The sequence below is a fragment of the Paraburkholderia steynii genome (assembly GCF_900100565.1).
Lineage (GTDB): Bacteria > Pseudomonadota > Gammaproteobacteria > Burkholderiales > Burkholderiaceae > Paraburkholderia > Paraburkholderia terrae.
The window spans coordinates 17,710-75,380 of sequence record NZ_FNDI01000038.1 but is presented as its reverse complement, the minus strand read 5'-3'; the positions used below and the strand labels follow the sequence as shown (position 1 = coordinate 75,380).

General features: G+C 59.7%; 48 protein-coding genes and 1 pseudogene (1 of these 49 running past the window's edge). 29 read left to right on the top strand and 20 right to left on the bottom strand.

The features are described 5' to 3' along the window. Nucleotides 1-970, top strand: the 3' portion of a protein-coding gene (locus BLT65_RS40650) for an MFS transporter (protein WP_091789386.1). 434 nt of this gene lie to the left of the window's left edge; the window shows 970 of its 1,404 coding nt (coding positions 435-1,404); its start codon lies beyond the left edge, outside the window; the stop codon is at nt 968-970. A gap of 40 nt (nt 971-1,010) precedes the next feature. On the opposite strand, the pseudogene BLT65_RS48615 reads toward BLT65_RS40650, so the two are convergent. Next, nucleotides 1,011-1,405 (bottom strand): annotated as a pseudogene (locus BLT65_RS48615) (ATP-binding cassette domain-containing protein); the annotation flags it as partial. 187 nt (nt 1,406-1,592) lie between these two features. On the opposite strand from BLT65_RS48615, the gene ggt reads away from it, so the two are divergent. From ggt to ppk2, 3 genes are all read left to right on the top strand, one after another. Continuing rightward, a complete protein-coding gene (gene ggt / locus BLT65_RS40640; protein ID WP_091789383.1) occupies nt 1,593-3,323 on the top strand; it encodes a gamma-glutamyltransferase in 1,731 nt (576 codons plus the stop codon). Nucleotides 3,324-3,442: 119 nt separating this feature from the next. After that, nucleotides 3,443-3,829 carry a VOC family protein gene (locus tag BLT65_RS40635; protein ID WP_091789380.1) on the top strand — a complete coding sequence of 129 codons (387 nt, stop codon included), beginning with the start codon at nt 3,443-3,445 and terminating at the stop codon, nt 3,827-3,829. A 153-nt stretch (nt 3,830-3,982) separates the two neighbouring features. Further along, nucleotides 3,983-4,909 carry a polyphosphate kinase 2 gene (gene ppk2 / locus BLT65_RS40630; protein ID WP_042309849.1) on the top strand — a complete coding sequence of 309 codons (927 nt, stop codon included), beginning with the start codon at nt 3,983-3,985 and terminating at the stop codon, nt 4,907-4,909. A gap of 102 nt (nt 4,910-5,011) precedes the next feature. Here ppk2 and BLT65_RS40625 read toward each other — a convergent pair whose 3' ends face one another. Next, nucleotides 5,012-6,601: an inorganic phosphate transporter gene (locus tag BLT65_RS40625; protein ID WP_091789377.1), complete on the bottom strand. Its 1,590-nt coding sequence runs from the start codon at nt 6,599-6,601 to the stop codon at nt 5,012-5,014. Nucleotides 6,602-6,844: 243 nt separating this feature from the next. Here BLT65_RS40625 and BLT65_RS40620 point away from each other — a divergent pair, with 243 nt between their 5' ends. Both BLT65_RS40620 and BLT65_RS40615 read left to right on the top strand, forming a co-directional pair. After that, nucleotides 6,845-7,786, top strand: a complete 942-nt coding sequence (locus tag BLT65_RS40620) for a LysR substrate-binding domain-containing protein (protein ID WP_091789374.1) — start codon at nt 6,845-6,847, stop codon at nt 7,784-7,786. A 366-nt stretch (nt 7,787-8,152) separates the two neighbouring features. Beyond that, nucleotides 8,153-9,226 carry a diguanylate cyclase gene (locus BLT65_RS40615; protein ID WP_091789371.1) on the top strand — a complete coding sequence of 358 codons (1,074 nt, stop codon included), beginning with the start codon at nt 8,153-8,155 and terminating at the stop codon, nt 9,224-9,226. Nucleotides 9,227-9,255: 29 nt separating this feature from the next. Here the strand turns inward: BLT65_RS40615 and BLT65_RS40610 are convergent, their stop codons facing one another. From BLT65_RS40610 to BLT65_RS40600, 3 genes are all read right to left on the bottom strand, one after another. Next, complete coding sequence (locus BLT65_RS40610; RefSeq protein WP_244186982.1) at nt 9,256-9,492, bottom strand: aspartyl/asparaginyl beta-hydroxylase domain-containing protein; 237 nt, start codon at nt 9,490-9,492, stop codon at nt 9,256-9,258. Nucleotides 9,493-9,760: 268 nt separating this feature from the next. Then, on the bottom strand, nt 9,761-10,804 hold the full coding sequence (locus tag BLT65_RS40605) for a VTT domain-containing protein (protein ID WP_167306638.1): 1,044 nt from the start codon (nt 10,802-10,804) through the stop codon (nt 9,761-9,763). A 124-nt stretch (nt 10,805-10,928) separates the two neighbouring features. Continuing rightward, complete coding sequence (locus BLT65_RS40600) at nt 10,929-12,944, bottom strand: bifunctional DedA family/phosphatase PAP2 family protein (RefSeq protein WP_091789365.1); 2,016 nt, start codon at nt 12,942-12,944, stop codon at nt 10,929-10,931. 350 nt (nt 12,945-13,294) lie between these two features. On the opposite strand from BLT65_RS40600, the gene BLT65_RS40595 reads away from it, so the two are divergent. The 5 genes from BLT65_RS40595 (at nt 13,295) to BLT65_RS40575 (ending at nt 20,270) form a co-directional block, all read left to right on the top strand. Beyond that, a complete protein-coding gene (locus BLT65_RS40595) occupies nt 13,295-14,038 on the top strand; it encodes an H-NS histone family protein (RefSeq protein WP_091789362.1) in 744 nt (247 codons plus the stop codon). 390 nt (nt 14,039-14,428) lie between these two features. After that, the gene (aldA, locus tag BLT65_RS40590) at nt 14,429-15,853 is read left to right on the top strand and encodes an aldehyde dehydrogenase (protein ID WP_091789359.1); all 1,425 of its coding nucleotides are present in this window, start codon (nt 14,429-14,431) and stop codon (nt 15,851-15,853) included. Between the two features lie 154 nt (nt 15,854-16,007). Then, nucleotides 16,008-17,327 (top strand): MFS transporter, encoded by a 1,320-nt coding sequence (locus BLT65_RS40585; RefSeq protein WP_091789358.1) that lies wholly within the window; start codon nt 16,008-16,010, stop codon nt 17,325-17,327. Next, complete coding sequence (locus tag BLT65_RS40580) at nt 17,328-18,545, top strand: mandelate racemase/muconate lactonizing enzyme family protein (protein WP_042309832.1); 1,218 nt, start codon at nt 17,328-17,330, stop codon at nt 18,543-18,545. Between the two features lie 57 nt (nt 18,546-18,602). Next, complete coding sequence (locus BLT65_RS40575) at nt 18,603-20,270, top strand: GMC family oxidoreductase (RefSeq protein ID WP_091789356.1); 1,668 nt, start codon at nt 18,603-18,605, stop codon at nt 20,268-20,270. 70 nt (nt 20,271-20,340) lie between these two features. Here the strand turns inward: BLT65_RS40575 and BLT65_RS40570 are convergent, their stop codons facing one another. From BLT65_RS40570 to BLT65_RS48190, 7 genes are all read right to left on the bottom strand, one after another. After that, entirely contained in the window at nt 20,341-20,934 is a 594-nt protein-coding gene (locus BLT65_RS40570) for an IMPACT family protein (RefSeq protein ID WP_042309828.1), read from the bottom strand. Between the two features lie 209 nt (nt 20,935-21,143). Continuing rightward, complete coding sequence (locus tag BLT65_RS40565) at nt 21,144-22,274, bottom strand: tyrosine-type recombinase/integrase (RefSeq protein ID WP_091789354.1); 1,131 nt, start codon at nt 22,272-22,274, stop codon at nt 21,144-21,146. Between the two features lie 281 nt (nt 22,275-22,555). Beyond that, nucleotides 22,556-23,074: a DUF1643 domain-containing protein gene (locus tag BLT65_RS40560; protein WP_091789352.1), complete on the bottom strand. Its 519-nt coding sequence runs from the start codon at nt 23,072-23,074 to the stop codon at nt 22,556-22,558. A gap of 202 nt (nt 23,075-23,276) precedes the next feature. Next, a complete protein-coding gene (locus BLT65_RS40555) occupies nt 23,277-23,708 on the bottom strand; it encodes an antirestriction protein (protein ID WP_091789389.1) in 432 nt (143 codons plus the stop codon). A gap of 104 nt (nt 23,709-23,812) precedes the next feature. After that, nucleotides 23,813-24,241, bottom strand: a complete 429-nt coding sequence (locus BLT65_RS40550; protein ID WP_143036657.1) for a DUF6573 family protein — start codon at nt 24,239-24,241, stop codon at nt 23,813-23,815. Between the two features lie 150 nt (nt 24,242-24,391). Continuing rightward, nucleotides 24,392-24,859, bottom strand: a complete 468-nt coding sequence (locus BLT65_RS40545; protein ID WP_091789348.1) for a hypothetical protein — start codon at nt 24,857-24,859, stop codon at nt 24,392-24,394. 857 nt (nt 24,860-25,716) lie between these two features. Beyond that, nucleotides 25,717-26,436, bottom strand: coding sequence for a DUF3577 domain-containing protein (locus BLT65_RS48190; RefSeq protein WP_244186980.1), 720 nt, complete (start codon nt 26,434-26,436; stop codon nt 25,717-25,719). Between the two features lie 390 nt (nt 26,437-26,826). Between BLT65_RS48190 and BLT65_RS46835 the strand changes: the two genes are divergently transcribed. The 6 genes from BLT65_RS46835 (at nt 26,827) to BLT65_RS40515 (ending at nt 30,819) form a co-directional block, all read left to right on the top strand. Then, on the top strand, nt 26,827-27,090 hold the full coding sequence (locus BLT65_RS46835) for a cytochrome P450 (protein ID WP_091789346.1): 264 nt from the start codon (nt 26,827-26,829) through the stop codon (nt 27,088-27,090). A gap of 1,588 nt (nt 27,091-28,678) precedes the next feature. Beyond that, nucleotides 28,679-28,942: a hypothetical protein gene (locus tag BLT65_RS40530; protein ID WP_091789344.1), complete on the top strand. Its 264-nt coding sequence runs from the start codon at nt 28,679-28,681 to the stop codon at nt 28,940-28,942. After that, nucleotides 28,939-29,418 carry a hypothetical protein gene (locus tag BLT65_RS40525; RefSeq protein WP_091789341.1) on the top strand — a complete coding sequence of 160 codons (480 nt, stop codon included), beginning with the start codon at nt 28,939-28,941 and terminating at the stop codon, nt 29,416-29,418. Before BLT65_RS40530 ends, BLT65_RS40525 begins: the two co-directional genes overlap by 4 nt. Nucleotides 29,419-29,422: 4 nt before the next feature. Then, nucleotides 29,423-29,584: a hypothetical protein gene (locus BLT65_RS47490; RefSeq protein ID WP_167306636.1), complete on the top strand. Its 162-nt coding sequence runs from the start codon at nt 29,423-29,425 to the stop codon at nt 29,582-29,584. 100 nt (nt 29,585-29,684) lie between these two features. Next, a complete protein-coding gene (locus tag BLT65_RS40520) occupies nt 29,685-30,338 on the top strand; it encodes a hypothetical protein (RefSeq protein WP_143036655.1) in 654 nt (217 codons plus the stop codon). 103 nt (nt 30,339-30,441) lie between these two features. After that, on the top strand, nt 30,442-30,819 hold the full coding sequence (locus tag BLT65_RS40515; protein WP_167306635.1) for a helix-turn-helix transcriptional regulator: 378 nt from the start codon (nt 30,442-30,444) through the stop codon (nt 30,817-30,819). Nucleotides 30,820-32,496: 1,677 nt separating this feature from the next. Here the strand turns inward: BLT65_RS40515 and BLT65_RS40505 are convergent. The 5 genes from BLT65_RS40505 to BLT65_RS40485 form a co-directional block, all read right to left on the bottom strand. Then, on the bottom strand, nt 32,497-32,880 hold the full coding sequence (locus BLT65_RS40505; RefSeq protein WP_091789328.1) for a YybH family protein: 384 nt from the start codon (nt 32,878-32,880) through the stop codon (nt 32,497-32,499). 557 nt (nt 32,881-33,437) lie between these two features. Continuing rightward, the gene (locus BLT65_RS40500; RefSeq protein WP_091789325.1) at nt 33,438-34,415 is read right to left on the bottom strand and encodes a plasmid partitioning protein RepB C-terminal domain-containing protein; all 978 of its coding nucleotides are present in this window, start codon (nt 34,413-34,415) and stop codon (nt 33,438-33,440) included. Then, nucleotides 34,403-34,984: a plasmid partitioning protein RepB C-terminal domain-containing protein gene (locus BLT65_RS40495; RefSeq protein WP_091789321.1), complete on the bottom strand. Its 582-nt coding sequence runs from the start codon at nt 34,982-34,984 to the stop codon at nt 34,403-34,405. Before BLT65_RS40495 ends, BLT65_RS40500 begins: the two co-directional genes overlap by 13 nt. 9 nt (nt 34,985-34,993) lie before the next feature. After that, nucleotides 34,994-35,314 (bottom strand): ParB N-terminal domain-containing protein, encoded by a 321-nt coding sequence (locus BLT65_RS40490; protein ID WP_091789318.1) that lies wholly within the window; start codon nt 35,312-35,314, stop codon nt 34,994-34,996. Continuing rightward, nucleotides 35,286-36,872 carry a recombinase family protein gene (locus BLT65_RS40485; protein WP_143036652.1) on the bottom strand — a complete coding sequence of 529 codons (1,587 nt, stop codon included), beginning with the start codon at nt 36,870-36,872 and terminating at the stop codon, nt 35,286-35,288. Before BLT65_RS40485 ends, BLT65_RS40490 begins: the two co-directional genes overlap by 29 nt. 579 nt (nt 36,873-37,451) lie before the next feature. Here BLT65_RS40485 and BLT65_RS40480 point away from each other — a divergent pair. Beyond that, a complete protein-coding gene (locus tag BLT65_RS40480; protein ID WP_091789312.1) occupies nt 37,452-38,948 on the top strand; it encodes a hypothetical protein in 1,497 nt (498 codons plus the stop codon). Between the two features lie 410 nt (nt 38,949-39,358). Here the strand turns inward: BLT65_RS40480 and BLT65_RS40475 are convergent, their stop codons facing one another. From BLT65_RS40475 to BLT65_RS40465, 3 genes are all read right to left on the bottom strand, one after another. Continuing rightward, a complete protein-coding gene (locus BLT65_RS40475) occupies nt 39,359-39,664 on the bottom strand; it encodes a hypothetical protein (protein ID WP_091789309.1) in 306 nt (101 codons plus the stop codon). Nucleotides 39,665-40,572: 908 nt separating this feature from the next. Then, nucleotides 40,573-41,139: a hypothetical protein gene (locus BLT65_RS40470; RefSeq protein WP_143036651.1), complete on the bottom strand. Its 567-nt coding sequence runs from the start codon at nt 41,137-41,139 to the stop codon at nt 40,573-40,575. A gap of 5 nt (nt 41,140-41,144) precedes the next feature. After that, entirely contained in the window at nt 41,145-44,207 is a 3,063-nt protein-coding gene (locus tag BLT65_RS40465) for an eCIS core domain-containing protein (protein WP_167306633.1), read from the bottom strand. A gap of 466 nt (nt 44,208-44,673) precedes the next feature. Here BLT65_RS40465 and BLT65_RS40460 point away from each other — a divergent pair, with 466 nt between their 5' ends. The 11 genes from BLT65_RS40460 to BLT65_RS40410 all read left to right on the top strand — a co-directional run bounded on the left by BLT65_RS40460 (nt 44,674) and on the right by BLT65_RS40410 (nt 56,577). Beyond that, nucleotides 44,674-47,217, top strand: coding sequence for an AAA family ATPase (locus BLT65_RS40460; protein WP_091789300.1), 2,544 nt, complete (start codon nt 44,674-44,676; stop codon nt 47,215-47,217). A gap of 172 nt (nt 47,218-47,389) precedes the next feature. Continuing rightward, a complete protein-coding gene (locus tag BLT65_RS40455; protein WP_091789297.1) occupies nt 47,390-48,001 on the top strand; it encodes an HNH endonuclease in 612 nt (203 codons plus the stop codon). Nucleotides 48,002-48,274: 273 nt separating this feature from the next. After that, nucleotides 48,275-50,815 carry an AAA family ATPase gene (locus BLT65_RS40450; RefSeq protein ID WP_167306632.1) on the top strand — a complete coding sequence of 847 codons (2,541 nt, stop codon included), beginning with the start codon at nt 48,275-48,277 and terminating at the stop codon, nt 50,813-50,815. Next, nucleotides 50,812-51,384, top strand: a complete 573-nt coding sequence (locus BLT65_RS40445; RefSeq protein ID WP_091789291.1) for a Pvc16 family protein — start codon at nt 50,812-50,814, stop codon at nt 51,382-51,384. The genes BLT65_RS40450 and BLT65_RS40445 overlap by 4 nt, the downstream gene beginning before the upstream one ends. A 2-nt stretch (nt 51,385-51,386) precedes the next feature. Then, complete coding sequence (locus tag BLT65_RS40440) at nt 51,387-52,082, top strand: hypothetical protein (RefSeq protein WP_091789288.1); 696 nt, start codon at nt 51,387-51,389, stop codon at nt 52,080-52,082. Nucleotides 52,083-52,109: 27 nt separating this feature from the next. Continuing rightward, a complete protein-coding gene (locus BLT65_RS40435) occupies nt 52,110-53,501 on the top strand; it encodes a hypothetical protein (RefSeq protein ID WP_091789285.1) in 1,392 nt (463 codons plus the stop codon). Nucleotides 53,502-53,714: 213 nt separating this feature from the next. Continuing rightward, on the top strand, nt 53,715-55,064 hold the full coding sequence (locus BLT65_RS40430; protein WP_244186978.1) for a phage tail sheath family protein: 1,350 nt from the start codon (nt 53,715-53,717) through the stop codon (nt 55,062-55,064). A gap of 11 nt (nt 55,065-55,075) precedes the next feature. Beyond that, nucleotides 55,076-55,519: a phage tail protein gene (locus BLT65_RS40425; protein ID WP_091789279.1), complete on the top strand. Its 444-nt coding sequence runs from the start codon at nt 55,076-55,078 to the stop codon at nt 55,517-55,519. A gap of 48 nt (nt 55,520-55,567) precedes the next feature. Further along, nucleotides 55,568-55,963, top strand: a complete 396-nt coding sequence (locus BLT65_RS40420; RefSeq protein ID WP_208545882.1) for a hypothetical protein — start codon at nt 55,568-55,570, stop codon at nt 55,961-55,963. Next, nucleotides 55,960-56,139 (top strand): DUF6760 family protein, encoded by a 180-nt coding sequence (locus tag BLT65_RS40415; protein ID WP_091789276.1) that lies wholly within the window; start codon nt 55,960-55,962, stop codon nt 56,137-56,139. Before BLT65_RS40420 ends, BLT65_RS40415 begins: the two co-directional genes overlap by 4 nt. Before the next feature lie 12 nt (nt 56,140-56,151). Next, nucleotides 56,152-56,577, top strand: a complete 426-nt coding sequence (locus BLT65_RS40410; protein WP_091789274.1) for a phage tail protein — start codon at nt 56,152-56,154, stop codon at nt 56,575-56,577. Nucleotides 56,578-57,671: the final 1,094 nt, after the last annotated feature.

The window sequence follows — 57,671 nt, the reverse complement described above, 5'->3', positions numbered from 1 at the left end:
GCCCGTCGTCGGGCCGCCGCTCGGGGGTTTCATCACGACCTATCTGCATTGGCGTCTGATCTTCATCGTCAACATTCCGATCGGCCTGTTCGGCATCTGGCTCACGAACAAACACATCGCCAACATGCGCGAAGCGCATCCCGGTCCGCTCGACTGGACCGGCTTCGTGCTGTCGGCGAGCGGCGCGTCTCTGTTCATGCTCGGCCTGTCGCTGGTTGGCGGCGAACTGGTATCGGACCGTGTATCGGTGACGATGTGCGTGCTCGGCGCCGCGTTGCTGCTGGTCTACTGGCGCTACGCGAGCCGTGTCGAACGGCCGGTGCTCGATCTCAGGCTGCTGCGCATCCCGAGTTTTCACGCGAGCGTCGTCGCTGGCTCGCTGTTTCGGATCGGCCTGGGCGCCGTGCCATTCCTGTTGCCGCTCGCGTTGCAGGAAGGGCTCGGCATGACGCCGTTCGCGGCTGGCACGATCACCTGCGCATCGGCGTTCGGCTCGATCTTCATGAAGACGATCGCGTCGTCGGTGCTCGCGCGCTTCGGCTTCCGGCGCGTGCTGATGTTCAACGCAGCGCTGGCCGGCTGCGCGATCGCAAGTTATGGACTGTTCGGTCCCGGAACGCCGCACGCTGTGATCTGGTTCGTCGTGCTGTTCGGCGGCGTGTTTCCGTCGTTGCAATTTACGTCGCTGAACTCGCTCGCCTATGCGGACATTCCGAGCCGCGACGTGGGCCGCGCGACGAGCGTCGCGAGCGTCGTGCAGCAGATCTCGCTGGGTCTCGGCGTGACGATCGCGGGCATCGTGCTGCAGATCTCGCACAACGTGCAAGGGCATCCGACCATCGTGTGGACCGACTTCTGGCCCGCGTTTCTGGTGGTTGGTCTGTTCTCGCTCGCGTCGATTCCCGTGACGGCGAAGCTGCCGCACAACAGCGGCGAAGAACTCGCACGCGGCGGAAGAGGGGAAGCGTGACGCGTGCCTTCACGAACGTCACGCCTTGACGCCGAACGCTTTAAACCGCTTCGCGAACCGCGCGCAGGAACTGCTGCGTGCGTTCATGCTGCGGCGATGCAAAGAACTGCTGCTGCGGTCCCTGCTCGATGATCTTACCTTGCGAGAAGACGCGCACACAGTCTGCAAATTCACGCGCAAAAAGCCACCTGATGCGTAACGATTCGCATCGTCAGATTGTGCTCTTCGCTGCATAGCTCGCGATCGCGCCGAACGCCACTTCATCGAACGGCATCACGTTAGGATGCGCGCTAATGCGCGCGCAAAGTGATTGCACTTAACCGCGAGACTCAACATCGAAAACAACTCGAGGGCTCGTTCCGTCGCTTCGTTGCACGACAGGCCGAGTACTTGCATTGGCGCTTCGATCGTATTGGCGAGTGCCGTCATGTGCGGGAGATGCTGAATGAATCACCGGCTGCTTAGCAGCGTCGCAGTCGTATTGCAATTGGAGTAGTCGAACGAAGCAATTTGCTGCGCCTGCAGCATGTCGGGTTGCTTCGCAAATGTACTCGTCGCGTGTTATAAGCCCAAAGACAGGCTTTAGGTTCCGTCACTGGATGATTGTCTTTGGAGGCACGCATTGAAACTAATCGATAAAGCGAGATTCTCCGCAACAGCACTGGCCGTCGCAGGGCTCTTCACGACTACCGCCGGCTTGCTCGAGTCCGCACCTGCTTACGCGAAGGCGCCCCCGCCGCAGCAACCCGTATTGACCGCATCGGCCGTCGCCGTCGCTGACAAGTACAGCGCCGATGCTGCCGAGCAGATATTCAAGGAAGGCGGCAATGCCGTCGACGCGGCTGTCGCTATCGCGTTCACGCTGGCCGTCACGTACCCTGAGGCAGGCAATATCGGCGGCGGCGGCTTCATGACGCTGTACGTCAACGGCAAGCCCTATTTCATCGACTATCGCGAGCGTGCGCCGCTGGCTGCGACGCGCAACATGTTTCTCGACGATCAGGGCAATGTCATCAAGGGCAAGAGCCTTTTCGGCTATTACGCAGCGGGTGTGCCAGGAACCGTGGCAGGCATGTGGGAAGCACAGCACCGTTTTGGCAAGCTGAAATGGAAGCAGGTTCTGGCGCCCGCCATCAAATATGCGCGCGACGGTTTCGAAGTCGACGAGCAGCTTGCGAAGCGCCGCGAAGACGCCGAGAAGGACTTCGAAGGCAAGACGAATTTCGACACCTATTTCGGCAATCTGAAACAGGGTGTCAATTTCAAGCAACCGGATCTCGCGGCCGTGCTTACGCGCATCGCGAATCAGGGCGCGCGAGAGTTCTATAACGGCAAGACGGCCGATCTGATTGCGGCGTCGATGAAGGGTCACGGCCTCATCACGAAGCGCGATCTGCAGGACTACCGGGCTGTGTGGCGTCAGCCCATTCAGGCGAACTGGAACGGTTATCGCGTGATCACCGCGCCGCCGCCGAGTTCGGGCGGCATTGGCCTCGTGCAATTGCTGAAGATGAAGGCGGACCTGAAGAGCGACTTCACCAATGTCGATCTCAACTCGCCACAGTACATTCACCTGATTTCGGAAATCGAAAAGCGCGTCTTTGCCGATCGCGCGCAGTACCTGGGCGACCCGGACTTCTATAAGGTACCCGTCGCACAACTGACGGACGACGCCTACATTGCGAAGCGCGCGGCCGAAGTGAATCCGAACACGCCGTCGGACACGAAGAGCGTGCAACCGGGCCTCGGCACGTCGATGCCCGAGAAGGCGGAGACGACGCATTTCTCGGTGGTCGACAAGTGGGGCAATGCCGTGTCGAATACATACACGATCAACGGCTATTTCGGTTCCGGCGTTGTTGCGGAAGGCACGGGTATCGTGTTGAACGACGAGATGGACGATTTCGCATCGAAGCCCGGCGTGCCGAACATGTTCGGCGTGGTGGGCAGCGACGCGAACTCGATCGAGCCGAAGAAGCGCCCGTTGTCGTCGATGTCGCCGACCATTCTGACGAAGGACGGCAAGGTTTCGCTAGTGATCGGCACGCCGGGCGGATCACGGATCTTCACGTCGATCTTCCAGGTGGTCAACAACGTGTACGACTTCAACATGCCGTTGAAAGACGCCGTTAGCGCGATGCGTTTCCACCATCAACTGTTGCCGCCGAACACGATCTTCTGGGAGCCGTATGCGCCTATCGAAGGCGACCTCGCCAAGCAGGTCGAAGCGAAGGGCTATACGCTGAAGCCGCAGGACTTCAACGGCGACATTCAGGCGATCAAGATCAACGGCGAGCAGCCGGAGGCTGTATCCGATCCGCGCGGACGCGGCGTGTCGCGTGTGATACCGTAATCTCGCGGCATACGCTGGCGTCGCGGCCAATTACGCGGCGCCTCGTCGATTCGCTTTGCAGCGGACATCGCCCGTGGGCGGTGTCCGCTGTTTTCACTTTCTGGAGCGGGGAGTCAGCGATGAATCAGCCGGAATCACAGAGCCATGCGCAAGAGCCGCGATTCGAAGGGCTCAGTGCTGTCACGCTCGCCACGCACGACATGGAGCGCGCCGTTGCGTTTTATGTGGCGCTTGGCTTTCCGCTTGCCTACGGCGGACCCTTCGAGGCGTTCACGTCGTTTGCGTTCGGCGGCACCTATCTGAACGTGATTCTCGACACGAGAGGACCAGTGCTATGGTGGGGGCGCGTGATCGTTCACGTGTCCGACGTGGACGCCGTTTATCACAAGGCGCTGGCAGCGGGATACCAGCCCGAGGCCGCACCCGCCGATGCCTCATGGGGCGAACGATACTTCCATATCACCGATCCCGACGGCCACGAGATCAGCATCGCCAAGAGGCTTTGAACAGGCTTTGAAGCGGCGCCCGAAAGGTACTTTGAAGAGCCACACCCGTTGCGCAAGAGTAATATGACTGACACTGAGAAAGCTGACAATCACACGAGCCCACGCGCCGCGTACACCCTTTTCCGCGCTACGGAAAGAACAGGAGCCACTGTGATGAAGGAATCCGAACAGGAACTTGACGCCGAGTCGCTCGCCGCCCGGCAGCGCCGCTTCGAAGAAGACCTCGTCGATGCGTACGACGAAGAACTCGAAATGGAAGTCGACGATCGCATCCTCGACGGCGGCGAGGGCTTCACGCCCGAAGCGCGCGAATTGCGCAAGCAATATTTCCGCGAGTTGTTCCGTCTGCAAGGCGAGCTCGTCAAGCTGCAGGACTGGATCGTCAAGACGGGGCATCGCCTTGTCGTGATCTTCGAAGGCCGCGACGCGGCTGGCAAGGGCGGTGCGATCAAGCGCATCACGCAGCGGCTGAATCCGCGCGTATGCCGGGTCGCGGCGCTGCCCGCGCCGAACAACCGCGAACGCACGCAATGGTACTTCCAGCGCTATGTCAGCCACCTGCCCGCAGGCGGCGAAATGGTGCTGTTCGATCGCAGCTGGTACAACCGCGCGGGCGTCGAGCGCGTGATGGGCTTCTGCACCGACGACGAATACGACGAGTTCTTCCGCTCGGTGCCCGAGTTCGAGAAGATGCTCGTGCGCAGCGGTATTCAGATCATCAAGTACTGGTTCTCGATCACCGACGAAGAGCAGGAAATTCGCTTCCAGGCGCGTATCCACGATCCGCTCAAGCAATGGAAGCTCAGCCCGATGGACCTCGAAAGCCGTCGCCGCTGGGAGCGTTATACGCAGGCGAAGGAAGTGATGTTGCAGCGCTCGCATATCGCCGAGGCGCCGTGGTGGGTCGTGCAGGCCGTCGACAAGAAGCGCGCGCGACTGAACTGCATTCATCATCTGCTGAGCCAGGTGCCGTATCACGAGATCGAACATCCGTCCATCGTGTTGCCGGAACGCGTATTCCATGAGGACTACAGCCGTCATCCTGTGCCGGATACGATGATCGTGCCCGACGTGTTCTGATCCCTGTTTGAAGGGCTGAAATGAAAAGCGCGGCATGAAAATGCCGCGCTTTTTGTTTTGCCGCCGCCTGATCGAATCGGCGCGGCGGCAAGGTGCGAGTCGTCAGAACAGGTGACGGAACAACCAGTACAGTCCCCCGGACAGCGCGATCGATGCGGGCAGCGTCAGCACCCACGCGAGCACCAGACTGCGCACGGTGCCCCATTGCAGGCCTGAGCCATTGGCGGCCATCGTGCCTGCCACACCCGAGGACAGCACGTGCGTCGTCGACACGGGCAGGCCGTACATGTCGGCGGCGCCGATCGTGACCATCGCGACGAGTTCGGCCGATGCGCCCTGTCCATAAGTCAGATGCTGCTTGCCGATCTTCTCGCCCACTGTCACGACGATGCGCTTCCAGCCCACCATCGTGCCGAGACCCAGCGCGATCGCCACGGCGACTTTCACCCACGTCGGAATGAACTTGGTCGCGTGGTCCATCTGCTTCTTGAAGTTATCGATGGCCTTGGCGTCGTCCGCTGCGAACGCGGGCTGCTTCGCCTTTTCCATCAGACGGATCGCTTCCGAGGCGACGTACATGTTGTTACGCACGTTATCGACCTTGTCTTGCGGCACGTTCGCCATCGTGCCCGACGAGCTGACCTGCTGACCGATCTGCTCCATCAGCTTCTGCAGCGCGGGCACTGTTGCGGGCATGAGCTGCCGCGTGCGGACGTAGTTCTCCACTTCGCTGCGCGGCGCGACGACGGGCGGCACCCCTTGCGTCGCATACTTGCCGAGCGCGGCCGAAGCCTGTTGCGAAACGGCGAGGAAGGTTTGCGTTTCGTTGGCAGTGACAGCCTTGTTCAGTGCATAGGCGGTCGGCACGGTGCCGATCAGGATCAGCATGATGAGGCCCATGCCTTTCTGGCCGTCGTTGGAGCCATGCGCGAACGACACGCCCGTGCAGGTCAGAATCAGCAGCCCGCGAATCCAGAACGGCGGCGGTGCTTTGCCTTTCGGCTCAGCGTACAGCGCGGGCACGCGCACGAGCGCCTTGAGGACCAGCAGCAGAAGGCCCGCGAGCAGGAAGCCGATCAGCGGCGAGAACAGCAGCGACTTGCCGACGCCGGCGGCTTGCCCCCAATCGACGCCGCTCGTGCCGTCCGCGCCATGCAGCAGCTGGTTCATCAGGCCGACGCCGATGATCGAGCCGATCAGCGTATGCGAGCTCGACGACGGCAGGCCGAACCACCACGTACCCAGATTCCAGATGATCGCGGCGATCAGCAGCGCGAACACCATCGCAAAGCCTGCGCTGCTGCCCACTTGCAGAATCAGTTCGACGGGCAGCAACTGAAGAATGCCGAATGCGACTGCGCCGCTCGAGGTCAGCACGCCGAGGAAATTCCACGTACCGGACCACACGACCGCGACGTTAGGCGAGAGCGAGTGCGTATAGATCACAGTCGCGACGGCGTTAGCCGTGTCGTGAAAACCGTTGACGAACTCGAAGCCGAGCGCGATCAGAAGGGCGACGCCTAGCAGCAGATAAGCGACGATCGATCCGGTGCGAACGGATTCGAGGTCGCCGACCAGCTGAAACGCGCAGTAGATCGCGCCAGCGACCAGCGCAATCACAAAGACGGCGAGTCCTAAATTGCGGTTTTTGGCACTCGCGGTGCCTGTCTGCGGATATGAGAGTTCCGGCATGGCCTGGGCCTCGGGGGATAGTCGGGGGGATCTCAGATCCTGCAAGCCCAGCATGTCGATACGATGACAAACGCGTGACGGATATGCCCCTTAACATTTGTGCGCCGCGTCACGCGAGTTTAGATGCCGCGCGTCGCCCGTTAAATGGGATGCGTCAGAAGAAGGCATCCGCAGCCCAGACGCTAAAATGAGCGCGTGGCGCCAGAGCGCCGATCCGGAATCGAGACCTCCTTGAAAAGAAAAATGCCAGCGCTCAATGCGCTCAAAGCCTTCGAAGTCGCCGGGCGCACGGGCAGCTTCACGCGCGCGGCGGAATTGCTCAACGTCACCCAAAGCGCGGTGAGCCGCCAGGTGCGGCAACTCGAAGAGCAACTCGGCGAAACGCTATTGCAGCGCAGGCATCATCATCTGGACCTCACGGCATCGGGCCGCGTGCTGCTTCAGGCGTTGCAGCATTCGTTCGACAAGATCGAATGGACCGTGCGCTCGATTCAGGAAAAGACGCATCTGAATCGCTTGCGAGTCAATGCGCCGCCGACTTTCGCGAGCCGCTGGTTTCTGCCGCGCCTCGGGCGCTTGCATACCGAGCATCCCGAACTGGAATTGAGCCTGTCGACGCGGCTAGAGGACAATCTTGCCGAGTCGAGCGTGCTTGATTGCGCGATCCGCTTCGGCAATGGCGAATGGGAAGGATTCGACAATCTGCTGCTGATGAACGAGCGGCATATCGCCGTGTGCTCGCCCGCGTTGCTCGCACGCCAGGCGGGCAATGAAGTCATCGATCTCAATCAATTCACTTTGCTGCATGTTTTAGCGGGCGACAACCAGCGTTATCTGACCTGGCAGCATTGGCTGAAGGCGGCGGGCATCGAAGGCGTGGATACGTCGGGCGGCTTCGAGTTCGATCTGCTCGATCACGCGATACGCGCCGCCGTCGACGGCCTCGGCATCACGATCGCCGATCGTCATATGATTGCGCACGAACTCGCCAATGGGCAGCTCGTGCAGATGCTGAACGTGCATGTCGACGGACATCAGTCATATTGGCTCGTGACGCGTCCCGAACAGGGCGACCTGCCGCATGTAACGGTGTTTCGCGACTGGCTGCAACAGGAAGTGTGGCTGACGCAGCGTAGCGTCGAAACATCGGCGGCTGCGCGGGTGCCTTTGATCAGCGGCCATTGATCTGCTCGTCGCTTGCAGCGCTTTTGACTCACTTCAGTCGATTCACTTGCTTCACATTGTTCTCTTCGAGCAAGCCGAACCTCTAGCGTCATTGACGTTCATTACTGTGCGACGCAAACGTTAAACGTCCATCGCGGCTCGTGCGCAAATACCGAAAAACCACAGAAGCGCTTCCATCGCGTAAATGGACTAATTACCCACTGCGGATACTGGTATCATTTTTTTATACCAATCCATGATGTTGCGCCCGCATCGAAACGCGCAACGTCTGTATCAAAGCTTGGTTCAAACAGGGACCCTGCGGCACGCGGCGCACGAACGCGCGCGGCCTCATTCTCGCAGTCATTTGCTCGGGGATCGACAAAGTTGGCAACGAAAAGCAGGGCCGGGCAAGGGAAGAGCTTTGTCGAGCGCATTTATCGCTTGCGCATTGCCGGGCTGGGGCTTGGCTTCTTCTGCGTCGCTTCCGTTTTCGCGCTACAGCATCGCGGCTTCGTGTTGTGGTCGCTGCTGGTGTTTCATGGTTTCATCTGGCCACATGTCGCGCGGCGCGCTGCGCTTGCCTGTGAAGTGCCGTTTCGCGGCGAACGCCTGAACCTGATGGCCGATTCGATGCTCGGCGGCTTCTGGGTCGTGGCGATGCAGTTCAACGTGCTGCCTGGCGTGCTGATTCTCGCGATGCTCAGCATGGACAACATCGCCGCGGGCGGCTTGCGGCTCTTTGCACGCGGCGTGGTCGCGCATGTGCTCGGCGTGCTAACGGGGCTCGTCACGGTCGGCTTCGTGTTTTCGCCGATGTCGCAAATGCCGACCATCCTTGCGTGTCTGCCGTTCCTCATTATTTATCCCCTTGCGTTGGGCTTTACGAGCTACCGGCTGTCGCTCAAGCTCGCCCAGCGCACGCGCGAGCTCGAGCACCTGAGCCGCACGGACGGCCTGACCCGCCTTTGGAACCGCCGGCACTGGGAAGGGCTGCTTGCCGGGGAATTCGAGCGCTGCCGCGCGAACCGCTACGCGTCGTGCCTGCTGCTGATCGACCTCGATCACTTCAAGCGGATCAACGACACGCTGGGTCATCCTGCTGGCGACTCAGTGTTACAGGCGTTCGCCGATCTTTTGCGCAGCCATTTCCGCGCGGGCGACAGCATTGGCCGCTATGGCGGCGAGGAGTTCGGCGTCGTCTTGCCGGGCGCGACATTGCGCGAGGCGCATACGGTTGCGAAGGTGCTGGTGCAGCGCGTGAGGGAGAAGACGAAAGAGGCGTCGACGGAATGCCCGTGTACGATTAGCGTCGGCATTGCCCAATTGACCGACGACTTGCCCGACTACCACACGTGGTTGCAGGAAGTCGACCGCAGTCTTTATCAGGCGAAGGCGACGGGGCGTGACCGGATCGTCGTCGGCGGTCTTGCGCCCGTTCAGGAAGTGGCGCGCGGCTAAGTGTGCCAGGCGCGCCAAAGCGTCACGCTTTATAGCGCGTCAGTGATCCCGACGAAAATCGAGCCGAACAGCACCCATTTGACGACATAGCAAGTCGGCCGATGCCACACCCTACGGCGCTTGCCGACGCGGCGAATCGCGTACACATATTTGAATGCGCGGTTCAGGAAACCGGTGCGATCGCCTTCTTCATTCGGCGAACTGGCCGCGCGCATCACGACATTCGAGAACATCCGGTTCAATGCGGCGGCCAAGCGGAAGTACATGGGCCGCTCGATATCGCAGAACAGCACGACAAATAGCCAGCGCCAGACTTGATCCCCAGGTTCTACCTGAACAATCGGTCTTTAGTAACCGGATCTTAAAAAAGGAATCTTAGCGAGAACCGCGCCAGCTTGCTTTCAAGGGATGTGCAATTGAATGTAGTCCGCCAATACGCTAAAGCCTTAGTCTTAACGGCGCCGAAGCGCGGCTTTTCTTTAGCGTTTGGGTGCTTCGCAATGGGGCAAACAGACGCGTGAGAACACACGCGATTTAACTGGAGACGGCGCCGCTTGGTGCAATACCGCGCAAGGTAATGCCACGTTCTTGCGGCAGCGCACGGTTTTTCTCGCGCCCGGGCTGCGCCGCGCTTATGTTCTGTTCGGTCAAGGGCTCGACGGAGTAGCCGCGCCGCTCCCACGCGTCCAGCCCGCCTCTTAGCGCGCGAATCCGCGTAAAGCCTTTGTCGCGCATCTGCTGCGACAGCGTTCTTGCCGTGACATCGTCGGCGCAGACGCAATAGACGACGACATCGCGAGCCAGCAACGCGGCGTCGACCGTGCCGGGCGCATGGATGTCGAGCGGCAGCGCGCCGGGAATGGACTGCGGCGTCTGTCGTTTCATGTGCTCAGGGCGGGCGTCGAGCACGATGGGTGGTTTGTCGGGACGCATCATCGCGTCGACCTGCTCCTGCGAGATTGCAGCAAGCGAGAGCGGCCGCTGCAGACGCCACCGCTGCACAAAACGGAACACCAGATAACTCGCGGCGATGGCGGTCAGCACATCGATGATCGTCCAGCCGTGCGCTCGCACTTCGTGAATCAGCAGGCTCAGCTGCCGCTCGAAAATCGCGCCTCCGAGCATCCAGAACGTTGCCCACGCGACGATACCGACGGCGTCCCACGCGAAGAAGATGACGATGCCGACGCGCGTCGTGCCCATCAGCGGCGGCGTGATGATGGCAAGTCCCGGTACGAACTTCGAGACCGAGACGATTGCCGGTCCAAAGCGCATGAAGAGGGCACGCGCCTTGCGCACTCGCGTTTCGACGGCGGCCGACAGCCGCGCGAGCGCAAGGATCAGGCGGCGTCCGAGCATGCGGCCCGCAGTAAACCATATCCCGTCGCCAATCAGCGCGGCGGCGAGCGCGGCAGTCAGCACGTGCCAGAAGGACAGATGGCCATTGGCGATCGCCGTGCCCGCGAGCAGGAGTACAGGGACGGCAGGCACGGGAATGCCGAGGCGCGTAAGCAGCACGTTCAGGAAGACAACGGCTGCGCCCCAAGTAGAAATTGCCGACGGATTGAAATCGACCAATTGCAATAGCTCCTTGCGCATTGCATTGCTTCGACGCGCGCTGGCTGCCGTTCATTGTTGCACGGCTGAAGGTGCCGCGTGCTTAGCAAGCGGCCGCAGAACCGATACAAGCGGTCTAAATGCCTTAACGTTCGGTGGATGCGATCAGCGTGACGGGAATGTCGGTGCATCCCATGCTGCTCGACAGTTCGAGTTCTCGCCACTCGCCGTTAACCGATTTTGGGGAAATGAGCGGATCGAGTTGTCTGTCGGTGCGCAGCACATTGAAGGGCCACGAAGGGCGCAGCAGACGCTCATGCACCAGCGAGCCGAGCCAGATCGGCGTGGGCGCCGTGCCGTCGCGACGCGCAACGGCATAGCCCGTGCGCCAGAAACGCAGTACGTCGCGTTCGTCGGTGCGCGCGCGCTGACGGCTGAAGACGAGGGTCGACGGTACGCCGTCGTTGAGCTTGGGCAGCACGGGCAGATCCATCACGGGCACGTCGGGCGACACGAGCGAGAACAGGCTGCGCGCATTGAAACGCGTGCCTTCGAGCCAACCTCTGCTGCTTAGTTGCGCGACGATCTGCTGCCGGTCGGCCGTCCATTGCACGGTAATCGGCTCGCGCCGGTCGCCCTTCATGTCGGAGCGATAGCAGGGAAACTGCTTCCACAGCGAATCCGTCCATTGCGCCTGCGTGACGACCACGGGTGGCCGCTGGCGCACCTGCGGCGCTGCGTCCGGCTGATGTCCCAAGGCGATCTGCAGACCGACGCTCGCGCACAGCACGACCAGCAGAACGGCGGGCATGTATTCGCGCGAAGGCGGCGTTTCCGGATGCCGCCATACGGCCGTCAATGCGACGACAGCGACCCACATGGCCGCGAATGCTGCGCCGCCCACGGCATCGGAGAACGCGAAGCGCCCGGAAGACAGGCCCGCGAATGCGACGGTGATCACGATCAGGCTCGCGAGCGCAGTGACGGCGATACCCGTCACCAGACCGACGCGGCGTGCCACGACGAACGCGAGAAAGCCATACACCGTGACGCTCGCAGCGACGTGATTGCTGGGAAACGCATAGAGGTCGGATGGCGCGGCGGCGGGCGGCGCGTGCGGCACGATTACCTGGATCGCGAAGATCAGCACCTGCGAGAAGATCACTGCGATGAGCCAATAGATAAGCATGCGCCAGCGTTTCTCGAAGGCGATCATGATGGTCGACGCAATGACCAGCGCGGCGAGCGTCGGAATGCTGCCGAGCGTCGAGGCGCGCGCAAGCGTTTCACCGATCCACGGCGCCTGCGCGGATTGCAGGAAGCGATAGAACGACATGTCGACCTGCACGAGCGGATCGCCCGATACGACGTCCTGCATGACGCCAAAGAAGATGCCCGCGCACACCAGCACGAACACCGAAATGCCGACCAGCAGGCCGATAGCCGCGCGCTCAGGATCGACGATCCGATAGACCAGCTTTCCATACGGCGCTTCGTGATCACGCGCCCACTTCACGAGGCCGCTGCGCGACGCGCCGGCCCATGCGCGTGCGTGCGAGACGACCACGCGCATCACCCAGAAGCAAAGCCATACGATTGCCACGACGATCGCCAGCGCCGCGACGAGACGGAAGGACACCGCGCCCGCCAGCTGGATCGACGCGCCGAATACGACGCCGGGAAGAATATGCGCGGGCGCCCATAGCAACGCGGACAGCACGTTCATTGCATAGAAGCGCATGGGCGGCATTTCGAGCATGCCCGCGACGACGGGGACGATCGCGCGTAGCGGTGCGGCGAAGCGCGCAAACACGACGCTCTTCGCGCCATGCTTGTCGAAATACTTCTGGCCGCTTTCGAGCAGGCCTGGATGCGTGCTGAACGGCCAGAGCCTGCTGATCGTGTCTTTATAACGACGGCCGAACCAGTAGCTCATACCGTCGCCCGCCACGGCGCCCACAATCGCGCTCGCAAAGAGCCAGCCGAGATTCAGCGTGCCCGTGCCGACCAGCGCGCCTGCAATGAACATTGCCGTGCTGCCCGGCACGAAGGTGCCGATGATCGCGACGGCTTCGAGAAACGCAGCAAGAAACACCACGACCAGCGTCCACGCAGTGTGGCCTGCGAGCAGGTGCAGCAGCTGGACGTACGCGTGCTCCATCAATATCTCCAGGTGTTGAAGCGGCCATCAAAGAGCACGGTGACGCGCATGCGAGCGCAAAGGAAAGGGACGCTGAAAGTTTATCAGTGTCCTCCTGTTGGGCGCAGGCGTGCGGCCATGCAGCAATTGGCAGTCCAAGGAATTAACGTTTGAGAGCGGGTCGTTATTCTCGCGACATGCAATCCAATGTCAAAAGCCGCATCAGCAATTGCGTGTGACGAGCCTTATGCGAGGCTTAACAGAAATGGCATATCGGTGGGCAACGGTTTTCTTACTCAAGCTTTAAAACGATAGCGCTTCTAAGCAATTCCGTGGCATAGTCCGCCTATGTAATTCAAAGGGAGGCAATAATGGCTACATTGGAAATCATCCAGGCACGTATAAAGAAACTGCAGACGCAGGCCGAAACGCTCCTGGCTAAACGCGCGCAAGGTGCGTTGGACCAGATCCGTGAACTGATGATCAAGCACGGTCTCACAACGGAAGATATCGAGCGTCGCGCAAAAGCACGGCGCGAACGCGAGCGCAAAGTGCGTCTTGGCGTCAGCAGCGGCAAGGCCGGAATCGCATCGGCCGTGAAAGGCAAAATGCCGCCCAAGTATCGCGATCCCAAGACGGGTGCAACGTGGAGCGGTCACGCTCGACCGCCGGCATGGATCAAAGATGTGAAAGACCGTAGCAAGTTTCTGATCGATGCTGCTGCGGCTGCAGCAGAACCCGCGGTGACTGCAAAGGCAGCTACGAAGAAAACGGCGGCGAAGAAACCCGTCGCGAAGAAAGCTGTAACGGCGAAGTCGGCGGGCCGCAAGGTTGCGAAAAAGGCATCGGCAGGCGCAAAAGCTGCTGTAAAGAAAGTTGCCGCGAAGAAGGCCGCCGTCAAGAAGACTGCCGCTAAGAAGGTTGCCGCGAAGTCTGCCGCGCCGACTGCCGGCAAGCGCGTAGTTGCAAAGAAAGCCGCCGCAAAGAAAACCGGCGCAAGCAAGGCGCCGGCGAAAAAGGCAGCCGCAAAGAAGGCACCCGTGAAAAGCGTTGCGTCCGTCGTCGAAACGCCCGTGACGGTGCAGACGCCTACGCCCACAACGGGCGAGGCTTGATCCGCTTCGAAGAGGCTTGTATGTAATTCCGGTTCGGCGGCATCCTGCCGAACCGTTACTACGCGCGGCGCTCAGGTTGCCGCGCCATTCACTCGCAGCCGGCACAATGCCGGCTCGCGCAAAGGCGGATTCGCTGCCTTGGCGCTCTCCTTGCGCTTCCTCAAAAAGACGCATTTCCACATATCCGCCGCATCCTCTGGCGATTCGTTCGCGTACACGTCATATCGCCCTACAAACATGAGTTTTATGAATGTTTGACGGTCGAAATACTCGCTTGCGTGTCGTAAGGCCGCAGAGAAGAATCCGGGTCATGCGCCGGCTGCATGTTTCGCCTTGCTCTAACTCGCCGCCGGCAACGTGCTTCGCGCACGCGTCACCAGGTAAAACACCATGCGACTCGACCGGAATTTCGTTGGCGGCCAGTTTGTCGAACCCGCAACGGACGAACTCATCTCCGTCTATAACCCCGCTACCGAGGCGCTGATTGCCCAGGTATCGGGTGCGTCCCGCGAAGAGGCTGTAGCAGCCGTCGCTGCGGCCGCCGCCGCGCAAAAGAGCTGGCGCAAGCTGCCCGCTGCGGAGCGCGCCACCTATCTGCACAAGCTCGCCGACGCATTGACCGACTGCGCGCCCGCCATCGGCGCGGCGCTCGCGCTGGAGTCCGGCAAGAGCGTCGCCGACGCGACCAACGAAGCCATCTACGCCGGCCAGATCACGCGCTATCACGCCGAGTGGGCGCGCCGTATCGAAGGCGAAGTCATTCCCAGCGACACGCCCGACGAGAACCTCGTGATGCATCGCGAGCCGATCGGCGTCGTCGCATGCCTGATCCCGTTCAATTACCCCGTCTATACGTTCATGCGCAAAATCGCGCCGGCGTTGATCGCGGGTAATACGGTGGTGGTGCGGCCGAGCAATAACACGCCCAGTTCCGCATTCGAAATCGCCAAGGCTGTAATTCGCGCCGAATTGCCGCCGGGCGTCGTCAACATTCTCGCGATGAGCCACGCAACCGCCGAAGCCGTCTGCACGCATCCCGCGGTCGGCATGATTACGTTGACGGGCAGCGTCGGCGCCGGTCGCAAGGTGCTCGACTATTGCAAAGAGAACATTGCGAAGCCGTCACTCGAGCTGGGCGGCAAGACGCCTGCCATCATCGAGCCGGATGCCGATCTGGAAAAGGCCGCGCGCGAACTCGTCGGCTCGAAGACGACGCACTGCGGCCAGCTTTGCACGGCTATCGAGCGCGTCTACGTACACGAAAGCGTGCATGACCAGTTCGTCGCGCTGCTGAAAAAGCACATGAGCGCAGTGAAAAGCGGCGACCGCAGCACGGATGCTTCCTTGATGGGTCCGCTCGTCAACGAAGCCTCGCGCCAGTCGATTCACGCGATGGTTCAGCGCGCGGTCGCCGATGGCGCAACGCTCGAAACGGGCGGCGCGATTCCCGAAGGCAAGGGCTTCTTCTATCCGGCCACGTTGCTGACGAACTGCCGTCAGGACATGGAAATCATCCAGGAAGAAACGTTCGGCCCGATCATGCCCGTCGTGCGCTACAGCACGCTCGACGAAGCGCTGCAGATGGCCAACGACCACCAGTTCGGTCTGTCGTCGGTGCTCTACACCGAGAACTACCGCACGACGATGAAAGTCGCGAACAACATCGAAGCGGGCGAACTCTATGTGAACCGCACGCCTGCCGATCCGTACCAGGGCTTTCACGCAGGCTGGAAACGCTCGGGTCTCGGCGGCGACGACGGCAAGCACGGCATGCTTGAATTCACGCAGACGCGTCTGGTCGTCATGAAGTACTGATCCTGTCAGGGCGCATTCCGCGTGCGAAAAGCAACGTGGGATGCGCTCTCTTTTTTAACCATAAAAAGCACACGCTGCATTCATAACAAAGTAACGGAGACACGACGGTCACGGCGCATGCTGTGCTCCTTGCGCGTCTCTTAGGAGCATTTCAGTGGCAAGCCAACCTCTTCAGACGGACGCTTCGACGCGCCGTTCCGCCAGCGCAATCGACCAATCCGGCAACAAGGCACAGCGCTATGTGCAACTGTTGCTGCTCGTCATCGCGGCTGGCGCGATTTATCCGATTCTCTATCTGCGCCAGGTCTATCAGCCGACGATGCTGGAAGTTTTCCACATCAGCGAAAGCCAACTCGGCTATCTGTATTCGATGCTCGGCACGATCTTCCTGCTGAGCTACCTGCCGAGCGGCTGGCTCGCGGACCGCATCGCGCCGCGCCTGCTGATCAGCTTCTCGCTCGTGGCGACTGGCCTGCTCGGCCTGGTGTATTCGACGGCGCCGTCGTTCAATCTGCTGCTGATGATCTTCGGCGGCTGGGGCCTGTCGACGGGGCTGACGTTCTGGGCGGCCGTTATCAAGCGCGTGTCGATGATCGCGGGCGCTGACGAGCAGGGCCGCTTCTTCGGTTTCCTCGACGGTGGCCGTGGGCTGATCGAAGCGATGCTCGCGACGATCGCCATCACGCTGTTTGCATGGCTCACGCAGACGAAGGGCGAACCGGCCGCTGTTGGCTTCAGGGTCGTGGTGTACATGTACGCGTTCCTGTGCATTGGCCTCGGCGTAGTGCTCGCACTGGTGAAAGATCCGTCGTCGAAAGCGGAGCGATCGAGCCGCGCGCAAGCGGCCAAACGCAGCAACGTGATCGCCGATCTGATCACGCTCGCGAAGATTCCCGAACTGTGGCTCGTCGCGGCGATCGTGTTCTGCGGCTATCAAGTGTTCTGGGCGACCTACAGCTTCTCCGCGTATCTGCATGAAGGCGAGATTGGCTTGTCGGTGGTGATGGCAGGCACGATCACGACGCTCAAGCTGTGGATGCGTCCCATCGGCGGCATTGGCGGCGGCTTTCTCGGCGACCGCTTTTCGAAAGTGACCGTGCTGATCATCGCGCTCTTTCTCGCGTCGCTTTCGCTGGTCGGCCTGATCGCCGCGCCGCAGATCAGCAGCCATGTGTTGCTGGTGTTTATCGTGCTCTTCATCGGCGTGCTGACGTATGCGATTCGCGGTCTGTACTGGTCGCTGCTCGATCGCTGCAACGTACCCGTCGAAACGATGGGCCTCGCGATTGGCCTGATTTCGGTACTCGGCTATTCGCCCGATGTTTTCCTGCCGCTCATCAACGGATATCTGACGCAGAACTATCCGGGCGTGCATGGCTATCAAATGTACTTCGGCTACGTGGCCGCCGTGTCCGCCGTCGGCGGTTTCGCGGGCCTCGTGCTGCGCAATATGCTTAACAGGAAGGAAGCGTAAATGAAAGTCGTCTCGCTCGAAACGCATATCGTCGCCGTGCCGCCGCCGCATATCGGCGGCATGTACTGGATCTTCGTCAAGCTGAAGACGGATTGCGGGATTGAAGGCGTCGGCGAAATCTATTCGGCCACGTTTCATCCGAATGCGATGGCGCCCATCATCGACGACGTGTTCACGCGTTATCTGCTCGACAAGGACCCGCACCACGTCGAACGTCTGTGGCGCGAAGCGTATTCGAGCGGCTTCACGCAGCGCCCCGATCTGACGATGATGGGCGTGGTGAGCGGCCTCGAAATGGCGTGCTGGGACATCATCGGCAAGGCGGCGAACAAGCCCGTGTACGAACTGCTGGGCGGCCGCGTGCATGAGCGCCTGCGTTCGTACACGTATCTGTATCCGAAGAACCGTCGCGGCGAATACGACTACGACGATCCCGATCTCGCGGCCGAATGCGCGGCGGAAAACGTCAAGCGCGGCTTTACGGCGGTGAAGTTCGATCCTGCTGGCCCTTATACGGCTTACTCGGGTCATCATCTGTCGCTCGAAGTGATGGACCGTTGCGAAACGTTCTGCCGCAAGGTGCGCGAAGCCGTGGGCAGCAAGGCCGATCTGCTGTTCGGCACGCATGGGCAAATGGTGCCGGCGTCGGCAATCCGTCTTGCGAAGCGCCTCGAAAAATACGACCCGCTGTGGTTCGAAGAACCTGTGCCGCCGGGACAGCATGACGCCATGGCCGAAGTTGCGCGGCACACGAGCATTCCGATTTCGGCCGGCGAGCGCCTCACCACGAAGTACGAGTTCCACAAGCTGCTGGAAGCGGGCGGCGCGTCGATTCTGCAACTGAACGTGGCGCGCGTCGGCGGCCTGCTCGAAGCGAAGAAAGTCGCGACGCTCGCCGAGGTCTATTACGCGCAGATCGCGCCGCACCTCTACAACGGTCCGGTCGGCGCCGCCGCGAGCATTCAGCTTGCAACCTGCACGCCGAACTTCCTGATTCAGGAAAGCATCGGCACGTGGGGCGGTTTCCATGCCGAAGTGCTGAAGTCGCCGATTCGCTGGGAAGACGGCTACATCATTCCTTCTACGGAACCGGGCCTCGGCGTCGAACTGAACATGGAAGTAGTCAATCAGCACACGCCGTATAAGGGCGATCGTCTGCATCTGCAGATGGCGTCGAAGCCCGCCGACGTGAAGGATCTCGCGCCCGCCAAAGGCTGAGTGCGCGAACGGGCCATAACGTATTCCACGTATTGGACGCCTGCGGGCGAATAGAACATGAATTACGACTACATCATCGTCGGAGCGGGATCTGCGGGCTGCATTCTCGCCAACCGTCTGTCGGCATCGGGCCAGTACTCGGTATTGCTGCTCGAAGCAGGCAAAGCCGACGATTCGTTCTGGTTCAAGATTCCAGTCGGTTTCACGAAGACGTACTACAACGAAACCTACAACTGGATGTACTACAGCGAGCCGGAGAAGGAACTCGACAACCGCTCGCTGTATTGCCCGCGCGGCAAGGTGCAGGGCGGCTCCGGTTCAATCAACGCAATGATCTACGTGCGTGGCCAGGCGCAGGATTACGACGACTGGGCGGAAGCGGGCAACAAGGGCTGGTCGTATAGCGACGTGCTGCCGTATTTCCGCAAGCTCGAATCGCATCCGCTCGGCAACACCGAGTATCACGGCGCGAATGGCCCGATCGGCATTTCGCCGATGAAGGATGACGCGCATCCCATCTGTCACGTGTTCATCAAGGGCTGCGAGCAGGCGGGCTACAAACGCACGGACGACTTCAACGGTGCGCAATTCGAAGGCGCGGGCATTTACGACGTGAACACGCGCAATGGCCAGCGTTCGTCGAGCAGCTTCGAGTACCTGCACCCGGTGCTCAATCGCAAGAACCTGACGGTCGAGCGTGAAGTACTCGTCACGCAGGTGCTGTTCGACGCGAACCGGCGCGCGACGGGCGTCGTCGTCAAGCAGAACGGCAGTTCGCGCCATTTCACCGCGAAGCGGGAAGTGATTCTTTCGGCGGGTGCCGTCGATACGCCGAAGCTGCTGCAACTGTCGGGTGTCGGCGATAGCGCGCTGCTCTCAGAGCATCGGATTCCGCTCGTGCATCATTTGCCCGCTGTCGGCCAGAACCTGCAGGATCATCTTTGCGTGAGCTTCTACTATCGCTCGAACGTGAAGACGCTGAATGACGAAATGCGCCCGTTGCTGGGGAAGCTCAAGCTCGGCTTGCAATACCTGCTGACGCGCAAAGGCCCGCTCGCGATGAGCGTGAATCAGGCCGGTGGATTCTTCAGAAGCAGCGAGAAAGAGGCATTGCCGAATCTGCAGCTCTATTTCAATCCGCTGTCGTATCGCATTCCGAAGAGCAACAAGGCGAGCCTCGAACCGGAACCGTATTCGGGCTTTCTGCTGTGCTTCAATCCGTGCCGTCCGAGTAGCCGCGGCTCGATCCAGATCGCGTCGGATCGCGCGGAAGATGCCGCGAAGATTCGCATCAACGCGCTGACGACGCAAAAGGATATCGACGAAGCCATTGAAGGCTGCGAGCTGGTGCGCAAGATCATGTCGACGGCGGCGCTCAAGGACATTACTGTCGAAGAGATTTCGCCCGGCCCGCAAGTGAAGGATCGCGACGCCTTCCTGCAGTACTTCCGCGGGCAGTCGGGTTCGATCTATCACCTGTGCGGTTCATGCGCGATGGGGCCGGACGACGGCAACTCGGTCGTCGACGAACGTCTGCGCGTGCATGGCATGTCGGGCTTGCGGATCGTCGATGCGTCGATCTTCCCGAACATCACGTCAGGCAATATCAACGCGCCGACGATGATGGTCGCGGAGAAGGGCGCCGAGATGATTCTCGAAGACGCGCTGGCAGCGGCAGGTTCGCAAGCGAAGGAATCGGCGAAGGCGTTTGCTGCGGCGCATTGATTGCCCGTGTTTCACAGCGGCCGCGTGCATGGAGCATTTTCCGGCACGCGGCCGTTTTGTTTTGATTCGCTCAGGTGTTTTCGGGGAAAACCGCGCGGCCTTGCGTCATGTCGCGCAAGGCTTCGCGCGCGGCGTCGACGGCCGTGACGGGCATGCGGATCGTCAGTTGCACGTTCATGTCGTACGCGCTCGCTTCGAGCGCATAGTTTTCCTGTTCGATCCAGCGTCGCACGCGGGCTTCGTCGGGATAGCCGATTTCGACGGGCAAGGACGCAAGCGCGATCCGCTCGACGCGCGGCGCGTCCTGCAGCGCGGTGGCGATCGCGTCGGTATAGGCGCGCACGAGGCCGCCAGCGCCGAGCTTCACGCCGCCGTAATAGCGCACGACAGCGGCCAGCACGCCGTCCAGATCGTGATGACGCAGCACTTCGAGTATCGGACGTCCCGCCGTGCCAGACGGCTCGCCGTCGTCGGACATGCCCGACTGGCCGCCCGCCAGCAGCGCCCAGCAGACATGCGTGGCCGTGGGATGTTCTTCGCGCAGGCGGCGCAGTTCTTCCATCGCGGCGTCGCGGTCGGCGACGGGAATCGCGTAGGCGATGAAGCGGCTTTTGCGGATGTCGAGTTCCGCCTGCAGCGCTGAGGGGAGAGTGAAGGTCGGCAAGGCGGCAGGCGTCGGTTGGTTCGGGTGCGGTCAGGGCGCTATCTTAGCGGATGTGCCTGAGCGGTCGGGTTGCCGCTATTTTGACGCATCCGGAAAGAGTCTCTTGTTAACTTGTGTGATGACGCGTTCGCGGCGCGAGCCGATAATGCAACGCATGGCGGATCTAGCTCTGGCTGGGGCGATGCCGGACTCCTCATCCGGTGATCCGTCTACCCTCCCACTTCAGTCCGGCGTAGTGCTGTATCGCTGGAACCTTTGCTGTATAAGGCTTTGCGCCTGGTCTGGCCAACTGCCTTGGCGGGTGTGCCCAGATTATCCGGCGTCGGGTGTGCCCAAAACTTGACCGCGTTTGCGTGCTGCGCCAGGTGGTCGGGTGCCAGATGACTGTAGCGCAGCACCATATCGTAGTCCGACCATCCGCCCAGTTCCTTCAGCACATTGAGCGGCGTGCCATTCTGCACATGCCAGCTCGCCCACGTGTGGCGCGTGTCGTGGAACCGGAAGTCCTTGATGCCGGCCTTCGCGCAAGCGCGGCGCCACTGCGGAAAATCTGATTTCTTGCGCGGTGCGCCATTGTTCACAAACACGAACCGCTCATGCAGCCCAAGTTGGCGCCGGATGATACTGACGGCGGCTTCGTTCAGCGGAACGCCGATTGGCTTCTTCCCTTTCGCCTGGTCTGGATGGATCCACGCGCGCTGTCGAGCGAGATCAACCTGTGACCACTCGAGCAGCGAAATATTTCGCCAGCGGAGTCCGGTATTGAAAGCCATTTCGGTAATGTCGCGAAGCCAGGTCGTCGGTATCGCGGCAAGCAGCGCGCGAGCCTCGTCGGCCGTGATCCACCGTATGCGCTTGTTCGACACGGGCATGTCGTTGAGTTTCGGCGCCTTGTCGATCCATTCCCACTTTACAGCCGCGTTCAACATCCCGCGAATGGTCGCCAGATAGCGATTGCGGGTGCTCACGCTCAGCTTCCTCCCTTTGCAATATCTGCGCTGGTCCTCGACCGGTAGTGCATCAAAAACCTCGGCACGTGTGATCGTATGGAGCGCCCGTCCGGGGAATCGGCCGCCAAACCAGACCAGGTGCCGCTCCTTGCTTTCATAATCCCGCTTCAATGCTTCCTCGGTGAGATACCGCATCGCCGCTTCTTCGAATGTCCAGGACGGCTTCTCACTCAGTTTCGAGGTGCGCCACGACGCGGCTTTTACCCGGTCGTGATACTCCTGTGCTTCCTTGCGGTCCTGCGTGCCGCAAGAGCGGCGAATTCTTTCGCCGCCTGGGGTGCGGATGTCAATGAAGTAGACGCCGCTCTTGGGGTGCTTTCGGATGGACATTGCTGCTTCTCCTGTTCCGTCTGCGCCGGTCGACATTTATTGTAGTCGCTTGTCGTTTGCCGCAGTTTTTCGGGCCAGACGCGCCAGACAGAACCGATCTGGAAGAAACCCAGTGCTATCTTGTGCGTGTAGACGGTTCCATAGGAAACCTGCAGGAGCGCGGCTGCCTCTCTGATCCCAATGGCTCGCTCGCCTGCAATCAGGATGCCTTTCTCGATCAAGGTTCCCATACAGTCCTCACTCTGCTTACGTGATCCCGATTGCCCATTGCGTTGTTCGGGTCAAATCGGGTTTTCGAATGGTTCTGGATGCGTGGCCGCGGAGGTATACAGTGGGTGTTTGGGACTGCCGTCCCGATTCAGGCCGAGATGGAACAGCTTCCCGCGCATATTGGTAATCCCAAGGAGGTGCAGCACGTCCGCCGAACGCGTTGCCGCCGCTTCGTGTGAGCCCCACGCACAGATAACCATCGACGCAAGGTCAACTGCTTCCAGGATCGCAGTGTTTGCTCTGCTACGTGGTCCACGCGGGTCCGGGTGCGTGAGCAACTCGTCAGGATTTGTCGCACGCAGCGGGAACAGGTTGGCAACTTCAAGCCGGCCGAAGCTATTCGCGACGGCACGGGCGAAGCACCTAGACACAGTTGGGTCATCAACGTGGTGATCGGCGGTCGACGGGTTCAGCATCAGGAACACCAACGTCGGACGTGACTTGTCCCACTCGCGCCAGAGGCGGTACCGGTACGCGCCGCAGTCGCTCATGCGCGCGCCGCGTTCGACTGCCTGGTCTGTTTCGGACATGCATTTCATACTTCCACCTCCTGTTCCACTCCCGCGCCCGTTTTCTGGTTCAACCTGCACGATCGTCTCGTGGAGCAACCATGCTCCATCGCTGTCTCGTCTTCTGCGGACTTTGTGCGCCCCGTTTGCATCATCGGTTTGGCGCCCCGAAGTGGGGCGCCCTTTCAATAGCTACCTGAACAAAAAGCGAACGGTCAATGCTTCAATCAATGGCGGCGAATATCGAGGCCGCTTCCGCGTGCTGTGCAACGAAGGCACTTAACTGGTAAAACAGCCCGCCGAAGCGTGCTTCGCGGGTCTGCCATGCGAGGGCGTTGAATGCCATCATGCAGGCCACGATGCCAGCGGCGTCGCATGACATCTCACCATCGAAGCCATTGCCCTCGCACTGGATACGCAACGGCTCCTCCATACGCGGCGCCATGTAGAAGCCGCCGTTGGACAGTTCGAAGAAATCCCAGAACCCGCCCGAATAGGCTTCACAGACGGATTGCAGCGATTGATAGACCATTGCTTCGCCCATCAGCAACTGCCGTCCGAAATGGCGCGGCAGTATGTACACACGCTTCGTCTCAGGGACACGCATAGCCGTGAGCGTGGTGTTTGATGTCAGGATTTCAGAATCAGGTTGCATGATTTTCTCCAGCATAAGGCTCGCAGAGCATGCCCCTGGCGGGGAAGCATCCCCGCGACGGGTTAAGAAGGCAGGCAGCGTGGCCGCTGCGGTGACAGATTCGTCTAGTCCTGATCGGGCAGCAGGATCGTCACGACCGCACGGTCGCCCGTTCCAGCATCAATGACGAGTTTCAGATGAACCTCGAAGGCCGGTGCTGAATCTCCGTCATCCCGATCGAGTTGCACATGGAAGAAGACCTGTTTGTCTTCGTGGTGATGCATAGCCTCGGCGGCAGCGCAGTGAAGGATCGAACGTAACCTCCTGGCCGCAGGCCACGGCAGGCACTGACCAGGGGCGAGGTCCTGAAGGCCGGTGAGACAAACGCACAAAGCCTCCTTCGAAATCGCGACTGGCGCGCTGAACCCCGCGTCGGATGCGATCATCGATACGTCCTGCAGGCTGCCGTTAGCGAGACGTTGCTCGCGTGATGCTATGGGTCGCGCAGGTGAGGGCGCAGCCGGAGTGCCGACATCGTAGTAATAGACATGCATGACATGCTCCTTGAAGGTGTGAAGGGGCATGCGGCCCCGATGGGGATGCGATGCCCCGCGGGGTGAGAATCAGGAATGACCGGCGCGTCGTGCTGTTGTGCGCGGTTATCTACAAGGTCAAGGGCGGGTCAAGTGCGGATGACACCTGGCCTAGCAGATGCGGAATCCACCGCACAGACCGAGGAATTCGGCGAATTCGCGGACGTTGTCCTCGTCGAACGGGTAGTGCGTCTCAAAATCAGGCACTTCACCCTTGCCTTCGCAGGCGTTACACAACAAAGGTCCGGGGCCGGTTGCAGGTGGCTCAGCGCGATGGCCGGTTGCACCGCACACCGTACACGGCTGAAATGGCAAAGAGCGCAGTCGCTGGTGGTACAGCTCGGCGTAGCGATGCGTGTGACCTGACCGGAGAGCAAGGTTCAGCCGTTCTGCGAGCGCGGTGGCCCCGTCATCGTCGAGTCCCCAGCCATTGTTCGAATGACCGAGGTTGCCGGTTGGGATGATGTCGGCCGCGACCGTTTCGCAGTATTGCCAGAGGGGATGCCACCACCAGACGTTGTTGCGGAAATAAGCGCCCTTGTCTGAACGGGGCGTGTTTCCAAAGACGTCCATGCCCATTTTGAAAACTCCTGAAAATGAGGGGACGTCCCCTGAGGGAAGCATCCCCTGAGGGTGGAAAAACTGGATGATCAGATTGCTGGCCGCCTGGCGTCTGCCATTGGACCGATCTGAACCAGTCGGGACAGAGAACATTCCGAATGCCGATCTGGCACGCAGCCGCGCAGAAACAACGCGCCGGAAAAGAACTGCGGTTACCGCGAGTGTGGTCACAGTGACGCCGCGACCTGACGGATCCGCGGCCGGCGGATCAACGGTAAAACCTCCATTGGCAGGTGCCCGGACAGCAGGACACCTGCCAATGTCCCCTGGCCGCGGGCGCGCGACCAGGGGCGTTTAGCGCAGCGAGCGCAAACGGCACGGCGTTTCGAGGCCGCCGTCGGCCCGGGAGGTCAGGGAAATGGGAACGCGAAGAGGAAAGCCACCGGCAGCAAGCTTGACGCAGCGGGACAAGGTGTCGCGCTGCGTCAAGCTGACTGGCGTTGCAGCTCAGCGAACATCGCCTCGCGGTGGTCGGGGGCAGGAAAGGGAAAAGTCGCAGCCGGTTTCGCGGCTGCGACGGGCGTCCTGTGGCTCCTCAGGAGAGAAAAGCGCAAAGGCGCCTGAGGCAGGGATCAGCGAACCGCATGTTGACGCCGGTGAACCGGCATCGCACCTGGCCTTTTTTAAAGCGGATGAACCAGGGATTGACGCGTGTTTTAGAAGGGCGAACGCGCAAACGCCCGAAAAACCGACAAGCTCGTTTAATTATAAGTATAACGAATCAAATAAGCCTCTCGATGTCCCAGTGGACAAAACTGACGACCATCACTAGCAGTGCACTCGCACGGAGCGGGGACACTCAAAGCAACCGGACTTCAGGATGGGGTGCCGGTCCGACGGACAGCGCGTCGCAGGAAGCCGGTTCCGCGGCGATAACCGGCAGAGTGTTCCGCGGGGTGTGCAGCAAGTGTTCTATCCTGTCGACGTTCAGACCGCTGAACCTGCGTCACGTCGCGACTGGCGGCGGCATGGTCTGCTGAAGCATCGGGAGTCGAAACTCTGGCGATGGGGGCGTCGAAGCCGGCATCGTCAGTGGTCCGGGCATCCGGTTGCTCGTCAGGAAAGACAGCTTCGTCAGCGTTATCAGCCGGGTCTTCGGGCAGGGTCTCATGTTGCGTGTCCTGATAGACAAACACACCATCGACCTTGATCCAGAAGACCTTGAGCAGTCGACCTTTCAGGACGGTGCCCATCTGACCGGCACGGTCGCCCTGCCTGATCTCATAGGTGCTGATGTAGTGATCACCGGCGCGAAAGCCGACCAGCACCTTGACGTCGCGATCATTTGCGTCGTTCATCACCGACAGGATCGCATCTCTGGCCTTTTCGCCCGAGACGATCAGGTCGAGATTCAGATAGACAATACCGTTCTGAACCTCGGGATCGCCGTGGAACGCGGCGATGGAGCAGGCGAGAAACGGCCTCGCTTTGGCGCGACCATTGCCGGCGGAGTTCACTTCGCGTACGCGCGAAAGATAACCGAGGCCGGTCAGGTGAAGATCGAAGTACTTTTTGGCTGGGTTTGCCTGATTCATGACGACTCTCCTAAAGAAAAAGGGAATCGTCACGAGCCCCGGTGGGGAATCGTCGATTCCCCAACTGGGTAGATAAGAAACTCCGGGTCTTTTCAAGACCTGCGGCCATCCAGACATGGGACGGAGCCAAACCGCAAGGGTGCTACAGGTGCTACAAAGGGCGCTGGACAAGCTCCAGCGGGCTGTATCAGTTACCTATGATAGTCAGGCCCAGCAAGAAATCAAGCGGTGCGCGTGGCCCAAGCAATGTCGACGTACTGCACCTCGGGTAGGGTGAGGTGCAGGAGGGCCACGCCGGACCGGTGTCGCTGCTCGCCCGTGTTTCTTGCGGCCCGGCTTGCGAAGCGAACCTGGTCGACTTCGGAACCGAGGTGCGCGAGGGCATCGGTGATGCAAGTGCCTTTCTCGCTGCTGCATCGGGATCAGTATCGCTGGCATGCGCCGGAAAGCTTCGATCCCTCGCGGTTTGCGGATTCGGAATCGGTCCGTGTGTGTATCGGTATCCAACTTGCGATGCTCGAGGCGAAGTCGGTGCTTGCATGGTTGACGCGGGATAACGTGATCGTTCCCGGGGATGGGCCGTCAGCGGTGTATCCCGTGTGTGGTGCCGAGCTGGCCTTCGCATTCGCCGGGTTTCGGATTTCTGCGCGGTGAACTCGCTGGCGCAGCTACCGGCAGGTGTAGTAATCAACCGGCGGTCGTCGAAGGTCGTCCGGCCAACATTTTCAGTTGCATAAGTAGAATATTTGGTGCTCCGATATCGATCCGGCACGAGGCTGCCGTTGATAACGCAGCGAACTTCCGTTCATCGGCCAATGCCGACATTGGAGTGGGCTAGGCTCTACGTCAGCAACGTGGCGAATTGCTGACGGTGACAGCATCGAACGGCGGGACGGCACCTTCCTTCATCAGCGAACTCACACTCCGGACCTTGGGCAGTCACTCATCTAATAGCACCAATCCGAGGAAACGCAATGCGAGCGAAAAGGCACAGGCTCAGTGGTGTAACCAACGAGATAACATTGTAATTTCACACGACCTCCGACCAGTTTCGTCTGTTCACAACGGAGTGCGTGGCATTGCCTTCAATAATCCTAAATATCGGATCATCACCTTTTACACCGACTCTCGATGAGCGATTCTAACCGGCCGAAACGAGTTGGGACCGGGAAAATGGGCTGGAAGCCGTACGGGATCTAGATGATCTAACCTCAAGCCGTTTGGTTGTGTCGCGACCTTTTAACGTGGTAAAGAAAATGCCGATACTCCTCCTGCCGCAACAAAGGACAAGTAATAGGCTTTACGTTCGTGTGTTCAAAGTCCCGCGAACGCCTTTTTACGCTCTGCAGCGCTGCGAACGGTTAGCATCTGGTGCCCCCGGGTGTGCGTTGTAGCCTCCTCCGTTCGGAGCATGTGCTAAGCCGCCGTACACGGATCGCACGACGCTCCGTACGGGTAATTTTTGGGGTAACTGCCCTATGTAGGCAGGGTGTGTAGCCCGCTGTCGCGCGGGTTTCCGGGGTAGCGATCTAATGAAGGGACGCGGGAGGGGCTGCGGGGCTTAGGTCGAAGCGCGACTACGAATGGTTATCAATTAAAAAACGTCGCGCGTATGCCGGCTCGCTGCGCCGGAAGGTGAGTTTGATTATCTGTAGAGTTCTAGAGTAAGCGTTCGATCTGTGACGCTCCGCCGCATGCGTGGCGTCAGTCCGTATGTATGATGTTTGTAAGGTTGATGGCCAATCAAAATCATAAGAAAGAGATTGCTGTCATGCAATCTCCGGTCGCGATGGTTTATTTCGGTTGATAAGCGCAACACGTAGGCATGTTGGATCGGCATTGCGTTGTCGTAATTTCAACCTATTTTCGGGAAAGGAAAGAAATTATGAAGACACGCAATATCATTGCCGCGCTTGTCGTGGGCGTTTCATTGTTTGCCGCGTCTGCCGCGCAAGCCGAATGGATTCACGTTCAGAACGATAAGGGCGATCTTACAATTCTGTAAAGACGGCAGAAAATCAGAATCATAAGAAAGAGACTGGCCACTTCATCCGCCACTAACAGAGCATTGAGCGCGCGATCGCGCTGGTGCATGTGACGCTGCCCAAGCATGTTTATAAATTCGATGCCTGCGTATGCACGCGGTGAAAGCGAAGCGCTGCCTGATCGCATCGCATCTGTCCGCCAGAAGATGTTCAAGCGGCTGATGAATCCACAGAAATTCAAGTAATGGAGTGAAGTGATGGACGCAGTGAAAGCAGTGGTGAAGAACCAGACGGTGCGGGTGGTGATGGGTTTCGCAGGCGTGATCGCGCTGCTGGCAAATTGGGATGATGTGTGGCACTTCATCGGCAAAGGGCTCATGTTCCTGATCGCGGCAGGTTATCTGATCGTGCATCTGGTGCGCTTCCTGATCGATGCCGGGTTCTATCTTTTCATCGCAGGTGCGGTGGTGTTCGGGATCGGTGCAGGTGTGGCGACTTTGTGGAAAAAGGTGATGGCATGAAGACGAAGATGAAGCTGGTGGTGGTGGCGGTGTTGGTCGGCAGCTTGGCTGCGTGTGCGAGTGCGCCGGATCGTGCCGCACAGGATGCAGCGGACTATGGTGCATATCCTGCGAACTATGAAGAACTGGTCACGGATGCGCAGGAAGCCGTGCTGAAGGATCCGCAGAGTGCGCAGAACAAGTATCTAAGCACCCCGCAGAAAGGCTTCATGATAGCCGCAGGGTCATCGACTCCGATCTATGGTTATCGGCTGTGTCTGAACGTGAACGCCAAAAACAGTTATGGCGGATACACCGGCAGCAAGCTGACCGAAGTGTTTATCCGCAATGGTCGCGTCACGCGTTATCGGTCGATCACGCGGGACGATCAATCGCTGAATAAACGGATCGTGGACGGCTGCGCGCCGGTCATGGGCAGGTTCGATAAGCAGGCCGACGCGCAGGGTGTGCTAAAGACGGAACCTAAAGGAGAGTAACGCCATGAAGGAAGACATCGAAGTGACGAATGGCCCGAAGTATCGCGTGATCGTCAGTCCCACCGAAGCCCACGGGTTCATGATCGAAGCCGGAACGGATCAGCTTGCTGCCATCCGCATCGCGCTGGACATGTCCAAGCTGTACGGGTGGAACGGATCAGCCTGATGCAAGTGGTCGGCACCATGATCGAAATCGGTGAAGACAGCTTCACGATCAAACCTGCCGAAGTGCAACTCCAGTAAATAACGACTGAAGGACGATGACCATGAACGGACATGACTTGAGCAATGGAATGATGTGGCAGGACTTGTATCTGCCCAGCGGCACGCAGCTTTATACCCCATACAAGGGAATCAAAATCTTTGCTGAAGTGCGCTGTGGAAAGATCAATGTGCCCAGCCTAGGCAAACAGTTTCGATCACCGGGTGAAGCCTGTAACGCGATGCGCGGTGACACATCGAACAATGCGTGGCGCGAATTTTTCGTGTCCGCACCGGGCAGCGATGTGTGGACAGGTGCTGACACGCTGCGGCAGGACGTGGACGCGCGGAAGCGTTTCATCCAAGCCTGTGAAGCAGCAGCCCCGCAGCGCGAAGTGCGCCGGGTGCCCGCGATGGCATCGGATGCGAAGACCAGCGACACCACCAGCAAACCGGCACCGGAACCGCGTTACATCGACATGACGCCCACATGGCGCGGACTGATGCCGCTGCTGATCGAAGTGGCAGCGAACGGTGACAGCGCTGCTGGTCGGAAAGGTGCGCTGGATGAACTGAACCGGCTGGCTGACATGGCAGATGGTTTCGGTCCGCGCATGGATGCGATGTCGGCAGCGCTGAAGGCTTTCCTCGAAGCCACGAAGAACGATCCGCGTTATGCAGCGCTGATCACGCAGGCAGGGGAAGCGCTGAAGCGCTGATCACTTACACCACAGGGAGCGAAGCACCATGAAGAAGGCACACATCCAGCAGGCTGCACACTTAACACGGAGCAGGTAACAAACGATGAAGACGAATCCACGCATGCCACTGGACACGCAGGCGCGCGAAGCAGCAGTGAAGAACATGGCGGTGTCGATGGCATCGCTGCTTCTGGGTTATGACGCGGCACACATTTTCGCAGCCGCGGCGGCTTCGGCTGCAGTGGTCGATGCGGGTGGTGCGGCAGATACTGCCGAAGCCAGCAGCGCGCCTGCAGTGCAGCCGCAGCGATACCGGAAGATGGTGACCACTGCGGAAGCTGCGCGAATTGTTGGCGTGTCGCACGGTCGGATGCTGGAACACGCTCGCGATGGGACGTGCCCGGTGAAGCCAGTGAAGGCCGGTTTTTTTTGGGAATGGCCGGTGACCGAACTGCGCGCATGGGCAAAGGAACGCGCAGCAAAGAAGAAGGGGAAGTGACGGTGCCCGTCGTGTAGAGCGCTGAGATTTGTCTGACCCGGCAGCGGTTCGCCAGTTGCGCCATCGGTCCAGTCGACTTTGACGCCCGTGCCCACGCAATCACCAAAAAAGGACATGTGCGCCTTGTATTCCAGCATGGTTTGCACGGGGTTAGCCTTTAAAGAAGGTAGCCATGAAGACAGGACGTCGGGATAGCCTGGTCGCGCACCGGGCGTCAGTCACCGGTGGAAGAGCGACGCGTTCGACTGCATTTAAGAGGGCGAACTAGATTTCTTCCAGATTATGTGTTTCTGGATATGTGCGGTCGGCCACACATCCGCGTTCTCGAAGTGGACCTGTCGCGACTGGCTGCCGAGTGAATTGTATGCAGCACCGCAGTAAACACTGCTACCTGTGGCCGCGATATCAATTCCTGCCGTATCGGTACGCGGTCAGCGGAGTTCCCTGGGAAGAAGAGTTGGGCGCACGTCCAGTGTGCGAGCGAGTCGCGCCAACGCACTACTGGTCGACGAACTGTTTTGCGTCGATTTTCCGATTGCAATGGCATCGGCGGCCGGCGTGAAGAAGCTTACTGATATCACGAGCGGGCACTTATCGCATCGGTCACGGCGCATTCTCCCATCATCCCAAGATGAACGTTGCGATGCGTCGAAGACGTCGTCGAAAGTGTCGCTGACCAGGTTTCCGTGCGTCCGAAAGAGATAGACATCTCCAGAAAGCTTCTGGGAGGTAACCTGCGTACAGTTGCTGCGCTTGCATCGCGCAGCCTGAAGGTCTCTTGCACGACGGACAGCTTCGACGCCGGCGTACATCACGCCGCCGAGGCTGCCGACGAAGTACTCGGGCACTACATGTGGGAGGTCGCATTCAACCAGTTGCCGCCAATGCACACACCTGAGGGATGGATTGCAGAAGGAATGCCGCCCTTGGCAGGCGTGTCAGGAATAAGCGGCGAGGTGGGCCTTCTCTTTTCGCGGAATTTCTTGCGCAGGCACCTGCGATTCCACGGCCTCGACCCGGAAACGGTCGACGAGCGACTTCCCCGGCAGAAGGCGCGCCTAGCGACGCCTCGCAAGCAGTCGCGAAGATGACGGCATCAAATGCGGTGTTTTATACCCATTGCCAGCTTTGCCAGTTGTCTTTTGTAAAGCGCGGCCCATGGAATTTCCGTGTTTTGCTCCGCGAAATAGTCCCGCGTGTCGGTCCATCAACGGCAATAGTCATGGTTTGTGCTTCGACCTTGATGACGCATTTGTGCAGGCGAAACAGCGACTTTTCAGACGACCATTTACGGACATCGCTGTGTGGATTCTGAATCCCGACGAACTGCACCAGGTGGATGCAATCTTGACGACACACCTCATGGGTGTCTTTAGACGACTGTGTCCAGGTGTTTTCTCACCAACGGCAGTCATCACGACCGTGAGACTCTTCTCCATTCTACCGGCGCTACCCAGGTTGAAGATGGGCTTTGCGTTAAGACGCGTCGCATTTTCGACCATTGCCGCTGCGAAATCAACGCCAAAGGTATCGGCACCTCGCGCAGTTGCTGCCGCTGGGACATAGCGGGGACCCGTCGCAACAGCGACAAAACGGGCACGCAGTCGGGCGTCGAGTGTGTCAACCAGTGCGCCACTCGACTAAGTCGTCAATTCGTCGTGATAGGGATGCAACTGGTCAAGGCGTCGTGGGATTCACGTTCCAAGCGTGCGCTTTGATGCGCAACGCGGAGCCTTCCTTCTGTGCGATGAGTAGGAAGTTTCCGCTGATGTCCATGGTCCGTCCGTCCGGTATGTTGATATTTCCAGTCCAGGCTCCGGATTCCCAGGCCACATTTCCATCAGATGTGCAAAACCGTTGCTGGATTTCCAAACGATTCCAGACTTTCGTTGCTACTTCGGCCCATCCTTCGATTCGCTTTCGGCCGGTCACAGCTTCTTGGCCCGCCGGAATGAGAATGGCGTCGTCGGCAAACAAGGCCGCCCAACTGTGCGTATCGTGAGCGTTGACTGTATCGACGAACTTACCGTTCAACGCGACAAATGCCTGTGAAATGTCCATGGTGCTACCTCCTTGAGGCGTGGTGGGATGCAGCTTGGGCGAATTGATGACGTGAAAGTTGACCTCGTACGTTGTGCTATGCCACGTCTATCTCCGGCTGGAATGAGAAGCAAGCGAATGCAATCTCCGGGCCGCTGCGCGTTACTGACCGAGACACGCGCACGCCTACACCGGAGAGCGCGCGCCAAGGCGCTACTCAACGGGTATCGAACGTGTGTACTGGAAGCAAGTGACCATAGTCGCCAATTCATCTTGACTCACTACACCGTCCAGACACCTGGCTGGCTCCCGATGCCGAGAGTACCTTCGAAAGTACAGTGAAGCGTAGGCCAACGATTTGTTTGTTGCAATCCGCGAGAATATTGATTGTCGGCGACAATCCGATTTCTCGCTGCCGTGTGTTTTCCTCTTGAATACCACCGACGAATCCATGTGTGGAAAGGTCACGGGAATAGCCGAAAGGTTTATTGTCGGAGTCGAACGATCGACCTGAATTGACGATAAGTATGTGTCGGGGTGCCGGTTGCTGTTGTCTTATGAATAACGGCAGTGTCCAATTAGGAACCCCGGGTTGATCTCGATTTGACACTCTTGTTGCGTATGTTTTTCGAGCGAGAACGGGTTTGTTCGACGGCGGGCAGGAAGCACCCGGACTCGTCGCTTATCGCCTTGAGCTCCGACGCAAATTCCGGGTGGTGAGCCTCTATCCACGCGACGACGGACGGGTTATGCATGAGCCTGGCAATATAGGCCGCGGAAACGGTAAGGTGAAGATGGTCTATGCCGCATTGTTCGTCGGTCTGTGCAATTGATGTCTGCAATGTTGCCAATTCTCTTTCCAGTCGCGCGAGCTGTGCGGCAGCCTCCGATTGTCGCGAGTCGCGCGCACGATTGTGTGGCACAAGCTGACTCTCCGGTGTCGCGGCCAGAATCGCCTTGGCAAATGTTGATGAGAAGTTGCTTTGCCCGCACATGAGTTCCGCCGCCTCGATCTGTCGGAGCGGCCTCATCAGTCTAAGCGTTTCATAAGTCTTGGCGGGACAGTTCCTGTCAGCAATCAGGGAGGCGGCTTCGGGACAGACTCCATCGAGCATCGTGGCGCGACGTCGTACGGTATTGACATCGACACCGAGCGCAGTTGCGATTCGATCCTTCGGGACACCTCGCGAGATTGCCTTGGCTATCATCCTTGCGTCCTGTGCAGGCGTCAGTCGATTGATGAATTTATTGTAGGTGTACGCCTCGTCATCCTGTGCGACGAGACACGTGACTTCTGTGATAGAAAGTCGCCTCAGTGCCTCAACTCTCAGGCGTCCGTCGAGAATCCGATACGAGTCGTTGAGCCCGGTATCAGGAGTCACGATGATGGGCTTGACCAGACCAACGGTTGCAATGGAAGCGAGGATCTGCAAAAACTTCCGGCTGGTTACAGCGTTGTCCGGCAGCGGGCGCGGTGAGTGCAACCTGTCAAGACCGAGTGTAACGGGGTCAATGTCGAAACCCCGTTTCACGAGATTTTCTGTCAGTGTTTCCATGTCGGTGCCTCTTGCCTGATTCTTTGTTCCAGTATTTTTGGAATCGTAGTCAGTCCCTGTTCCGAAAGTAGTTCTGCAAATTCTCGATCTCTCATCATTTCCTTCAGGGAGTGAACGATGAAGGAGAGCCTTGCCTGGACGACTTCAGCTCGCTTTGCCAACAGTTTTTGTCGATTGCACTCGCGAACATATACGCGACGGAGATGGCCCGGACTGAATTGCTGACCTTTCGCCCCAATCTTGACCCCGGATGGCTTGAATTTTCGCTCACCGGTAGTCTTTCTTCGCTCGAGGAGTTTGCGCACGACTGCAAGCTGTTTTCCCTTAAGTGTGCCCTGACTGTAGGCATCCATCAGGGCAGACTGCACCTTTTGTTCTTCGGCCCGCGAAATGTGTATGGCGATAGCGATTGGTATCGTTCCATTGTCGACGGCTGAAAGAAGTCGTTCCTCTCTTCGATCCAGCAGAAACATGACATTTTGCAGGTAGGCGGTTGACAGGCCAACTTTGATAGCAATTTCCCCGTCCGTATATCCGCTTTGCCGTAACGCCTGAATATCGCGGAGCAGTTCCTGTGTTTAATGGTTTCGCCTCGCCACATTTTCGATAAGGCTCATCAGCAGACAGTCCGCCTCATCCTTGATCACGACGCGCGCGGGTATGGTCTCGTAGCCGAGTAGCCGGACGGCCTCGAGGCGTCCCTGGCCGCAAACGAGGTCATATCGATACTCGCCGATAGCCTCGGCAAGTTTGCTTACTGTTATCGGCTTCTTCAGTCCCACCGATGCAATATTCTCAACGATGGCTTGATGCTGCTTCTTCCCACGAGTGCTGGGGTTAATGACGCGAATCTGTTCGGTCGGGATGAATTCAATCGGCTGCTGTGTCAGGCCGTTCATATGACATCTCCAGAGGGCATCGTGCCGTCAGTTCAATCAGGATGCTTTCATCGGGAAACCGGAATTTCTCCAAGATTCCTTCTCGTCCCTTTCCAATAGATATCGCTAACTCCCGTCCAGGTGGAAGGCTGCCTCTTGGAAATAGGTGCACATCGACAAGCGATGCGAATGCTGCGTCAAGACGGAACACTGCAAGCAGATGAGGAGACGAGCGGAGTGGCCAGCGTACTTTCCAACGAGGACTTCGACAATCGTAGTGACGTACGAGCCTCGCTACAAACCGAATGCTCAGTTCGTTGTCGACGGTCACGGTGTTGCCATCTGCCGAGAAGGCCAAAGAGTGTCCTCTGATACGAAGTTGATCTGCTACGTGCTGAACACGTGCGCGAAGTGCCGAGCGTGACGCCCGGAAGACTTCAGGGGACATTCCGTGGCAGCGCGGTTCATAGCCAATACGCGTGTATGCGTTGAGCACGCTTCCGAAGCGCCTGGCGTAGGTTTGCCCAGCGGGCAGTGTCCGTTCGAGGTCGATTGTTTTTTGGGTAATCCTGCGAGCAGATTTGGCGAAACAGCCAAGCCGGTCTAATAGCTCGTCGTCGGTCAGGAATCTGGTACGCCGACGGCGCATGTTGTGAGCTGCTTTGAACACTGACGGATCAATGACCGGTTCGAACGCAAGTGGAGCCCGCACCCATTCGGATTCTGGATTCCGTTTCCATGGCGCGTTGAGTTTCGTTGCTGTACGGCCATAGATATTGGCGCCCGCATACTTTTCGTTATTGAGAATGTTGCCAACCAGCTGGGATGGCCACTTGCCCGCTCGTGCGTTGCAGATCCCAAAGTCGTTGAGTCTCCTCGCAATTCTGTACGGCCCGATCCCGTGCTCGACGTACCATTCAAATATGCGGCGAACCAACGCCACTTCGGACGGCTTGCCGGGAACAATGATCACGCGATCGGTCTGCAGGCTTTTACGTTCCCGGTCCTTCAGTGGCCCCTTCACTCTTCGGTGCGCATCGACAAGGATTCGCTGAAGTCCGAAGCCTGCTGAAGCGCCTTGCCAGAACCCACGTTCAGCGAGCCTGCATTGCCCCGCATATACCTTTGCTGAAAGTTCACGACTGTATTCTCCTGCCATGGCGCGTTTCAACGTTTTCAGGAGATTCGATGCTGGAGTGCCGTCATTGTTGAAGCTCTCCTGGCAATATGTGACCTTGACGCCTGCCTGTCGGCACACGTACTCGTAGTGAGCGCTTTCGTCGACGTCCTGGAACCGTCCCCATCGACTGACATCGAACACGAGTACCTGGTCGAATTCACGATCGGCAGCGTGTACATCGGCAAGCAAGCGTTGCAAGCCTTTACGGCCATGGAGAGTTAATCCACTTTTACCGGTGTCCTCATAGGTGGCAACGATCTCGATATTATGATCTACGGCAAATTTGCTGATCGCGAGCTTCTGGTTTTCAGGAGAGTATTTTTGATAGTCCGTCGACATACGGACATATTGTGCCGCCCGCGTGCGGGTGTGTGAGAGTTCACTTGGGGAGGCCTTCATTGCAGCCCCGAACGGAAATGATGCTGCTTTATTGATAGCCGGTTGAGGGTCCAAGTCAAGCGTTGAAAACGCAAGTCACGAAAGATTCATAACGTGCCTTGGAGGAACATGTCGCCTCGGCTTCCTCGACAAGGCGCATGAATTTCGCATATGCCGGGAGCGCCAGGTCCGTGGACGATCTACAGTGCTCACGTTCGAGTCTTCAACGGCAGCTTTCCGGCGCAGTGGGGGAACGCGTACAGCCGGCCAGGAAGAGTTGTTCACTCACACCGTTGCCCGGGCATTTGCACGACAGATCCAACTCAGTAAGCGGCCGTTTCAATTCGCGAGAGTGAACGTTGCATAATCAGCAACGAGAACGGCTTTTGGTTCGAATATGACATTGGCGAATACTGGCTCCGAGCAACGCGGACAAGTCCTGAGGTGGTCACGATCTAAAACTAAACATTCCGGAAATATCCACCTATATTTTGAACACCCGGTCGCAGTGCGTAACTCCTTATCCCCGACAGCCGGAGGCATCGCAGACGCACACGCACGCTGCGACTATGCCAACGCGACCAGTCGCCGGAGATTATCGTGACCATATTTCATTGGACTGGAAGCGCCGGGACGGGCGTGTTTGCTATAGCAGGCAACTGGGATAACGCAGCTGAAGCGCCGCCAGGACCCAATGACGTCGCGATCATCGTTGACGCCGCTAAGCCGATCACCGGAACGGGTGCCGCAAGGGTCCTGAACTTTGGTGGGACCAACGAGGTTAAAGGCCACCTGACTGCAACCTACGGCTGTCCCGTCAACGAAAGGTTGACGTTGGCTCCGGGCTCCATTCTGACCACGCCGAAGCTTCATATCGGGCTGAATTTCGTCCCCAACCCTCCGACTACCGACCCAGCCATCGTGACAGTCGACGACAGCCGCGTCGTCATCTCAGGGTGTAACCCGCCAGACACATTCGCGATCTCCATCGCAAGGATTGCCGGGAATCACGGCACGTTGGTGGTGCGGGGAGCGCACGCCGTTATCAACGGTGGTAATCAGCCGATGTCCGTCGGACAAGACGGGACCGGCACGCTAACGATCATGCAAGGGGCTGCGGTAACCGTCGGGAACAGCGACCCGATTAAATATCCGTGGGCCCTGGTTATCGGGAACCACCCCGGGGTCAAAGGCATCCCACCATCCCCCGACATCCCACCGTCCCACGGAATCGTCAACGTGTCGCATGCGTCGCTGCAGGCACACGGACAGGTCATTGTCGGCCGTTACTCGGTCGGAGAACTGCACCTGCATGAGCGTGGTCTTGTCTTCGCGGAGGATGTGGCAATCGGGTGGGCCCCGGACAGTGGAAAAAGTGACCAGGGCAACGGCATTGTGACGGTCAAGGACGACGGCGCGCGTCTCATCGTTGATAACGCCATTGAAGTAGGGCATTTCGGGGTTGGCTCGCTCACGGTCGAGAAGCATGGTTTTGTTTCGGCGGGCATCGCAGTTAACATTAACGGCACACTATCGCTTGCGGATGGGCAGATCGAAACATCGGCGTTCGGCGTCAACGATGGCGGCACATTGATCGGACACGGGACGATAATTGCCTCCGCGGGATTCGTTATCAGCGAGCGTGGGACGATAACCGTGCACCAGAACCTGAACCTGATCGGTGATCTCGACAATGCCGGCCAGATCACGGTCGCTGCAGGCGGCGAGCTGCGGTGTTTCGGTACGCTTGAGGATAGCGGCTCGACCGAACTGCAGACAGACAGCGTGGCATCGCTCGAGGCCGTGGCAGATCAAGCGATCAAGTTTGCCGGCAATAACGCCAAGCTCGTGCTGCGAAGCCCAGGCGCGTTCGGCGGCACTATCGAGGAATTTGGGGAGCACCATTCTATCGAGCTGGAGGCCAACGCCACCGACCGCAACTACGACACCGTCGCGCACGTGCTTACCCTTACCGGTCCTGGCAGCGTCGTAGTGGCGCAGTTCCGGATGACAAGCACCACCGTCGCCTATCAGACACAGAACTTTGGCCTGGCGTCTGGGTTCCCCTCGATCATCACGTTTCACAATGTTCCCTGACAGCGTTACTCGGAACCGGTCTTTGCGGAAATAGCGTCAACTGCTAGCGATGGACGGCAGTTTTGGCCGACCACGAGGCAGCGATGGCCGCACGGGTGACGACTGCCCATGCCATGGAAGTTGCCGTTAGGCTAATGCGGACGCGTATGACCGGAGAGGGTCCGGTAGTTCTCGTTGACATCAGATGCCAGTGAGTAACCACTGAGCATCTCAACGACCGCTCTGGAGAGCGTTCTCGAATTGGTGCTATCGGCCAATACCCGCCCTCCGGGTTCGCTTGAAACGAGCCACGAACCGTCAGCAACACCTCCGTGAGCGGGCACTCGACGTTCGAGTTAAGCGGCGGCGAAGCTGTCCGCCTTGAACGAAATGTTAGGTACCTTTTGTGCAGGGGTGACTCTTAAAACCCATCATTGAAGCTTTCTTCCCTCGCTGCAAAGCTCGATGGCAAGGCCACGGTTCAACCCCAGTCTTTCAAACGCCATTTTGTAGCAAACTAAAGTGGCCTTGGCATTCTTTGTGCCTGCGCAGAGCTGAACAGCGAGACCTACGGACATCTTCTCGTCGCCAGTAACGTCACCTAAGTAGCCATAGCACTTGATAGGTTCTGGAACGTCTTTTAGTGATTTGTCGTCAATGCTGTTTGTGGATTCAGCGCAGAGCGCAGTCCCGCTTGCCAAAACTAAACTGCTTAAAAATGAAATAAATTTAGTCATGGCGCAACGACTCCTTAATTAGCCTAACAGTTATTAAACGGACTCGCCGAGATATAACAACTGATATTCATTCGCCCATTATGTATCCGTGGTTGCTTGTCCAGCAAGGAAAGACCCTTGCCTGGGTCCGTATAACAACTCCAATAATACGGACAGCTCGGTAAGGTCCGACTGGACCTCTATATTGGCCCTTTTTCTTCTAGGAGCGACCTTCAATTGCCGTGACGTGCGGTTTGCTCCCGCGGTGATAGGTCGAGTCGAGGCGCTTGGCGACCATGCCTTCGAGGTCGTTGCTTGGACCTGCTGAAACACCCACAGACCCGCCGATACGACTCCGTGCACGAAGATGAGCGTGCCGGTGTCGTCGAAACTGTCGCGCAGAGCCTCTTTTCGCTCGGCAAGCGGCAGGCTGCGAGTGTCACGCTCACATTGGCGAGCATGTCGAACACACAGAGGCGCGCGGGGTTTTCACGCATCGCTGCCTTCACCCAGATTGGGACAGACGTTCGCGAACGGCTTTGCAGCCGCTCGAACGACGGACGCCCATTCGCATCGTCAACCGTCAATTCCGATCCCACGCGAAGTCGCGCGGCACGCGTTCGATGGCTCCGAATACCGATTGCTGATTATGCTCATTCACACGCAGGCGTGCCCGCTCCTGTCATCGTTGATCGCCGTTACATCATTCGGCAGAGTGCGGCCATCAACATTCGTTCATCCCAACCTGTATGCGGACGTTGGAACGTCGGCTCGGTGACGGTGGAAACGCGCTGTAGTAGTGAACAAGTTGCAGTGCGGCGACCGGCCGGCCTTGCGGTGCCGATGATGTTAGCGTTGGAAAACACGCGTTCAGGAAGAAGTGACGGATTTCTCGATCGGTCCATACACCGTAGACGCTTTCTTTCTCGTTACTTGCTCAAGTCCCGCCAGAACAGGGCGCGCGCGGCGGCGAGTTGTCCGGGCGAACATTGATACGCTTCGCGCCATTCCTGCCAGGCCTCGTCAGTGTCGCCGAGCAGCTCGACACGCACGATATGTGCGCCGTGCCGGAAGACATCCTCCCACGGAAATGCGGCCGTCAGATAGTCGTCGACACTCCAGAATGCCGCTGTGATCAATGCCATGGAACGACACTGATAGTTCTGGCGGTTGTAGGCGAGCGCATGGCGCTCGGCCAGCGAGCGCAAGCGCGGCGGCATCCCGCGAAAGAAAATCTCGATGTCATAGGCGCCACCCGATACGTACGGGTTGTAGCTGCTTTCCGCATCGAAGAAGACGCCGACGATGTCCGATCCGTCAAACGTGATCGCGGCGTAGGTACCGTCGGCGTTGTTGAGCACGTAGTCGGTTCCGTCCCAGGCGAGGAAGCCACCGAGTGCGGGCTCGCTCGCCAGCATTGTCGTGTGCACGGCCGCCCGGAGGATGACTCCACGTCGCAACGCATAGGACTTCGGATAGCCTCGAGCGGTCATCATGGCGCCTACAGTTTGTTGCTCTTTCCGCGATTGTACTCGGCCGATACGACCTTGGCATTCGAGTAGGAGTTAGATCCCAGAGGCTCGCCGTTTGGCCCGGTCTTCGGGATGATGTGATCGACCTGAGCCTGGTTGTCCGGAACCCGGGCGAATTTGCCCGGCTCCTGCGGTCCCTTGAGCGGCGGCTCGAGTTCCTTGCCGTACCACGGATCGAGCGGTTCGTCGGAGAACAGTTTGCCGCCGTGCTGGTTGGCGTTCTCGGCGAGGATCTTCGGCTTTTGCCCAGGCTGGAAATCGCGGCCCGGCTCTACCTTGATGTTATCGGGGAGGTGAGAATACGGTCCTTTCACTGAGGCAGCTTTGGCCTTGAGCGCGTCTGCCAGTTCCTGCTCGATCGGTTTGAGGGCTTCCTCCTTCGCTGCATCGTTCAGCTTCGGATTGTCCTCGACCGCCTTGATCTTGGCTTCTATCTTGTCTGTGACCAGCGACCCGTATTTCTTGCGCAGCTTCTCGCACGGCGAGGCGCACACTTCGCACTCGCCTTCATTCATGCGCAGGCGGCGCTTGCCGTCCTTGCTCGATGTACCTTTGTCCCCCTTGGCTTCGCCGAGTTTGCCTTCATCGGGTTCGCCCTTCGGCCCTTTTCCCTTTCCCGGCTGGCTACCCTTGCCTCCCGCCGGTGCTGGGTCGATGCCGAACACCTTTCCCTTGACGAAGTTATAGATGCCCTTCGCAATGTTTCCGAGGAAGTGGAGCAGCAGTATGAACAGGGCGATCGCCAGCGCCATCGCGAACGCGATCAGGCTGTCGGCAATCCGGTTGTACGCTTCTTCCTTCTGTGCGGCCGTGGTCGAGCCGGTCTTCAGGAGCAGCAGCTTGTGGCCGATATTAAGCTGCTCCGATTGTACGAAAGCGCCGAGCAACCCGTAGCCGACCAACGCGGCAAGGCCCTTGACGACCGGATGAGGAATGAAACTGGCGACGATCAGGGGCAGTGTCAGCGTGCGCATCAGAACGCCGACGACGGTGTGGTAGATCAGGATCGGGATGTCGAGTATCAGCAGCAGGCTCGTCCACAGCTCCTCGAGCGACCCGGCGCTCAGGGGGCCTGTCACGATGTGCCAGATGTCCTTGAAGAGCTGGATGATGTCCTTGACGTTCCCGGCCATCGGGTAGATCAAGTCGATCAATAGGTCGACGACGACGCGCATGGGATTGGCTTTGAATTCGGCCCATTTCTTGCCCATCATCGCGAGGACGCCCGAGCCGATCTCCGCCCACGAGGCCGATCCTTTCTTGCCGGCGTCCGGCGCCGGTGCCCGCATTACCGTGGTGGCGGCAGGCCCGCTGAAGCTCGCCGCCGCCGGCGCCGCCTTCGTGCCGCCGAGATACTGGCCAATCACTTCCGCAAAGCGCGTTTCGACGTTCTCGAAAGCCTGCACGGTACGTGCGGCAAGCAGGTCGACGTACTTGCGCGGATGGGTGAACAGATCTTTCAGGAACAGAACCACCTGGCCGAACAGGACGATGCCCGAAATGACGACGTTGATGCCGAAACTCATCACTCGGTTCACGAAACCCATTACTGCGTCGATCGCGCTGTCGGCCCATTGCTTGACTTCCTTGACCAACGCGGTCCAGCCATCGTTGATGTCCTGCCACAGGCTCCTCAGCGTGTTGATAAGGGCGTTCACGCCTTTCTGCACGACATCAGGGAGTTTCCTGAACAGAAAGTTCGAGGTAAGGCTCGCCACCCGGTTGAGCACTCCGGTCGCGAAGCGGTTGATGACGCCCCAGAGCGCGCTGGCCGCCCCGAGTATGTTGTCGACCATGGCCTTGAAGCCGTTCGCAATGGAGTTCACCAGGCCCGTGAACGTCGCCCATCCGCGCGTCAGCGCGTCGGTGTCCAGGCCCATGATCGCGTCGGCGAGGAAGCCAAGCGGGTTCTTGAAGAAGCCGATGATGTCATTAAATGCCGCCTTCGCCCGATCCCAGGCGGCATGCGCCATGCCCTTGAGTTCCGCCCATTGCTGTTTGAGCCAGTCGAGCGCGCCATTGACGAGACCCATGATCTCGTCGGCGACCCATTGCAGGCTTTCGACCGCCGCGTCCTTGACGACGCCGGCCGCGGTCTTGACTCCCTCGATGCTGGGGTCGAATTGGTAGTCGGTACCCGGAATACTGATGTTGTACCAGTGGTCGGCCTGGACCTGTGGAACGCCGACCATTCTTGCCATGTCAAGCTTGGCTGTATCGCCGTCTTGCGGCGGCGCACCGGGGGAGGCCTGTTGACGCTGCACGGCTGTGCCGGTCCGGCGAATCTCCGGATGCTGCTGCACCACATGGGTCAACTCATGTGCCAGCAAGTGCCGGCCTTCCCTTGATGTCGGCGCAAACTGGCCGGCGGCGAAGGAGATCGAGGAGCCCACCGTGAAGGCACGCGCGCCGAGCGAGCGTGCCGTTTCATCCGCGCGCGGGCCTGTGTTCACGCGTACCTGGCTGAAGTCGGCGCCAAAGCTTGGCTCGAAGAAGGCGCGTGTCGCGGGCAACAAGGGACTGCCTTGGCCTTGCAGAATGTGCACGTTCGTTTCGACCGCGGGCGCGACGCCAAAGGCGGCGCCGGAGGCTTCCTTCCGGTCGAGTCGCATCTGCCCATTGACCTCGGCCTTGTGCTCGCTCGCGGCCTCGCACGTGGCGCAAGATCGTCGAAGCGCTGGGCCCGCCGCCGACACGGTGGAAATGCCGGGAGCTTGCGTGGACGGCGTGGGCATGCGCATCACGGAATCGGCGACGCGGTCCGCTTCCAGTTCGTAAGGGTCTCCGGGCTGGCTGACAGTGAGGCTCGCCTGGATCGGTGGCGTGGCTACGGATGCGGCTGCGGGAACGCCGGATTTGGCTGCCAGCCGTGCCGCGAAGGCTTGCGTGCCCTGATTTCCTAGGCGCCGGTGCAGCGTGCGCGCCGCAGGCGTCGAACCTGTTACCACGGCGTCGGAGTTCGCTCGTGCCGGAAGCGCCGGCGGCCGCCTCGCAACACCAGGCCTGCGCACTGAGGCACGTTCCTCATCCATGGCCGCGGCTCCTCTTCGATCCACACTTCCAGGCGCGTTGATCGACGTGGCTTGTTTGCCCTGGAGCGCCCTAGCTTGCGATCGTCCTCGATTCTTCGCACAAGCGGCACGCGCTGCCGATGCTTCCCGGGAGACTAAAAAAGATCTAGATCGTGTGTCCTGGCGATGCCCTGGGCCGCCCGGCAAGCTCGCGAATGTCTGTGGCGAGTTCTCAGGCCATGTGCTGAGCGCCTGCTCCGCAGAGCGGACTGCATCGAGTCGAGTGAATTGGGATGCGGCGGCGCTATTGTCGATAGTTATCAGACCATCACCGCGAACGATCAGGACAACCCGCGCAGGCCAAGCGATGCCACACGCTGCCTGCTCATCCCGTATCATCGCTGCGGATTGACCTTTTTGCTGATCATCAGGCGACGGATCGACATGTTATCGACCCCGTCGACGCCCTCTCTTACCTTGAATCTTCATGGACACTCTCCGCGAGACAGACATCATCGCCACCCGCTTCTGGCAAGGCTTTCTGAAGCTGTCGTCCGACCTTGGCGACACTCGAAAGATCAAGATCCATCTGGAAGCAATGGTATGTCTCTACGTTCACGCGGTCAGCTACCGGGAGCCGTCGGGCAGTGGCCTGATAGAGGCGCTGTTCGACAGGCGTCTGTTGGTCAATGAGAGTTATGCGAATATCTCGAGTGACTCAGAGATCTTTGCGTGGCTTCGTGCCAGTCATCCGGCGGAATTCAGGGAGCGCATGAACGGCCTTGTTTCGGCCGTCCGGGAGGCATTTCACCACGACCGAGTTGAGGAAACGCTCATCGCGCCAGGCGATGAGGAAGCAGCTCTGACGCGGTTCTCCTTCGTGTACGAGTGGCTGCGAAAGGTGGACGAGGAATTCATCCCGCCCGTCTTCGATCTGGGCCTCGCACGTCTGGCCGCGCCCGGCGTCGATTTCGCACGGGAGGCCTTTTGCGCCCGTCTGGCGTCGGCGCTTTTGCCGCTCGGAAGCCATACATTAGTCGATATGTTCGGCGTGACGGGTCAGTTTCCAATCCAGGCCGCGAAGGTCGCCGGCCAAAGTCTCCGGGTATTGACCGGTGTGCGTCGCGACTGGCTGGGTTTTGCGCGGGACATGCGCTTGCGTATGGACGCCATCCGCAATGAAGAACTGCCATCCCCGGCGAGTCAGGAGGAACTGTTCGAGTGGCCCCACCACCGCGTGGATCTGGCGTTGATCAATCCCCCTGGAAGGCGGTTCCATCGGGACGAAATCGCTTCCCTGGTGGAAAACCGCCCCTGGTCGCGACCGCCATCTGCATTGAGTTTCGCTCATGAAGCGATGTTGACTCATGCACGGTTCGACTTGATGCTCGTGATCGTCCCTCGAAGCGATGGCCAGTCATCGCAGGTGCGGTTCCGTCCCCGGGACGAACTCGTGCGGGGCGGACACGTGGTCGCGGTCATCGATCTTCCGCGAAGCGCAAGTGGTCAGAAGTCCGCGAAGTTTTCGGCGTGGCTGATTCGGAAGGATGGGCCAGGATTCCAGTTAGGTAAGGAAACGATTTTATTCATCGACACCGAGCCTCTGGCGCATCTTGGCTTCAGCGAGCATGGGAAAGCCGTGGCATCGTTCGTTGGACGGCTGGTCGCCCTGTGCACCGAACGTATCGACTTCGACCACGCGCCATTCGAGCCGTCGGGCAAGGGTGAACATCTGCTGCAGAACATCTTCGCGCGCGAGTTCGGCTCGGGGTATCGGAACGTGCCGGGACTGTGCCAGCAGGTGCCTGTCTGGCACGTCGTCGAAAACGAGTGCAGGCTCGTCGCGCAGGCGTATCTGCAATCGAAGGGTCAAGATGACTTTCTGGCGAGAGTCGACCGTGCGATAGTGAATAGATATCTCGATGACGAGTCTGCGTCAGGAAAGCGAATCTACGTCATTGGCAACAACGGGGAAGGCAAGAGCTTTCTCTTGCAGGATATCGCCCACGAAACAGCCGTCAAGAAAAGAAGGAAGGTGGTCGCCATTTCCTTCGGGGCAATCGATCGTTTCCCGCGATTGCTGAAAGGACAGGGCGCCAGCTTCTACACGTACATGGGCGCCCGGACTTCCATGGCGGGAATCAACATTCGCGACGCGGCGGTCATGGCGGGCAGACTGATGCTCGAGATTCACGCAAGCCCGGAGAAGAAGGCAATCTTCGACGAGATCGCCCAGCTAGCCGGATTCGAATCCGAGTTGTATCTCATGCCCCGTGGCATCGGCAGAAACGCTCACGCGGATGGCGGGCTCATAGGCGGCGTCGTGCGCCTGAACGCCGACGAGGCTATCGACCGGGAGCGTGCCGTATCGTTGCAGGAATCTCCGGCGGCTTCGCGCATGTATAAGCTGGGACTCAAGCGCAGGCAGGACCGCGGCAGCATCACGCCGTTCGACGAGCTCAGCTCGGGTGAGCAGCAGATCATTATGCTCGCCGCAAAGATGGTTCGGTACGCCAGCAGTGGCACACTGTTCCTCGTGGACGAGCCGGAGATCAGTCTTCACGTAAGCTGGCAACGCGCCATCCCGAAGATTTTCACGACCATCGGCCGGCGGTTCCGTGCCGACGTTCTCGTCGCCACGCATTCACCCATCGTCATTTCGGGCGCGCTCGAAAGCGACGACCATTGCTTCACGCTCCGTGACGTCACGCTTCAACCGCTGGATGAGGAATCCCGGCGCTCTGTGGAGACCGCGCTGTTCGAGGGATTTCGAACCTACACGACCAACAACCGCGAAGTACACGAGCGATGCGCATCCCTCGTGGCAGAATTCATTGACGTCGCGAATCGCGATCAAGTCGCTCAGGATGTCGGCAATGACATTCTGGGCCAGCTTGGGGAGATGAGGCGCATCGTGGAAGATGGCAGGACTTTCGACAGCCGGGACACTGCGGTAGCAGATATCGATCTGATCGAAAAGGCGCAGGCCGCCATCACGGAGATCCGAGACGTAAAGGCATCGCGCAACTAAGGCCACGACCGGAATGACAACAAAAAGCCAGCGAATCCAGCAACTCGTGGAAGAGGGACAAACTTTCTTCAGCGCGCCGCACGAGTATCAGTATCTGTTTGTTTGCGCCAGGACACTATGGCGGAGAGAACGAAGGCTCTCCCGGCGGAAGAACACCGACAGGTGGCCCGCATTGCGTTCGGTCAAAGCGACCAATACGAAAGGAAAACCCATCGACTTCGGCGTTCAGATTCAGAAGGCGCTGAGAGACCATCTCGCGCAGCTCCAAAAGAACCGTTGCTGCTATTGCCGCCGCTGGCTGCAGAATATTGCCTACGCGCGGCCCGTGGAGCACGTCCTCTCGCGCGATGAGTATCCGCGGTTCTCGCTGCATTACTGGAATCTCGCGGCGGCCTGTCATGACTGCAATCATCGCAAGTCGAGCCATCCGTGGGGAACGTGGCACAAGCACGGCTACCCGTCGCCCAGATGCATCAAAGACTTCTTTCATCCGCGATTTCATGACTACGATGCCCACATCCGCTATGTGCGTGTCGAGACGAACACCATTTCCGTCGCGGTTTATCTGGGCCTGTCTCCGCAAGGGCGGCAGCTTTGCCGCGACCTCCTGGGATTCATTTCGAAAGTCGATGCGCTGGTTCACAACAATCCCCGCATGTCGAACGCCATTACCAAAATCCAGGGCTATGGCGGCAAGAACGAGAACCGGGTGGCAACGCAGCGCGTCGATGAGTTCCTCGACGCGCTGAACGGAGCGGTGTACCGGCTGGCGCTCAAGCGCTGACGTCCGATCAGCGCGCTCATCACACGTGGGCAGCGCGAAAGCTCCAACGCAGGCCGAGAGAGCCTCTCGTTCGGATGCAGATCGGATTCATCAAGGCCTATCGCTCGACAGGCGATCGCAGGGTGCAAAAACGATTCATCAACTAAGTGGCCTTTCCTGATTCCCGGACGCAGGCGACGAACCGGCTCACGAATGGATCGCCGGGAGGCATCTTCAGGGCTGAAAGACTATGGCATAAATCCGGCCATATCAGCGCCTTCGGAGCGTCTCAAAGTGTCGCCGTCCATTAGCGTTCTAGTCGTCAGTGTCTCGCCAGACCTCGCGGCCGACCTTATTGCCGAGGCTGTCGCTCGTCGCCCCGACATGACGCTGTTGAAGAAACGCGTACTCGCTGCATCGGAAGTTAGTGTTGACGCGCGTGAATTCCCGATGCCGCTCGCGATCATTGTCGTCGGAGACCAGGACAGTACCGCGAGCCTTGCATATGAGTGGCTCCGCGAGCGCTCTGATCTGATCGTCGTCAGAGTGGAGATCGTCGGCGACGCGGTTCACGTCGAACTCCGCGATATCGGTCTGGACGCTCTCCTGGCGGCGGTGTGCGAACTTGGCAATCGAACCGGCGGCGACCCGCGAGACCGGCTCTTGCGTGTGCAACTGGAACCGGTCTCCAAGGCGGACGCCTCGACTCCGTCCGTTGCGGCTGAAGCTATCCCTGTATGTCCACTGTTGAGCGCCGCCATCAAGTGGATCCACGCGGTATTGCGCCATGCCGTTGCGGAGCTTGCCACCGGACAAGGGGACCTTCCCGGTCTCACGCTCACCGTAGCGACCGTGGCGGAATCACTTGATTCCAGATCCGTGAATTCATCTTCCGGTCTCGCGCAGGCAGCAAGCGATGCGGAGAAGGAATTGTTTCGCGCGCTGGACGCTGCGGGATCGAGCAAGGAACCGCTCGCGATTGCATGTCTGGTCTTCGACCTGTGTCCCGCCGAAATCCGTGTCTTGCTCCTGGCCGTGGCGCCGGAACTCGATCCGCGCTACCAACGCTGCTTCGGCCTGTTGCTCGATGACCTGAGCCGGCGGGTACCCACGCTTGGGCTGTGCACCGCGCTTATCGGCGAGCCGGTTCAAGTCCGGCAAGCGCTTGCGCGTGGCGGAAACCTGATCCGTTGGCGATTGCTGGACACCCGGACCGGAGGCCTGTCTCCCGCGGACGAAAGCCTGCGCGTCGATCCGTGCATCGCAGACTGGCTGTTGGGAAGCACCTCAGTGCTCGCACTCGACGAGCACACACGTCGAATAACGAGATCGATTCCGTGGCCCGGCGCAGCCTTGCTGGAGGGGCCGGACATTCGCGAAGAAGCCGTGCTGTTGATCCGGAAGATCATGGAACAACGGATGACCCGCTGGGTCGTGCTCCGCGGCCAGAGCGGCGCCGATTGGCGGGCGCTGCTGGAACTCGGCGTGACGATCCAGGAAATCCTGCCCATTCGTGTCGAGCTTGCCGATCTCGCCGGTACTGATGCCGCGGGTGTCGAGGAATGCGCGCTACGGTTGGGACGGATGGCGCGCCTCACCGGCCGCCCCCTGATTCTGGACCTCGGTTCGGCGGACGACTTCGGACGAGAGGAGCGATCGTTTCGACTTTTTCTCGCAACGCTTGGGGCGCTTCAATGTAACGGCGCCGTCATCTGCCCCGAAGGGGCGAGTATCGCCCGCGTGCTTGCGCCCGACAGCTTCGATTGTCCGGATGACGCCATTCTCGGCGTCGCACGCAAGGCAGCAGCACGCATGGCCGCAAAGCACGCGAAGCTGATCCTCAACGAGCCGGAGATCGATGCCATCACCCGGCAATATCCGCTGCAAATAGACGGATTCGAGCGAGCGATGTTGTCCGCGTGCAGCAAGCCCGATTGCGAGGAGGCTCAGGAAGCATGTCGCATTGACCGTTTCGTCGCTGCCTGCAAGGAGGTGGCGAACGAGCGTGTCTCACATTTTGCCGAACTCATCGAACCCGAATTCGAACTTAAGCAAGTTGTCTTGCCGCCGGATCGAAAAAAGCAACTGACAGAAATTGTCGAGAACGTACGCCTCGCGCCGAAGGTGCTGGACGAGTGGAACTTCCGCAAGCAATTGCCCTATGGGTGCGGCGTGACGGCTCTGTTTTATGGTCCAAGCGGGACCGGAAAGACGATGGCAGCGGTCGCGGTGGCACGTAGCCTGGGAGTTCAGATGCTTCGTCTGGACATCTCACGCGTCGTGAGCAAGTACATCGGCGAAACCGAAAAGAACATCGATTGCGTCTTCAACGACGCTCAGAATTCCGGTTCCGCAATACTCATCGACGAAGCCGATGCCCTACTGGGTAAGCGCAGCGAGGTCAAGGATGCGCACGATCGATACGCGAACATCGAGGTCGCCTTCCTGCTGCAGCGAATGGAAGCGTACGACGGTCTGGCGATCCTGACCACGAATCTCCGTCAGAACCTGGATGCCGCGTTTCTCCGGCGTTTGCGATTCGTGGTGGATTTCCCTCGCCCCGATGTCGCCGCGCGTGAAGATATCTGGCGCCGCTGTCTACCGGAGGGCACGCATCGGCTCGATGCAACCGCATTCCGTTTGCTTGCTCGCGACATCGAGCTGACGGGCGGTTATATCCGTCAGATCACGCTCCGTGCGGCCTTCGTTGCCGCCGCCGCTGACCAGCCGATCACGGTCGAGCACATCGTCTATGCGACGAACGCCGAACTCGCCAAGCTCGGCCGACCCGAATGGACGCCGCATCTGCCATCCGACCAACGGAGGGCCGCATGAACGGCGACGCGCTCTTCCGTGTAACGAGAACGCTGCGCGAACGGCTCGAGCAGGTGACGGGGCCGGGCAAAGTGTTCGTCGGACCGCTCGACGATCCTCATGCGGCCGGGGCATCGCTCATTCTGTTTCTTTATCGCATTCTGCCCAATAGGGATCTGCGCAATCACGAACACCGGGTGCCGTCCGACCTCCCGCCGCCGCCGCTGGTCATCTTCAGGAATGCGTTGCCGCTGGACCTCTACTATCTCGTCACCGTGGGAAACACCGCCGACGAGCAAGAGGAAATCCTGCTGCAAACACTGGGAGCGGCCATGCAATTGCTCCAGCTCGAGCCGGAGCTATCGGGCATGGGCGTCGGTTACGAGACGATGCATGTCTCTCTGGAACCGCTCACCACCGAAGAAACGAGCCGGATCTGGGCGCTGTTCCCCACGGCGAACTACCGCACCTCCGTCGCTTACCTGGCCAGTCCCGTTTGGCTCGATCCGAAGCTGCCGGAGGCCGAAGGGCCGCCGGTGGTGAAGGACAGCCTCGATGTGGGCGCGGGCATCGGACTGGACAAGGTGTAGCCATGGCCCGCCTGTTCGAAGTGCGCCTGCCGCTCGTTCGCGCCTACACGCGCGACGCAATGTTCGCCATCGAGTTGCTGGATTCGGTGACGCTCGAGCGCGTCAGCAGCGGAGTGGACGTCATCGCGAAGGGACTGCTTCGGCAACCCGTCGTCAACGCCGGCGGGCTCTTCGTCTGGCTCACGGAAGACCTGAAGAACTTAGAAAAGATCTCCATCGAACCTCGCACCGTGCCGTTCGAGCCCGTCGAGATTGCGGCGGCACAGGTTGCGCGGCAGTTGAACCGCGTGGAACTCAGGCCGCTCGCCAGCTATCCGTTCGCTGCGGGAACCACGGCGCTTCGTGGCTCCGTGTATGAACGGCGGGTCAAGCTCGGCGAGACGCCTGTGCCGATCGGCAACGCGACGGTTCAACTGGAGTGGCTGGACGATGACGGCACGACGTGGCATGCGTGGGGGTCGCTCGCGACGACCAATTCGGCGGGGGCCTTCACGGCCGTTCTACGCCTCGCGCGCGGGCAATTGGCACAGGTGGATCAGCCCGTGAGGGCCGATCGAAATCCCTTTCTCGACGGGCAAGGAAGAATGACTGTCCGGCTATCGGTCAGGCGTCAGACTGGTTCCCGGAAACAGGCCGTCTTTCCTCTTCCACTTGGCCGAGTCGCAGACGAGGTCTATGCGTGGGATGAGCTTCAGTAACGAACCGGCAGTCAGGAGGAGCAGACCATGAGCGAGACGACGTCGTCTACATCCGAACAATGTGGCTACAAGGAGTGCGCGAATTTTCCCGACGCGCCCACGCCGCCTGAGATTCCGAAGCCCATCCTGTGTCTCGCTACGTGCGAGTGCCCCACGGTTCCAGGGGACGATTCGCAAACATGCCTGGACGAGTTGATCCGGGCGCAGAATGAGCTGGTCAAGAAAGCCGAGCGGGCGCAGGCGTTCGCGGACGAACTGACCGATATTCAGAACAAGGCAAAGAGTGCCCAGACGGACTATACGAAGACGCGCTTCGAGGATCTCCGTAAAACCTGGAAAGCGCAGGACGATCTCATCTTCGAACTGCTGCCCAAGCTCACCTGCGCGGTGTCTTGTTGGGAATGCCTGCTTGAGTGTCGGCTATGCAAGCAACTGGGGCAGATTCGAGTGCTGGATGAGAGGCTCAATGGCCCAACGGGATGGAGATTGGACCAAGGCGGAAAGAAGGTCGCCGGTCCGCAAATCACGGGTCCTTTGACGAACCAGGTTTATTCGCTCTTCGATCTCCAAGCATGGCACCAGCGCAACGTCACGCAACTGGAAGCCAGGCTGAAACGCATCAAGGACGTGCTGGCTGCCTGGGAAAAGCCATCCGACAGGCTTGGTGAAGTGCTCGAGCTGAACAATCAATTGATCATCGACACGCAGGCCGTCATCGCCAGTGATCCGGCCAAGGCGGTGTACGACGTTTTCATGACACTGCTGCCGAGACACTGGGCCATACGTCCGCGAGACGAGGGCCCGAAAAATGAGTGGAAGTCGTCGATCAAAACGATGTACATCACGATCTGCGAAGAGCACAAGGATTCGAAAGATCCTGAGCCAGACTGCGGGCAAGGGAAACCGCACGACGGCAAGCAGGACGACAAGCCGAACGACACGCAGGACGGCAAGAAGGACGACGAGACCAAACCTCCGAAGGACGGGTTCAAATGCGATGACAGCCTGCCGGACGAGTGCTGTGGACCGGATGTCGGCGTGCCGAGCCTGCGCCAGCACCTCGTCGGGGCTCTGCCGTACATCGTCAATCCGGATAAGTTGCCCTGGATCATCGGCTGCATTGCTGTCACCCGACTGCGTCCAGCTAGCGATGAATTCGCTGCTGCGCAAGCGAAGCTGGCAATCACGACGGCGGAAATCGAGCACACGAAAAAGCTCATTGAAGACGGCATCGCCGCTCTTCAAACGAACTTCCGCGCGGAGCCCATCGATTGCAAGGCGTACACACCAAAAAAAGAGACGGGTAAAGACACCGACAAAGACCCGGATAAAGACCCGGATCAAGACCCCGGTAAAGATGCTCCAAAGCAGGACGGCGATTGCAAGTGCAGCGGTCAGTCCAAAAGCGACGCGCGTTGACCCCACCATCGGAGAAATGCCATGCCCGAATATCTGCATCCTGGGGTCTACGTCGAAGAGATCGAACGAGGACCGAAGCCGATCGAAGCGGTGCCGACGAGCACCGCGGCATTCATCGGCGAAACCGAGCGAGGCCCGACGAAGCCGCGGCTCGTCACGAGCTACAAGGACTACACGCGCTGGTTCGGCGGGGTCTTCGGCGATGACAAGTTCATGCCTTATGCGGTCAATGGCTTCTTCGAAAACGGCGGCAAGCGGATGTATGTGTGCCGCGTGACGGACGATGCGGCGACGACCGCAGAAGCAGCATTCGGCAGTTTCGTGATCCGGGCGGCCGGGCCGGGCGCTTGGGGCAAGGGCGTGTATGTGTTCGTGGAACCAAGCTCCACACAGAAGCCCGACTCGAACAAGAAGTTGGTGCCGGTAGGCGTGAAACTCCGCGTGGCGTACTACGCCAGTCCTCCAAACGGGAGCCCTGCGGAATGGTTCAAGGACCCGACGCGTCCGCCGTTTCCTAACGCATTCGAGACCTTCGATGACCTCGATGCGGACGAGCGCTCGCCGAACTACTGGAACAAGCGGCTGACGGATAACTCCGCGCTCATCGAAGTCATCTCCACCGGCGGACCGGCGAACGCACTTCCCGACAAGAAGTTTGCGCAGTTAACCAAGAATGGCGATAACGGCAAGCCGCCGGACGTGGCGGATTTCGCGGGACGCGTGCAGCTTCCGCAGCGCATGAAGCCGCAGGGGCTCGCCGCACTGGAGCTGGATCCGTATCGGGACGTGGCACTGGTCTATTCCCCGGGTGCTCCCGTGGATGTCAATCTGGTAGTGATCGAGCACTGCGAGAGACTGAAGTTCCGCTTTGCCGTCGTGGATCCGGACCTGAGCGCCACCACCGACTTCCAGCCGCGCAGCGCCATTACCGATACCCAGTACGCCGCACTTTATTTCCCGTGGATTAAGATCTCCGACCCGCAGACGGGTGCGCGCAAGATCGTCCCGCCGGGCGGCCATGTGCTCGGCGTGTATGCACGCACGGACACCGAGCGAGGCGTCTTCAAGGCGCCCGCAAATGAAATCCTGCGCGGCGTGCTCGACATCACAGCCGAGATCGACGACAGCACGCAGGACGTTCTCAATCCGCGCGGGGTCAACGCGATACGCAAGTTCGCGGAACGCGGCATCCGCATATGGGGCGCGCGCACTCTCACCTCCGACGCCCTCTGGAAATACGTGAGCGTGCGCCGGCTGTTCATCTTTCTCGAGCGCTCCATTTACGAAGGCACGCAATGGGTGGTCTTCGAACCGAACGACGACCGGCTCTGGGCACGCGTCATCGACACGATTCGCCTGTTCCTGCGCACGCAGTGGCGGCTTGGCGCGCTCTTCGGGCGCACCGAGGAAGAAGCGTTCTTCATCACGTGTGATCGCTCGACCATGACCCAGGACGACATTCTGAACGGACGGCTTATCTGCGAAATTGGCATTGCCCCTGTGCGTCCAGCCGAGTTCGTGATCTTTCGCATCTTCCAGAACACCGCTGAAGCACAGACCTAGGAGGTGGAGCCATGGCTCGCATCGATCCCTTACGCAATTTCCGCTACCGCCTCGAAATCGACTCCATCACGCAGGCCGCGTTCAGCGAAGTGATGATTGGCGAGACGACCATCGACGCGGTGGAGTATCGAGATGGGACGGACCCTCCGCATGTGCGGAAGCTTTCCGGTCTCACCAAGTACGGCAACATCACCCTCAAGTGGGGGCTGTTCGTCGGCACCAATGCGCTCAATCTCTACAACTGGCATAAGGACGTGTCCGCGGGTCTGGTGATGTCGAATCGCAAGACCGTCGCGATCGTCGTGCAGGACGAAGCGGGGCAGGATGCCGCGCGCTTCATCGTGAGCGAGGCCTGGCCGATCAAATACGATCCCACCGATCTCAACGCGAAGGGCAATGAGGTTCTCATTGAGCTGCTCGAACTGGTCAACGAAGGCATCCAGCGCACCAAGTAGGCCGGCGATTCCAGACATGCGGACCCTCACACGAGAGCACATGATCCTATGAACACTTCATCATCGATGGGCTTCCAGACGGAAGTCGAGTTCGAGTTGCCCAAGGGCTATGTCGACGAAAGCGGCGCGCTGCACCGGCGAGGCGTGATGCGTCTCGCCACCGCAGCCGATGAAATTCTTCCATTGCGCGATCCGCGCGTGCAGCAAAACGAAGCGTACGTGGCCGTGATCGTGCTTTCGCGTGTCATCACCCGGCTGGGTGCGCTTCAGGATATCCACACGGGCTTGATCGAAGGGCTGTTCGCCGCCGATTTCGCGTATCTGCAGCGTCTCTACGAGGAACTTAATTCCGGCGACGCTTTCGATATGCCGGCCGCGAACCCGGTGACGAAGCATCCCGCCGCAAGCACGTCCCGCATGGCGACCTCGCTGGGGGAAGCATGAGGGCCTATCCCGTCAAGTCGCTGTACGAGGAGATGGCCTTCATTGCCTACCACTTCCATTGGCCGCACAGCGACCTCATGCAGATGGAGCATCACGAGCGGCGCCGCTGGTGCCGAGAGATTTCTTCGATCAATCGCGTCCTCGAAGGCACGCCGTCCAATCCCTTCGAAATCTGATGGAGAGCGATCATGGCACGTCAGGACCCGCTTCGCGGCTTCCGCTATATCGTGGAAATCGATGGTCTGGCGAGCGGCGCATTCCTGCGCGTGAAGGGAATCGCACGCGAAGTAAGACATGAATCGTACCGCGAAGGCGGCGTAAACGAGTACGAGCACAAGCTGGTCACGCAGGTCACGTATTCGAGCGTCGTTTTCGAGCGGGGGCTCGCTCTCGACGATCTCTGGAAATGGGCGCTCGCGACCGCGGACGGCGACGTCACACGCCGAACCGTACGCGTGCGGCTGCAGGACGAAGCCGGTGTGCGCGCTTGGGCATGGCAGATCGAGCATGCCATTCCGGTGAAATGGTCATCGTCCGATCTCGACGCGAACGCTTCCCAGGTCGTCATGGAGACGCTGGAACTCGCTCACCACGGTTTGAGGCAGGCAACATGAAACTGGCCCGTTTGCGAGCCCGCGACGCTGCTGTGGGGTTCTGCCGCCGTCACGCGCGGAGGCGGTGGTGCGGACGGAATCAGGCACCAAGGACGCCGGTCGTGCTGCGCTGGCACCGCTGGCGCGCCGAGCGCGGCGGCTATGCTTCGCCTCGTCGAGCGGCGCCAACGTTGGCGTCGTGGGTGACGCATGTGCATCTGCATATCTCCAGTTTCCACGTCTCAGCGAATGCCCCTGGCGCGCGAGGCCGCGAACGAGTCTCGGCGCGAGTGGCCGCAGACGTTGCAGTCAACAGTTCAGCGACGACGCGTGGCATTCAACGGGCCGACACGAGCCGCAGCAGTCCCTTGGCAGGTGCGATTCTTCCATATCGGGCCGTACGGTTGAATGGTTCGCGCACGGCCATGGCCCGGAATGCGGCGGCTTCGATCGCTCACACGACGAAGCACGTCAGCCAGATGGTTATCGGACGCAGGATCGATCGCGAGGCGGCGCAGCACAACGCTTCGTCACGCGCGGATCGAATCGCATCACGGGCGGACAGTCTCGTTTCATACCCATTCACCCGCACCAGCGCCGGCACCCGCATTCGCATAAGTAGCACGCGCATGTTCGCGCTGGCGAACCGGCCCGCTCCATCGATGCACGCACGCGGTCCGGCGAGCGGGCCGGCGGCCCGCGACGCCCATGATCGCATGGGGCCGCTTGCTCGCGGCGAGCGCGGAGTTCGGGTGTCGCCCGTCCGCCGCAGCCCGATGTCGAGTTCAAATACGCCTGGGATCGGCGCTCGCTCATCGGCGCGCGCGCAGGCGTCTGACTCCGGTGGTCGACCCTCACTGTCAGACGCCCCCGCGCAACGATTCCACTTCGCGACTGATAGCGAATCCTTCAACAGTACATATGGGTTGAAGCAACGAGCGCCTTTGCTGCGCGGCCCGGTTCAAACGCCGTATTCGAATGCGAAGCGACAGGTACGGCACATCAGCGTAGCGCCCTCCGTTCTTGCATATATGGGTCATGCGCGGCCCGTGGAACTCCAGTGGCGCACGCATGCGGACCGGCGGCCGAACCCGGGGGCGGCGGAAACCGGCGTC

Coding starts and splice junctions, on each gene's coding strand:
- BLT65_RS40635 (WP_091789380.1), top strand. CDS start 3,443: ATGAATCAGCCGGAATCACAGAGCCATGCGCAAGAGCCGCGATTCGAA.
- ppk2 (WP_042309849.1), top strand. CDS start 3,983: ATGAAGGAATCCGAACAGGAACTTGACGCCGAGTCGCTCGCCGCCCGG.
- BLT65_RS40625 (WP_091789377.1), bottom strand. CDS start 6,601: ATGCCGGAACTCTCATATCCGCAGACAGGCACCGCGAGTGCCAAAAAC.
- BLT65_RS40620 (WP_091789374.1), top strand. CDS start 6,845: ATGCCAGCGCTCAATGCGCTCAAAGCCTTCGAAGTCGCCGGGCGCACG.
- BLT65_RS40610 (WP_244186982.1), bottom strand. CDS start 9,492: ATGTACTTCCGCTTGGCCGCCGCATTGAACCGGATGTTCTCGAATGTC.
- BLT65_RS40600 (WP_091789365.1), bottom strand. CDS start 12,944: ATGGAGCACGCGTACGTCCAGCTGCTGCACCTGCTCGCAGGCCACACT.
- BLT65_RS40595 (WP_091789362.1), top strand. CDS start 13,295: ATGGCTACATTGGAAATCATCCAGGCACGTATAAAGAAACTGCAGACG.
- aldA (WP_091789359.1), top strand. CDS start 14,429: ATGCGACTCGACCGGAATTTCGTTGGCGGCCAGTTTGTCGAACCCGCA.
- BLT65_RS40580 (WP_042309832.1), top strand. CDS start 17,328: ATGAAAGTCGTCTCGCTCGAAACGCATATCGTCGCCGTGCCGCCGCCG.
- BLT65_RS40575 (WP_091789356.1), top strand. CDS start 18,603: ATGAATTACGACTACATCATCGTCGGAGCGGGATCTGCGGGCTGCATT.
- BLT65_RS40565 (WP_091789354.1), bottom strand. CDS start 22,274: ATGTCCATCCGAAAGCACCCCAAGAGCGGCGTCTACTTCATTGACATC.
- BLT65_RS40560 (WP_091789352.1), bottom strand. CDS start 23,074: ATGTCCGAAACAGACCAGGCAGTCGAACGCGGCGCGCGCATGAGCGAC.
- BLT65_RS40555 (WP_091789389.1), bottom strand. CDS start 23,708: ATGCAACCTGATTCTGAAATCCTGACATCAAACACCACGCTCACGGCT.
- BLT65_RS40550 (WP_143036657.1), bottom strand. CDS start 24,241: ATGCATGTCTATTACTACGATGTCGGCACTCCGGCTGCGCCCTCACCT.
- BLT65_RS40545 (WP_091789348.1), bottom strand. CDS start 24,859: ATGGGCATGGACGTCTTTGGAAACACGCCCCGTTCAGACAAGGGCGCT.
- BLT65_RS48190 (WP_244186980.1), bottom strand. CDS start 26,436: ATGAATCAGGCAAACCCAGCCAAAAAGTACTTCGATCTTCACCTGACC.
- BLT65_RS46835 (WP_091789346.1), top strand. CDS start 26,827: ATGCAAGTGCCTTTCTCGCTGCTGCATCGGGATCAGTATCGCTGGCAT.
- BLT65_RS40530 (WP_091789344.1), top strand. CDS start 28,679: ATGGACGCAGTGAAAGCAGTGGTGAAGAACCAGACGGTGCGGGTGGTG.
- BLT65_RS40525 (WP_091789341.1), top strand. CDS start 28,939: ATGAAGACGAAGATGAAGCTGGTGGTGGTGGCGGTGTTGGTCGGCAGC.
- BLT65_RS47490 (WP_167306636.1), top strand. CDS start 29,423: ATGAAGGAAGACATCGAAGTGACGAATGGCCCGAAGTATCGCGTGATC.
- BLT65_RS40520 (WP_143036655.1), top strand. CDS start 29,685: ATGAACGGACATGACTTGAGCAATGGAATGATGTGGCAGGACTTGTAT.
- BLT65_RS40515 (WP_167306635.1), top strand. CDS start 30,442: ATGCCACTGGACACGCAGGCGCGCGAAGCAGCAGTGAAGAACATGGCG.
- BLT65_RS40505 (WP_091789328.1), bottom strand. CDS start 32,880: ATGGACATTTCACAGGCATTTGTCGCGTTGAACGGTAAGTTCGTCGAT.
- BLT65_RS40500 (WP_091789325.1), bottom strand. CDS start 34,415: ATGGAAACACTGACAGAAAATCTCGTGAAACGGGGTTTCGACATTGAC.
- BLT65_RS40490 (WP_091789318.1), bottom strand. CDS start 35,314: ATGAACGGCCTGACACAGCAGCCGATTGAATTCATCCCGACCGAACAG.
- BLT65_RS40485 (WP_143036652.1), bottom strand. CDS start 36,872: ATGAAGGCCTCCCCAAGTGAACTCTCACACACCCGCACGCGGGCGGCA.
- BLT65_RS40475 (WP_091789309.1), bottom strand. CDS start 39,664: ATGACTAAATTTATTTCATTTTTAAGCAGTTTAGTTTTGGCAAGCGGG.
- BLT65_RS40470 (WP_143036651.1), bottom strand. CDS start 41,139: ATGATGACCGCTCGAGGCTATCCGAAGTCCTATGCGTTGCGACGTGGA.
- BLT65_RS40465 (WP_167306633.1), bottom strand. CDS start 44,207: ATGGATGAGGAACGTGCCTCAGTGCGCAGGCCTGGTGTTGCGAGGCGG.
- BLT65_RS40460 (WP_091789300.1), top strand. CDS start 44,674: ATGGACACTCTCCGCGAGACAGACATCATCGCCACCCGCTTCTGGCAA.
- BLT65_RS40445 (WP_091789291.1), top strand. CDS start 50,812: ATGAACGGCGACGCGCTCTTCCGTGTAACGAGAACGCTGCGCGAACGG.
- BLT65_RS40440 (WP_091789288.1), top strand. CDS start 51,387: ATGGCCCGCCTGTTCGAAGTGCGCCTGCCGCTCGTTCGCGCCTACACG.
- BLT65_RS40435 (WP_091789285.1), top strand. CDS start 52,110: ATGAGCGAGACGACGTCGTCTACATCCGAACAATGTGGCTACAAGGAG.
- BLT65_RS40430 (WP_244186978.1), top strand. CDS start 53,715: ATGCCTTATGCGGTCAATGGCTTCTTCGAAAACGGCGGCAAGCGGATG.
- BLT65_RS40425 (WP_091789279.1), top strand. CDS start 55,076: ATGGCTCGCATCGATCCCTTACGCAATTTCCGCTACCGCCTCGAAATC.
- BLT65_RS40420 (WP_208545882.1), top strand. CDS start 55,568: ATGAACACTTCATCATCGATGGGCTTCCAGACGGAAGTCGAGTTCGAG.
- BLT65_RS40415 (WP_091789276.1), top strand. CDS start 55,960: ATGAGGGCCTATCCCGTCAAGTCGCTGTACGAGGAGATGGCCTTCATT.
- BLT65_RS40410 (WP_091789274.1), top strand. CDS start 56,152: ATGGCACGTCAGGACCCGCTTCGCGGCTTCCGCTATATCGTGGAAATC.